This window comes from Amycolatopsis sp. NPDC059021, from assembly GCF_042739895.1.
GTDB lineage: Bacteria > Actinomycetota > Actinomycetes > Mycobacteriales > Pseudonocardiaceae > Amycolatopsis.
In genome coordinates this window covers 1-55973 of sequence record NZ_JBHYIQ010000066.1, presented here as the reverse complement: position 1 = coordinate 55973, position 55973 = coordinate 1, and the positions used below count along the sequence as shown (strand labels likewise).

Here is a 55973-nt window from a genome sequence, read left to right as displayed (position 1 = left end):
ACATGTGTTCGACGATCTTCGCTACCCGGGGTCCCCCGCCCGAGCGAGCAATGGTCAGACGCCGAACGCCGCCGGATACCGGATGACGCCCGAGGGCACCGGGCGTGCCGGGTCGAGGGTCAGCGCCATCATCGCGTTGTCGGGTACCTCGAAGGCGGGCCGGATGCCCCATCTCGAGGCCGGGGCGAAGCCGAACCGCGGGTAGTACTCGGGGTGTCCGAGCACGAGCACGAGGTTCTCGCCCCGGGCCTTCGCGGCTTCGAGCCCGGCGCGGATGGCCGCCGAACCCGCGCCCTGGCGCTGGAACGCGGGCAGTGTCGCGCAGGGCGCGAGGCACAGCGCAGGAGCGTCGTCGACGTGACAGCGGGTGTACAGGGCGTGCGCGGCGAGGGTGCCGTCCGGCGCCTCGGCGACGAAGGACAGGCCGTCGAGCCACGCGCTCGCGTCGGCGCGCAGGGCGTCGACCAGGCCGGCCTCGTCGCGGGTGGGGAAGGCGGCCGCGTTGATCTCGTGGATCGCGGTGATGTCGGCGGCCGTTTCGGGCCGGGTGCGCCAGGTCATGGTGGTCGCGTTCACCGGCCTAGTGTCCACTGTGGACGTCAAGAGCACGGCGCATCGCGACGCGGGGCCAGGCGTCGAGGCCGCGTGCCGCCTCATGCCGCCGGATGGTGCGGAGCCCGTCGCTCAGCTCGGCGTCGGCGACGATCTCGAAGTTCAGCCGTTGGTAGTACGGCGCGTTCCACGGCACGGTGGCGTAGGTCGTGAGCGTGAGCCCGGCGAGGCCCTGCTCGGCGGCCCAGGCGTCCACGACGTCGATCAGCGAACGGCCGAGCCCGCGGTGGGCGTGGCTCGGCCGCACCGACACCTGCTCGATGTGCGCGAACCCGTCGACGACCTCGGCGAGCACGTAGGCGACCGGGCGGTCGTGCTCGTCGGTGCAGACCCAGGCGCGGCCGGCCCGCTGGAACGCGGCCAGCTCCTCGATCGACGGCGGTTCGTCCTCGGCGATCGCGGTCATGCCGAGCTCGCGGAACGGGGCACCCGCGGCGCGCTCGATGTCGCGGAGAACGGGGAGGTCCTCGCGGGAAGCGGAACGGATCACCTCACAGTCCTACCGCGTTCGCCGCCGCCGCGCGAACCCTTTCAGCCATCCGTTGGTGCGGCGGGTCTCAGTGTTCGTGCCGCAGTTCCCGTTCCATCGACTGCCGGACCTCGCCCTCGATCAGGCTCCACACCTGCTCGACGTGCCAGCCGAACTCGGGCGAATGCTTCGTGGCCAGTGTGCGCGGCCGCGGCAGCGCGACGTCGAGGACGGCCTTGACCCGGCCCGGCCGCGCGGTGAGCACCACGATCCGGTCGGACAGGTACACCGCCTCGTCGACCTGATGGGTGACGAACAGCACGGTTTTCGACCGCCGCTGCCAGATCCGCAGCAGTTCGCCCTGCATCAGCTCGCGCGTCTGGCCGTCCAGCGCGGCGAACGGCTCGTCCATCAGCAGGACGTCGGGATCGACGGCGAGCGCGCGGGCGATGTTGACCCGCTGGCGCATCCCGCCGGACAGCTCGTGCGGGTAGGCGCCCGCGAAGCCGGGGAGCCCGACGAGGTCGAGCAGTTCCGCCGCCTTCTCCGCGCACTCCTTTTTGGACAGTCCCTGGAATTCGAGGCCCAGCCCGATGTTCCGCTCGACGGTGCGCCACGGCAGCAGCCTGTCCTGCTGGAAGACGAGCGCGCGGTCCGGCCCCGAACCCGAGACCCGCCTGCCGTGCAGGGTCACCGTGCCGGTGGTGGGCGGGATCAGCCCGTCCACCAGCCGCAGCAGCGTGCTCTTACCGCAGCCCGAGGCGCCGACGACCGAGACGAACTCGCCGACCGGGACCTCGAGGTCGAGGCCGTGCAGCGCCTCGACCTCGGATCCCTTGCGCCGGAACGTCTTGCCCAGATTCTCCAGCCGCAGTTTCGCGGAATTCACTTGCCTCCGCCCGAAGTAGGTTTCCCCGTACTCGTGATGCGTGTCCCCCTGTTCATGCTTCCCCCTATTCCTGTTGTTGGATAACGCGCCACCGCCCCACCCGCCGTTCCACGGCGGCGAGTGCGTAGGTGATCGCGACCCCGACGACGCCGAGCACCACCACACCGGCGAACAGCGCCCGGGTGTCGAAGGTTTCGGCGGAACTCTGGATCAGCAAACCGATTCCGGCCTTCGCGCCGAACAGTTCCGAGACGACCACGCCGACGAGGCCGTGTGCCGCGGCGAGCCGCAGCCCGGCGATCACCATCGGCAGGGCCATCGGCAGCTTGATCTTGACGTAGTTCTGCCAGCGCGTCGCGGCGTAGGCGCGGGCGACCTCGACCAGCTGCGGATCGGTCGTGGAGAAGCCGTAGAAGGTGTTGATCAGGATCGGGAACACCATCACGAGCGCGCAGATCACGACCTTGGAGGCGATCCCGAGTCCCAGCATCAGGATGAACAGCGGGGCCAGCGCGATCACCGGTGTCGCGTTGAGCGCGGACACCCACGGGTCGAGCAGATCGCGGATCAGCGGCGACGCGGCCATCACGACACCGAGAACTACGCCGCCCACGATCGCGAACGCGAGGCCGAGCAAGTATGTCTGCGCCGAGACGCCGAGGTTGCGCGGCAGGCTTCCGTCGGTGACCAGTTCCAGGAACCGGGTCCAGATCGCGCTGGGCGGTGGCAGGAAGAGCGGGTCGAACACGGTGCGGGACAACAGTTCCCATAGCGCGATCCCGCCGAACACCGACACCGCGCCCAGCGTCCGGGTGCGTGCCTTGGTCATCGCGGTGTCCTCCTGGCTTCGGCGGCGTAGGAATCGTCGACGAAGTCCCGGACGTCGACGGGAGTTCCGGGCAGCAGGCCGACCAGGCGCAGTCCTGCGATGACGCCTTCGCCCGCCGGGACGCTGACCCCGATGCGGTCGGCGAAGGCCGGGGTCTTCGAGCGGAACAGCAGTTCGTAGGTCTGTTTCGCCCGCTGTGGCGGGCTTTTCGTTTCCGCGGCGAGGATCCTGGTGGCTTCCTCGGCGTTGGCGGGGTCGTTCAGCCAGCGCAGGGCGTCGTCGCGGGCGGCGAGGTAGCGGACCAGCTGGTCGCGGTGGCCGCGGGCCCATGACGCGCGGACCACGACGCCGGTGAACGAGAACTGGTAGCCGGGGCCGAGCAGTTCCGGCAGGTAGCCGAGCCGTTTCGCGCCCTGCTGCTCGGCGGTGAAGTTGACCGGCGGCAGCAGCAGTGTCGAGGACGTGCCGCCCACGTTCATCGCGGCGAGCCGGTTCCCGGTGCCGCCGGTCGGGATCATCTCGACACTGGCCGGGTCGACGCCAACGCGCTGGAGGAACTGATGGGTGACGACGGTGGCCTGGTCGGTCGCCGACGGGATGCCGAGCGAGGTGCCGGGCAGGTCGGCGAAACCGCCGATTCCTTTGGCGGACATGACGAACGGTGGCCGCACGGTCGTGTCCGCGACGTCGACGAAGTCGAGCGCGCCGTCGGTGCGCAGCCGCGCGAGCACGGTGTTGGCCAGGCCACGGCCGACGTCGACCTCCCCGGTCGCCAGCAACTGCACCGACTGCGTCGCGGTGCCGGTCTGCACGCGCCCGACGGTGATCCCGTGCTTGGCGTAGAAGCCTTTCGCCTTCGCGACGTAGTCGTCGAAGTCGGTCACCGTCGGCGCGGCGACGGTCATGGTGATCAGGTTGTCCGGCCGGGCCGGATGGGCCGTGCCGCAGGCGGTCAGCGAGGCCGCGCAGAGGGCGGCCGCGACCACGGAGGACAGCCACGGTCTCCGCACGAGCACTCCGCGAGGTCGAAAGAACAGCCGTCATTTAGCACAATGTGAGAACTGAATGGTGAAATACCGAATAAATCTAGTGCGCGGACTTTGCGACCGTCAATCGACCGAACAGCGGACAGGTGGATCCGCCGTTCACAGCGAGTAGGAGGAAACAGCTTTCTGGATGCGATTCGCGTACGCCTGCAAGGCGGTGATCGCGACGCGTTTCTGGTCGTCGCCGATCCGCGCGGCCGGGCCTGCCATGCTGAGCACCGTCGGCCGGGCGCCCGCCGTGTGCACCGGCACGGAACAGGCCCACACGCCCTCGTCGATTTCCGCGTGGCTGGTGGAATAGCGGTTGGTCATGGCGCGCCGGAGCTCCTCGCGCACGCCGACGCCGCGGCGCTGGATGATGGCGGGCATGCGGCGTTCACGCTCGCCCTCGGGCAGCAGCGCGAGCAGCATCTTGCCGGACGCGCCGGTGCCCAGCGGCAGCGAATGGCCTGGCTGGAACGTGAAACGCATGGCCTTGTCGCATTCGACGCGGTCCGCGCAGACGGCGACGTCGCCGAACTGCTGGAAGAGCATGACGGTCTCGCCGAGCTCGCGGGCCGCGTCCTCCATCGCGGGCTTGGCGAGCCGGGCGAGATCGTTGGCCAGCTGCGCCGCGCGGGCCAGCGGCATCACCTGGCTGGTCAGGTGGTAGCGCCCCGCTCTGCCCTCCTCGAGCAACTGGAGTTCCTTGAGCAGTGCGACGTAGCGGTACGTGGTGGCGACCGGGGTTCCGATGAGCCCGGCGAGTTCGGCGACGCTGCATTCCCAGCGGCGCTCGGAAAACGCGAGCAGGAGTTGCAGGACCTTTCGTGAACTGCTGGCGCCGGGCGTGCGACGCGGGGGCGCGGCGCTGTCGATCGGGCGTGCGGCAGGCGACATCTTGACCTCTCCGGGCGGCGCGAACTACCTTCGCTATCACATCGAGTGAATAAATTAGCACGATGTGTAAAACACTGACCAGCGTCTAGTGGGGGCAGGCGTGGAGGGAGCGATCGGTGAAGATCGACGCGTTCTGTCACATCCTTCCGGCCCGGTACGCCAAGGAGTTCTTCGAGCTCGATGTCCCCGCGGTGCGGAATCTGCGGAATCGTACCCGGGCGATTCCCGCGCTGACGGATCTCGGCGTGCGTTTCCGGCAGATGGACGAGTTCGGTGACTACCGCCAGATCATCAACGTCGCCGCCCCCGCGCTGGAGGACTTCGGCCCGCCCGCGCGCTGCGCGGAATTCGCCAGGCTCGGCAACGAAGGGCTCGCCGAGCTGGTGGCGGCGCATCCCGGCCGGTTCGCCGGGTTCTGCGCCGCGGTCGCGCTCAACGACGTCGACCGCGCGCTCGAGGAAATCGACTTCAGTTTCACCGAGCTCGGCGCGCTGGGCGTGCAGATCTACTGTCATGTCAACGGGCATCCGCTGGACGAGCCGCGGTTCGACCCGCTGTGGGCGAGGCTCGCCGAGAGCGGGAAACTGGTCCAGGTGCACCCGAACCGGACCGCGGCCTGGCCGGACTACCCCGCGGAAAGCCGGTCCCGGTTCGAGATCTGGTGGGCCTTCGGCTGGGAGTACGACCTTTCCGCGTTCATGGCGCGGATGGTGTTCTCCGGCGTGCTCGCGCGGTGGCCGGGCCTGAAGTTCCTCGTGCACCACGGTGGCGCGATGGTGCCGCATTTCGCGGGCCGGGTCGGGCCGGGCTGGGATCAGCTCGGCACCCGGACGCCCGAGTCCGACAAGGCCGACGTCACCGGGTATCCCCTCGCCGGGCGGCCGATCGACTACTTCCGGAAATTTCACGTCGACACCGCGCTTTTCGGAGCGGAGGACGCTTTGCGCACCGTGATCCGCTTTTACGGGGCGGACAAAGTGCTGTTCGCGTCGGACAGTCCCTACGACCCCGAGCAAGGGCCCGGCTACATCCGGGCCACCATCGGAAATCTGGCGTCCCTCGACCTGACCGACGCGGAGCGGAACGCGATCTACCACGGCAATGTCACCCGGTTGCTCGATCCCGGCGCGTCCACCGCGGCCGGATAAGGGCCCGGCGATGCCCGAGGTGCTGGTGGCCGGCGCCGGGCCGGTCGGGCTGACCCTCGCGATCGCCTTGGCGCGCGGCGGAATCCGTGTCCGCGTCGTGGACAAACGCACCGAGCCCGGCCGGTTGCCGAAAATGGAGCGGTGCAATGCGCGGACCATGGAAAATTTCCGCAGAATCGGTCTCGTCGACGTAATTCGTGCGGCGGGTCTGGGCGGCGATCTGCCGATGGACGTCTTCATCTGCCTGGAAAACCTGACCAGGCCGCCGCTGGTGCACCACGAATACCCGTCGGTGAACCGGCTCAAGGCCGCGTATCGCGCGGTGCGTGACGGGAGTTGCCCGGCCGAGCCGTACCAGCTGATCTCGCAGTACACGCTGGAGCCGTTGCTGCGCGCGGCCGTGGACGCGCTGCCCGGCGCGTGTGTCGATTTCGGGCACGAGCTGACGGCGTTCGACCAGGACGAGCACGGGGTCACCGCGACGATCGAGCGGACGGACGGCGTGGTGGAGTCCGTGCGCGCTGCCTACCTCGTCGGTTGTGACGGCGCGAGCAGCACCGTGCGGCACGCGCTCGGCATCGCGCTGCGCGGCGAGTCGATGCTGGAGATGCGTCAGGCGCTGTTCGTCAGCGACGAGCTGTACGCGCGCATCCCGATCGGGCGTGGCAGGCACTACCACTTCGCCGACGGCCTCTCGTCGTATCTGGTCGTGCAGGACGACACGCGGCGGTTCTCGCTGAACGCCTCGGGGCTCCCCGAAGCGGAGATGCCCGCGTTGTTCGAACGGCTCGTCGGGTTCCCGATCGCGTACCGGACGGAGTACGTCGGGACGTGGCGGCAACGGCTGATGGTCGCGGACCGTTACCGCGACCGGCGGGTGCTGCTCGCCGGGGACGCGGTGCACCTGATGATCCCGGCGGGTGGGCTCGGGATGAACACCGGCCATGCCGACGCCGTCGATCTCGCGTGGAAGCTCATCGGGACGCTGCGTGGCTGGGGCGGCCCCGGTCTGCTGGACGCGTACGAGGCGGAGCGGCGTCCGGTCGGGATCCGCAATGTCGGGGCGTCGCGCAAGGCGACGCTCGGGCGGCTTGCGTGGCGGAGCCTGTGGCGCCCGGAGATCACCGAGCCCGGCGCGGCAGGGGAAGCGGTGCGGCTGGCGCTGGCGGAACGGGCGGACCGGGAGCAGCGGCTGAGCAACGACCTGCTCGGGATCGAGCTGGGATACCGTTATCTGGACTCGCCGATCATCGCCCACGACGACGAGCCCGCGCCCGACCCGGATTGCTTCGCCTACGAGCCGACGACCGCGCCGGGTGCGCGGCTGCCCCACGTCTGGCTGAACGACGGGAGGCCGGTTCAGGATATCTTGGGAGCGGAGTACACGATGCTCCGTGTCGGCGCCGAGGCTGATTTCTCCGCGCTGGCCAAGGCTTTCGCCAGGCTGGGCGTGCCGTTCCGGTGTCGTGACGTGCCCTCGGCCGATGCCGCGGCGGTGTACGGCCACCCGTTCGTGCTGCTGCGGCCCGATCTGCACGTAGCATGGCGTGGCTCGGCCCCGCCGTCCGATATGGACACTGCGGACGGCCTGGCCGGGCTCGTCACCGGCTGGAAGGAAAGTTGATGCGGCTCAGCCGTGAAACCGTGGTCTCCGGCGCGCTCGACCTGCTCGACGAAGCCGGTCTGGACAAGCTGACCATGCGACGGCTCGCGGACGCGCTCGGAGTGCAGAACGGCGCGACATACTGGCATTTCCGCACGAAACGCATGCTGCTGGAGGCGATGGCGGAGTCGCTGCTCGGGGCCGTCGTGCGGGATTTCGACGTCGAAGGGGAGTGGTGCGAGCGGCTCGCGGAGCTGATGCGGCGGCTGCGTGCCGTGCTGCTTTCCCGGCGGGACGGCGCGAGGCTGTTTTCCGGCCTGCTGTTCGCGGCGCCGAACGCGCTGGCGTTCGGGGAGCTGATGGTGACGTTGCTGCGGCGTGGCGGCCTTTCGGCGCGGGACGCGGTGTGGTCCGGTGACACGCTGGTGTACTTCGTCGTCGGGCATACCGTGGAGGAGCAGGCCGCGCGCGAGCTGCCCGCCGACGGCGCGAAAACCCGCGAACTCGAGTCCGCCGTCGATCCCGCTCTCCACCCGAACACCGCCGAAGCGATCGCCGACATCCCCGCCCCCCATCACGACGACCACTTCGAATACGGCCTCGCCGTCATCCTCCGCGGCCTCACCCCATCCTGACCGTGCGCGAGTCCCACACTCGCGACGCCGAGTTCCACCGTCGTGCGCCCGAGTTCCACACTCGCGCCGAGCGCGAACGAGGAACTCAGGCGCCTGAATGTGGGACTCGGGCGCTGGAAAGTGGGACTCGTGTGAGGAACGGGGTGAGGAGGCCGGGGACGGCGGCGTCGGCGAGGGCGAGGGCGTCGGATTCGGCGATGTCGACGACGTGGTAGCCGCCCTTGCCCGCGGCGATCGGGGCCACCAGGGTGACCAGGCCGGCGCGGCGCTGGAAGAACGAGCGGTCGAGCACGATCCCGGTGAGGCCGTCGCAGCGGACCGCGGCGGTGTGCCTGGCCAGTGAGCCCGAGCGGGTCACCAGGTAGCGGCCGGTGAGCCGGTGGCCGAGGGTGCGGTAGCGGTCCCAGCCGACGACGGCGGCGACCGGGACCAGCGCGCAGGCCACGATCCACGGCCAGTCCGGCAGGAAGCCGATCCAGGCCAGCCCGAACAGCGCCGCCGCGAGCAGCAGCGTGCCGAAGACCGCGCGGGTCAGCCGCCGGTGCAGCGCCCGGCGCGGATGCCGGACGAGCCCGGCGCCGAACGGGTCCTCGCCCAAAACGTCCGCGACGACCTCGTGGACGCGGGCGGCGGGGGCGGGTGGCAGCAGCAGCCCGCCCCCGCCGTCCTCACGCTTGCCGTGGTGCAGCCCCGCCGCGATCGCCGTGCAGCGGGCCCCGCCTGCCAGGCGCAGCGGGAGGGGTTCCTTGATCTCGGCGCCGCGCAGCCGGTCCTCCTCGATCGACACCGAGCGCGTCGTGACGAGGCCGCGGCGGATGTGCAGGGTGCCCGCGGGTTCGCGGGTGAGCCGGAAGTTCCAGAACGACAGGACATACCCGCCCGCCGACAGCAGGGAGACGACCACGAGCAGCGCGGCCGCGGCCAGTACGACGATCAGCCACAGCGGTGCGGCGGTGATCCGGTCGGCGAGCGAGCGCAGCGGGCCGAACTCGGCCGGGTCGAGGTGCAGTTCGTGGGCGAAGTGGTAGATCGTGCCGATCATCGCGCCGATGACCGCGAGCCCGGACAGCGTGAACGGCGCGTACCGCAGCCAGCGCTTGTCCACCTCGGCGATGAGGGTTTCCGGTGGAGCGGCTGTGGTCGGTTCCGCCTTGCGGTGCAACAGAAGCGTGCGCAGCCGCTGGGCCTCCTGCCGGGTCACCGCGTCGAAGACGAGCTCGTCCTTGCCGGGCCCCTTGCCGTGGTTGTGCCGTCCGGTGCCGATGCGCACCGCGGCGAGGGAGAAGAGCCGGTGTTTCGGCTCGGACATGACGTCGACGGCCCGGATCCGGTCGCGGGGCACGGCACGGTGCTTGCGCAGCAGCAGTCCGGTGCGCCATTCGACCTGTTCGCCGGTGACGCGGTAACGCGAGGTCAGGACGTGCGAAATGCCGACGCACACGGCGAGGCCGGTCGCCACCAGCCCGATCCACTGCCAGCCGTTGCCGTGCCCGAGGATCAGCGCCCCGAACAGGACCGGGATGGATTTGACGACGTCGAGTACCGGCCGGATGAGCAGCATGCGCCGGTCCAGCCGGTGCCACGGCGCTTCGCCGGTGCCTTCGGCGGGCGGTGTCACAGCTTCGGCCGTGTTCATGTCGCGTCGCCTCGCACGGCCTGGGTGCGTTTGGTCAGCTCGTCGGCGAGGGCGAGCGCCTGCTTGTGGTCGAGCCCGGAGATGCGCAGCGGCCCTGCCGAAGACGCCGTCGTCACGGTGATCTTGGCGAGCCCGAACACCTGCTCCACCGGGTCGCGCTCGATGTCGACGGTCTGGATGCGGGACACCGGCGCGATGCGCCACTGCTGTTTGAGCCAGCCCGCCTGGGTGTACACGGCCTCGCCGGTGACTTCCCAGCGGTGGACCCGGTAGCGCCACTGCGGCATCACGATGAGGTGCAGCGGACCGAGCACGCACGAGACGATGAGCGTCACCGGCAGCCAGGACGGCGGATCGTCGCTGGCCAGGACAATGACGGCCTGCACGGCGATGAGTACGGCCCAGCCGATCCCGGCGGTCGCGGTCCAGTAGCCGATGGCCTTGCGGCTCACCCGGTGCTCCGGCGGGCGCAGGCGCAACGCCATGGTTTCTCCGTTCACGCCCCTCAGCGTGCCTCATCGGCCGGTGGCGCGACCACGACAACTGTCACGACGGCTCATCCGGCCTCGAGTGCGTGGGGTTACCATCACGGTCACCGAGGGGGAATGGACGTGGGGGCGCGCCGCGTTGACCGGGGGACGGCGTAACCGACAGCGAGCGGCAGGAGGATCAGTGGGACTCGATCCCGAGGATCTGTATGAGGTGGACTCGGACGTTCCCGACCTGACCGGGGCGGTGCTGCTGCATTCCTTCGAAGGATTCATGGACGCGGGATCCGCGGGGCGGCTGCTCACCGAACACCTGCTGGACTCCGGCGAGCACCGGGTGGTCGCGCGGTTCGACGTCGACCGGCTGATCGACTACCGGTCGCGGCGTCCGACGATGACCTACGCGGTGGACCACTGGGAGGAGTACGACGCGCCGGAACTGGTCGTCCGCCTGCTGCACGACGCGGACGAAACGCCCTTCCTGCTGTTCACCGGACCGGAGCCGGATCACGACTGGGAGCGGTTCTGCGTCGCGGTGCGGAGCCTGGTCGAGCGCTGGGCGGTGCGGCTGACCGTCGCGTTCCACGGCATCCCGATGGGCGCGCCGCACACCCGGCCGCTGGGACTGACCGCGCACGCGACCCGCAAGGACCTCATCGGGGACCACCAGCCGCTGCCGAACCGGCTGCAGGTGCCGGGCAGTATCGCGGCGCTGCTGGAGTACCGGCTGGGCCAGTGGGGGCACGACGCGATGGGCTTCGCCGCGCACGTGCCGCATTACCTCGCGCAGTCGACGTATCCGGCGTCGTCGGTGAAGCTGCTGGAGGCGCTCACGAAGGCGACCGGGCTCAACCTGCCGGAGGGCGATCTGCGCGAGGCGGCGAGTGTCGCCGACGCCGAGATCGCCCGGCAGGTCGCCGAGTCCGACGAGGTCGCCGACGTCGTGCACGCACTGGAACGGCAGTACGACACGTTCATGGAGGCGTCCGAACGGGACAGCCTGCTCGCCGAGTCGGTCGAGCACATGCCGACCGCGGAGGAGCTGGGCTCCCAGTTCGAACGCTTCCTCGCCGAACAGCAGCGCGGCGACAACCCCGACCGCTGACCCGCTTTTTCGTCGCCCCCTCCCCGTACTGTGTCGGGTAGGGGGCCTCAGGGTGTCCTGAATCTTCCGTTCATTCCTTCCGCGGCTCAGCGCGCCACGGCGAGCAGGACGCGAGAGTGTTTCGGCGTTTCGACCTCGTCCACGAGCGCGACGGCGAGATCGGCGTAGGGGAACAACGCCGCGTCGCCGGGCGCCGGAATCACGACGCCGTCCGCGGTCCGGTAGCGGCCCGTGCGCGGGGCTTCGTCGTCGAGGAACGTCGGCGGCGGCGCGACGACGAGCCAGTCGAGGCCGCACGCGCTCAGGATCTCGAACTCCGCCGCATGACCGAGCGAGAACTCCCGGTGCTCGGCGGGAACGCCGGGCGCGTCGTGCAGGACGACACCGGAGCCGTCCCGCAGCATCGACCCGATCCCGACGACGACGAGCCGGGCGACTCCGGCCCGGCCGAGCCCGGCCACCAAGGCCCGCGCGGCCGCCGGGAAGAACTCGCCCGAAGTCAGCTCGGACGCGTACGCCGCGCTGATCGCCGCGTCGTGCCCCGAAGCGGCCGAGGCGACGCTGTCCGCGTCGGTGACGTCACCCGCCAGGACGGTTACTCCGTCCGGCGCCGCGTAGCGCTCCGGCGAACGCACGACAGCGGTCACCTGATGCCCGCGCGCCACCGCCTCGGCGACCGCGTGCCGCCCGGCTCGTCCGCCTGCCCCGAAAATCACGATCTTCACTCCAAGCTCCTCTCCACGAGGGCGAAGTTAGGCGGCGGACCCTCGGTTACCGCAACGAAAGCGGCTCCGGCCACGAGATCCGTAGAGTGCGTTCATGGCTCTCTACGACGAGATCGGCGTCGGCTACGCCTCGCAACGCCGCACGGACCCCCGTTGGCTCGCCCCGATCCTCGACGCGCTCGACGGCGCCCACACCGTGCTCGACGTCGGTTCCGGCACCGGTTCGTACGCGCCGCCCGGCCGGACGGTGCTCGCGGTCGAACCGTCGGTCGCGATGATCCGCCAGCGCCCGGCAGGCGCGCCGCCCGTGGTCCGCGCCGTGGCGGAAGCGCTGCCGGTGGCGGACAACGCCGTCGACGCGGCACTCGCCGTACTGACCGTGCACCACTGGACGGATTGGCGCCGGGGGCTTTCCGAACTCCGCCGGGTGGCGCCGCTGCGGGTCGTGCTGGCCTACGACACCGCGCGCGTCGGCGACTTCTGGATGGTCCGCGACTACCTGCCGGAAATCCTGCGGCTGGAGCTCTCGCGTCCCTCGGCCGCGGCCATCGCCGACGCGCTGGGTACCGACGTCGTGCTGCCGATGCCGGTGCCGTGGGATTTCACCGACGGTATCTTTCTCGCGAACTGGCGGCGGCCCGAGGCATATCTGGATCCGCGGGTGCGCCGGTCGGCCTCCGCGTTCGCCCAGACCCCGGCCGCGGTGGTCGAGCGGGGAATCGCGCGGCTGCGCGCGGACCTCGGCAGCGGGCGCTGGCACGAGAACAACGCCGCGCTGCTGGACAAGGACGAGTACGACGCCGGGTTCAGGCTCGTCGTCTCGCGGGCCTAGTACTCCCAGCCGGCCAGTTTGCGCAACGCCTCGGCGGTCCGGTCGAAGCCGTCGTCGCCGAGCAAGACGCGCAGCTCGGCGTTGAACTTCTCGATCTCCGGGCTCACCCGGTCGAGCGCTTCGGCACCCGCCGCGGTCAGCTCGAGCACGACCGCGCGGTGCTGGTTCGGGTGCGTGTCCTTGCCGAGGAGCCCGGCCTCGGTGAGCCTGCCGACCATCGCGGTGATCGCCGACTCCCGTTGCCCGAGGATCGCGGCCAGCTCACGCTGGGTGAGCCTCGGCCGCTCGCGCACCGCGAACAACGCGCCGACCTGCGCGCTGGTGACCCCGGCCGCGGCGGTCAGCCGCCGGTCGGCCGAGACGCGCAGCTGATGCGCGGCGCGCTGGAGCAGGAAGTAGAGACGCCGATCGGCGGACTCGGACATATTCACAATCTTGACAGCCCCGGTACGTAGGCGCCATTCTCGCTTCAGTAGTGAAGTGAGATCGCCACTGCCGCTCGGGAGCGCGGTTTCATGAGGCAAACGCTTTCGTGGTCCGAAGTAGCCGGACGTCGTCGCGATCTGTACACAGTGGACGCCGGCGATGAAACGACGTCGTATGTGGGTTGCATACAGCCGTTACATGCCGGTAGCACGGCCGGTTCCTCGGTGAGTCACTCGTGCAGGTACTGTCTCGGAATGGACGGCCTGCACGAAGATCGTTTATCGGCAAGGAAAGTCGGCGCCGCGGTGAAGCGCCGCGTCGGCAGGATCCTGCACCGGGCGGCCACTCGGTTGCACGATCCGTACACCGAACAGCTGGATCGGCTGAGCGCCCAGGTGAACGACCAGATGCGCGAACTGCGCGAGGAGGTCGTCCGTCAGGGTGACCGCCTCCTCGATCGGGTGGTGGAGTTCGAAATCCGCAGCCGCCGCGACATCGTCTACGCGGGGGATCAGGACGCGGCACTGGAGAGCAACCGCTTCGCCCGCGAGAGCCTTGTGGGCGCACGGCATTTCGGCAGTCCGCCCGAGACACTCGACTACGCGCTCTCGATCGCCCCGTCGACCGGCGGGATGGCGCTGGAGTTCGGCGTCGCCACCGGAAACACGCTGCGCACGATCGCGAAGGCCCGTGGGGGCGTCGAGGTCTACGGTTTCGACTCGTTCGAGGGACTTCCCGAGGCCTGGCTCAACGGTATGCCCGCCGGTGCGTTCGCCAGGGACGACCTGCCCGACGTCCCCGGCGCGGAGCTGGTGGTCGGCCTGTTCTCCGACAGCCTGCCCGGTTTCCTGGAAACGCATCCCGGGCACGTCGACTTCCTGCACGTGGACGGCGATCTCTACAGCTCGGCCAAGACCGTGCTCGACCTCGTGGGCCCGCGGCTGCGGCCGGGGAGCATCGTCCACTTCGACGAGTTCTTCAACTTCCCCGGCTGGAAACGGCACGAGTACCGGGCCTGGATGGAATACGTCGAACGCACCGGCGTCGCGTACGAATACGAGGCCTACACCTACAGCGACAACCAGGTGACCGTCCGCATCACCGGTGTGCCCACTGTGGACACCGCGGTCGGCGCCAAGGCGGGCGCCGAACGAGGCTAGCCCGATCGAGGGCTCGTGAGCGCTGCGGTCGCTTCCGACCCGGCCGGAACGCTCACGAGTCCTTACCCGGATCACGCCGCGACCGGGCTCGGATAGTCCTGGCAGCGCACCATGTTCGCGGCCTTCGACGTGAACTTGTCGAAGAGCCCGGCCAGCAGCCGGTTGGTCATCATCTTGTAGATCCGGTTGCGCTGCCGGATCTTCTTCTCGGTCAGCGGGGCGAGGAAGGTCCCGGACCCGCCCCCGTTGCGCTGCCCGAGCTTCGCGGCCGGACGGATCTTCTCCTCGTACCGCGCGAACGCGATCCGGTGATCGCCGCCCGCGGCCGCCAGTTCCCCGGCGAGGATGTGCGCGCCCATCATGCCCAGCCCGGTGCCGTTGCCGCCGGGCCCGGCGCACCACGCGGCGTCGCCGAGGAGCACGACCCGGCCCTTCGACCAGCGGTCGAGGTGGATCTGGCTGATCGAGTCGAAGTACAGGTCCGTCGCGCCCTCGAGCGCGTCGAGCAGCTTCGGCATCTCCCAGCCCATGTCCGCGTATTTCTCGGCGAGGAAGCGCTTCTGCTGTTCGACGCCGCACCGCCCAGGGCCGTCTCCGGCGAAGACGAGACCGACCTGCATCTGCTCCGGGTCCCGCGCGCTGGTCACCCGCACGCCGAGGCCGGGCTCGTTGTAGGTCAGGCCCGCGTGGTCCAGCCCGAGGTGGTTGGGCACGGTGTACCCGGCGATCTGGAAGCCGGAGTCGCGCCGGAAGCCGGCCTCCGGGCCGAACGCGGCGGCCCGCACCCCGGAATGCACGCCGTCGGCACCCACGACCAGGTCGAACATCCGGGTCCGGCCGCTCGCGAAGGTGACGTCGACACCCTCGGCGTGCTCGGCCAGCGACGTCACGCGATCGCCGAAGACGTACTCGGTGTAGTCGCGGGTCCGCTCGTACAGGATGCGGCTGAGGTCGCCGCGCAGGATCTCGACCTCTCCGCTCATGAAGCTCGTCGGGACCTCGATCGCCGGATTGCCTTCGAGGTCGAGGATGGTCTCGGTGTCCATCGCCGTTTCGTGGCGACGGACCTCGTCGAGAATTCCCATGCGGCGCAACAACTCCATCTGCGCGCCGCGGAAGTCGACCGCCTGGCCACCGGGCCGCAGCGCGGGCGCGGTCTCGACGACGGTCACGGTGAAGCCGTGGTGGTGCAGCCAGTAGGCGGCGGCCGGGCCTGCGATGCCTGCGCCGGACACGAGCACGGTGGTGGTCATCTCGGATTCCTCTCGGTTTCGGATGACCGCAAGACTGCGGGCCCGCGCTGACCGTGGGCGCACGGTGCGCTGACCGCCGCTGACGACCGCCGTCAGCGGCGCTGACCAGGTCGGGAAGGTCGTGTGAGGAAGGCGAGGACGGCGGTCGCGAACTCCGGGCTGGTGAACGCGGTGAAGTGGTCGCCGGGGACGTGGTCGAACCGGGCACCGGGCAGGGCAGCGGCGAGCGCGTCCGCATCCGTGTGCCCGCCGTCCTGGTCACCGGCCGTCACGAGGGTGGGCGTCGTGATCCGGGACAGCGCGGCGCGGGACGTCGGGACATCGGCGTCCAGGACCCGCAGGAGCGCGCGCGGGTCGCCGCCGAGCTGGGTGATCCAGTACGCGATCTCCGCTTCGGGGGACCCTGGCTCGAGGGGGACATCATCGACGAGAGCGGTCAGCACGGCGCGATACGGACTGGCGCGTTTGCCCGCGCGGGTGACCGCTCCGAGCCCCTGCCCAGCCACGACCGCGTGGGCAGGGTGTGCGCCGCGAGCCAGCATCCGCAGCACGACCCGGCCGCCCAGCGAGTACCCGCCGAGGGCGTAGTCGCCGAGCCCGAGCCGCTCGACCAGTGCGAGCCCGTCGTCGGCAAGGACATCGGGCGGATAGGCCGCCGGGTCGTGCGGCCGCGCGCTGTCCCCGTGGCCGCGCAGATCCGGGAGGATGACGCGGAAACCGTGTTCGGCGAGCGTGGCGGCGGGCCCCTGGTGCAGCCAGAGCAGTCCGCTGGAAGTGAACCCGTGGAGCAGCACGAGCGGGCGGCCTTCACCGATTTCACGGTAGGCCAGTTCCCAGCCGTCGTCGCCGCGGAATCGGTGCGCGGGCGGATCGATCATCGGGCGGTTCTCCTGTCGGCTATTTCGTGAGCAGGGCGTCCAGCTGCGCGAAAGCCGCGCTCGCCGCGTCCGGTGCCAGCTGGACGCCTTTGACCACCGCGATCACCAGCTCCACCGCGTAGGCCGCGTCCACCCGGCGCGACCACGCGCCCCGCGCGGACAGCAGCGCGTGCAGCGAGCCGCGCCAGTTGGCCTCGTGCCGCGCCAGCACCTCCCGGACCATGGGGTCCCGGCGAGCACGAAGGTCGAGTTCCGCGGTCACGACGAACACCTCCGGCGAATCCGCCAGCAGCTCACGCAGGTGAAGCAGATAGGCCCGCAAGGACTCCGCCGGGCCTGCCCCTTTGGGTACCGGCGCCTCGAACCGGCTGATCGCGTATTCGGCGACCCCGGCGACGATCTCCTTCTTGCCGGGAAAGTGGTGGTGCAGCGTCGAATGGTCGACTCCGACATCGTCGGCGATCTGCCGGAGCCGCAGCCCCTCGAACCCCACCGCGGCCACCTGACGGAACGCGGCCTGGATGATCTCGGCTCGCCGGTCGGGCCGCGTCGCCGTCACGGCTCCCGCTCCGTCCGGCGTGCCCGGTACAGATCGCGCAGCAACGCGATTTCCGCGCCGTGGTGGATGACCTCGCGGTGGATGTGCAGGATCAACGACGCCAGCGGACGGCCGGCGAACGGGCCCTCGGCCGGGCCCGCTGGACGGCGCAACTCCGACGGGCCGAGTGCGCGCATCCCCGCGGACCACGCGGCATACGCCCGGTCGAACTGCTCCAGCGCGGTCGCGGCGTCGCCCGCGTAGGGGAATGTGTCGTACTGGACGGGCGGTCCGCCGAACTGCGTGTCGGCGCGCTTGCCGAGAACGTGGACGGTGAGGTGCGCCAGCCGCCAGGCAATGGTGGTGACCGGCGGGGGCTCGGGGGCGGGCGCGGCGTAGTCGACGGTGAACCGGCCGCCGCCGAGTTCTTCGCCGGTACGACGCGGGCGCACGGTCCAGCAGCCGGAGACCGGCTCCCAGAAGTATTCCGCGTCGGTCAGCCCGGCCAGCCGGGGCCGCAGCCGTTCCCGCCAGTGCCGGTCCAGCTGATCCCCGAGTTCCGCCGCCCAGTCGACGTCCATACCCGCCTCCCCACCAACTGGTTGGTGGAGAATTATGGCGTGCCGCGCGTTCGTCGCGCAAGCCTGCTCCGCTCGGGGTCGAATTGCCTGGTCAGCGGGATTGGCGTCACGGATCGGCGGTGTCGGTCGTTAACCCGACCGTCCTGGAAGCTGGTAGTTTCCGCGCGAGGCAGCGACGCCGACGGGGAGCACACATGGCCGGTCACACGGTGGCGATCCATTTCGTGCGTTCGGCGGTCCGTGCCGTGGAGCGACGGGGAATCGACGTCCGGCCGGCGCTGGCGAAGGCCGGGATCGCGCGTTCGCTGATCGACTACGACCGCGCGCGGATCACCGTCGAGCAGGCCAGCACCATGATCCGCGATCTGTGGCGGCTCACCGGCGACGAGATGTTCGGCATCAGCCCGCGGCCACTGCCGCTGGGCACGTTCCGGATGATGGCGCTCGGCATGATCCACCAGCCGGACCTCGCCGCGGTGCTCGACCGGTGCTGCGAGTTCTCCCAGGTCGTGCCGGGCATGCCGGATCTGCGGACGCGGCTGGGCCCCGGCACTTGCCGTATCGAGGCCGACGTCGAGAAGTTCGGGTGCTGCGAAACGATCATCACCGACACGGTTTTGTTCGTGCTGCACCGGTTCGCGGGCTGGCTGGCCAACAGTCGCGTGCGGTTGCGGCTGGTCGAGCTGCCGCAGCCCGAGCCGCCGTACGTGCAGGACTACGACCTCGTCTACGACGCCCCGGTGCGGTTCGGGGCGGGCTGCGCGGCGATCACGATCGACCGGGACGTCCTGCCCGCGCCGATCGTGCGGGACGAGGACGATCTGCTGCGGTTCCTCGGCGACGCGCCGGCGGATCTGCTGGCCCGCCGCGAGTACGACAGCAGCATCGTCGACCAGGTGCGCCGCATCCTGTCCTTCGGCCTGCGCGGCCACTCGCCGTCCGCGGTGTCTTCGCGGGAGGTCGCGGCACGCCTTTCCCTGAGCCTTCAGCACGTACGCCGATTGCTGCGCGAAGAGGGCACGTCGATCAGCCAGCTCAGGGAGGACGTCCTCCGTGACGCTGCGATCGCGAGCCTCGTCCGTGGTGAGGAGTCGATCGCCGCGTTGTCCGAGCGGCTGGGATTTTCCGAGCCGAGCGCCTTCCGCCGCGCGTTCCGCCGCTGGACCGGCAGCCCGCCCGGCTCGTACCGGCCGGGCGGCACCGAAAGCGCCCTAGCCAGGAAGGCCCAGCAGCGCACCGAGTCCGGTGAGGTCGACACCGACGGCGTCGAGCAGGCCGGGTAGCGGGGCCGGGGTCCCCGGCCGGGCCGCGGTCGGCGCGGGGGCGGCGACCTCTCGGGGTTTCCCGCCGTACGGCGCGTTCTGCGCACCGCGGACACCGGTCGGGCTGCCCGGCGGTTCCGCGCAGTACGCCTGCTGGTTGGGTGGCGCGGGCTGGACGTCCGAGCCCGGACGCGCCTTAGTCGCTTCGTAGCCCTTCGTGCAGGCCATCGGGTTGAAGAAGTTGATCACCAGGCCGAGATGCGCGGTGCCGTCGCCGGGGAACAGCGCCTTGCCGACCACCGGCACGTACGGGTAGAGCACCAGCGCCTGCTCCAGCCCGTCGACCCGGGTCTTGACGACGTCCGCGGTGGTGAGCAGGTTCGCCATCACCACGGACAGGTCGGAGCCGGACTCGCGCAGGATGTCGACCGCCTGCTGCGCGAGCGGCGGCGCGACGTTGATCAGCTTGCGGATGTCCGGATCCGACGTCTTCAGCTGCCGCGCAAGCGTTTGCACATCGGTGCTGAACGAAGTGATCGGCTCGGCGAGGTCGCGCTGGGTGTGCGTGACGGTCTTGCCGTCCGCGAGCAGTGACGTCGTTTGCGGCAGATGTTCGGTCGCGGTCGGCAGGAAGGAGTTCGTCGTGTCGACGAGCTGCTGGATGGCCGGCCCGTTCCCGGCGAACGCCTTGTCCAGCTCGTCGACCACGGTGCGCAGCGCGTCGGTCGGGATGCTGGTGAGCAGCGCGTCGGAGTCGGCGAGGAGCTTCTCCGCGCGCGGCGGCAGCGTCGTGTCCTGTTGCCGGATGCGGGCGCCGTCGGCGAGGAACGGCTCGCCGCCGGTGTCCGGCCGGAGGTCGAGGTACTGCTCGCCGATCGCGGACCGGTTGCTCACCACGGCCTTCGCCGACGCCGGGATCCGCGGCGCGTCGGGACTGATGTCGAGCTTCGCGTCGACGCCCGTCGCGGTCAGTTCCAGCCCGGTGACCCGGCCGACGCCCACGCCCCGATACGTGACGTCGGCGCCGGGGAACAGGCCACCGCCGCGTTCGAGCTGCACGGTGACCAGGTAGCCGCGGTGCCCGAACAACCGGTCCAGCCCGGCGAACCGCCAGCCCGCGTAGCCGATGCCGACGACGGCGATCAGCGCGAACGCGAGGATCTGGATCCTGACCCGGCGCAGCAGCATCTAGCCACCTCCCAGAATCGCGCCGAGCAGCCCACCGAGTCCTTTTTGGACAGGTGGCGCGACGGGCGCGACGTCGCCGGGCAGTGGCAGCGCCGGTGGCGCGGTGTGCCCGGGGAGATCGGGCCCGGCGGTGTTGCCAGGTAAGGGAATGATCGGCTGTGCCGAACGGCCGAAGTTGTTCAGCAGCGAGTCGAGCTTGAAGTCGGCGACGATCTCGGCGTTCGCGTAGTCGCCCTTGATGACGCCGAGACCGGCGTCGGAGAACGGGAACGTGAGCAGCAGTTCCAGCGACTTCGGCAGCGAGTCGCCCGCCGCGGCCAGCTGACGCAGGGTCGGCGCGAGCGCCCGCAGGTCGGCGACCATGTCGTCCTTGCTCCGGTTCACCGTGTCCACCGCGACGCCGGAAAGCTTGTCGACCGCCCGCAGCAGGCCGACGAACTGCTCCCGCTGCTGGTTGAGCACCTGCACGCCCGGCGTCAGCTTCTCCAGCGCGTTCGCCACGTCTCCGCGTTGTTTCGCGATCGTGGCGGACAGCTGGGCGACGCCGTCGATGGCCTTGGTGATCGACTCGCGTTGTTTGTCCAAAGTAGACGCCAGTGTGGTCACGTTCGACAGTAGCGAGCGGATCCGGGTCTCGTTGCCGGACATCGCCTGGTTCAGTTCCCTGGTGATCGTCTGCGCCTGTTCGAGCCCGCCGCCGTTGAGCAGCAGCGAAACCGCGCCGAGCACCTGCTCGACTTCGGCGGTCTTGGTCGTGCGGCTCACCGGGATCGTCGCGCCGTCGGCCAGCTGTCCCTGTGCCGCCTGACCCGCGGGCGGGGACAGGTCGACGTACTTCTCGCCGAGCAGGCTCGACTGCCGCAGCCGCGCGGTCGCGTTACCGGGCAGCACGGCCGAGCGGTTGACCGTCACGCTCACCGTGACCGTGTGGTTGTCCTTGCCCAGCTCGATCGCGGTGACCTTGCCGACGGGCACGTCGTTCACCTTGACCGCGGCCTGCGGCACGAGATCGGCGACGTCGGCGAACTGCACCTGGACCGAGTACGGCCGGTCGCCGAGATCCGCGCCGCCGGGCAGGGACATGTCGTACACGCCGCCGCTGCAGCCGGTCGCGACCAGCAGCACCGACACCCCGGCCAGCGCCAGACCCGTCCGGAGCCGAGGGACCCCGACGCCCCGAAGGGCGCGTTGGGGTCGCAGCGTTCGCAGCGAGGGTAGCTGGGAAGGGTGCCGAAGGACGCCTTCGGTGCGTTGAATGCGACACGGGCTCCCCTCGGTGCGGCCAGCGCACCAAGGGCGTCCCTCGGTGCGGCCCGGGAGTCCCTGGCTCCCTGGGGCACCTGTCGCGAACGCTCCGTTGGGGACGTTCAATGTCCCGAACGCGTCGTTCGGGGCACGGTCGCGGCCGTGCGACCCTTCGCGTGTCATGGCTTGCCTCCCGGGGACATCGCGTCGATCACCGGCAACGGCAGCGGCGGCAGTTTTCCTTGCTGCACCGAGGAAAGCACCTGGGCGACCGAGGGCAGCCCGAGCGTGCCGTCCAGTACCGGGGCGAGCTTCTCGCAGGCGTCCAGCAGGACCTTCGGGATCTGCGGGGGAGCGCCCTGTTTCATCAGGCGGCACACCATCAGGATCGGCGGGCTGGTCAGCTCGTTGAGGTTCGCCCGTGCCTGCAACGTTCCCGATGCCGGGTCATAGGTGTTGAGCGCGTTGCTCGCCAGCAGCGGCACCACGTCCATGACCTCGGCGAGCGCGCCGCGCTGGTCGACCAGCGCCTGGGTGATCCCGGTCAGCGAGGACACATTGGACTGGACGCGGCCGCGGTTGTTCGCGATGAAATCGTGCACCTCGCCCAGCGCGCCGGCGATCGAGCCCAGCGCGGTACCCATGTCCTGCCGCTCGGAAGCGAGGAAAGAAGTGACATCGGCGAGCTGTCCGGAGAGCCCGCGCAGCTGATTGTCGGAATCCGCCAGCGTCTTCGTGAACTTCGCCAGATTGTCCACTGTGGAGAAAAGGTCGCCCTTCGATTTGTCCAGTGTGGACGCGGCATCGCCGAGCTGCTTGAGCGTCGCGCCGATGTTCTCGCCGTTTCCCGCGAGGTTGTTCGCCCCGGCCTTGAGCGCGTCCGACACGGCACCGTTCGCGTTCGCCCCGTTCGGGCCCAACGCGCTGACGAGCTGGTTGAGGCTGCGCGCCATGTCGTCGACCTCGATCGGCGCGGCAGTGCGTTCCCGGGGGATGACCGTGCCGGGAGCCAGTACGGCGCCACCGGTGTAGACCGGGGTGAACTGGACGTAGCGATCCGAAACCAGCGTGGGCGCGACGATCACCGCACTCGCCCCGGCCGGGATCTTCACGCCGTTGCGCACGGACATCTCGATCCGGACGCCCGGCCCGTCCGGCACCACGGCGTCGATGCCGCCGACCTTCAGCCCGAGCACCCGGACGTCGGAACCGGCGTAGACGCCGACGGCGTTGCCGAAGTACGCGGTCACTTTCGTACCGCCGCCGATCCTGCCGAACCACCACAGCGCCCCGGCCAGCACCAGCACCGCGACACAGACGAGAGCACTGATCCGATAGGCGAGCACTGATTTCCGGGTCTTCACTTCCCGTCTCCCTTCGCTGAAGGAGGCAGGCAGCCCTGCGGATTGATCGACAGCGGACCGGCGTTCACGACCGGGGGCAGCAGGCCGCACATGTAGACCTCGAACCAGCGGCCGTTGCCGAGCGCGTTGGTACCGAGCCGCGCGAACGGCGCCAGATTGTGCAGGCCGTTGGCCAGATTGGCCTGATTGCGTTTCAGCAGATCGGTGACCTTGCTCAGTTCGTCGAGCGCGGGCCCGAGCTGGGCCGCGTTGTCCCCGACGACGCCGTGCAGCTGGTTCGCCAGCGACGTCGTCGCGGAGAGCAGGTGATCGAGCGCGCCCTTGCGCTGCTGGATCTCGGTCAGCAACGCCTGTCCGTCGTTGATCAACGTCCGGACCTGGTCGTCGCGTCCCGCCAGCGTTCCGGACAGCTGACTGGCGTTGCGCAGCAACGTCCCGAGCTGCTCGTCGCGCGCGGAGATGGCCGCCGAGAGCCGGGTTACTCCGTCCAAAGTGGATTTGATGCCGGGGCCGGTGTTCGCGAAGGTGTCCGAAATGGTCTGGAAACTCTTCGCCAGCTGGGCCGTGTCGACCTGTTGGACCGTCGTGGTCAGGTCGTTGAGCACCGGGCTGAGGTCGTACGGCACGCGAGTCCGCTCACGGGGAATCGCCTGGTGCGGGTTCTGCGGGCTGTTCCCGGCCGGGCTGAGCGCGAGATACTTCTGGCCCAGCAACGTCTTGATCTCGATCGACGCGGTGCTCCGGTCGCCGACCGGCACGTTCCGCACGGTGAACTCGACGCGGATGTGGTCGCCGTCGAGCGTGACGTCGCGGACCTCGCCCACCTTCACCCCGGTAACCCTGACTTCCGCGGAGTCAGTGATCCCGGCGGCTTCGGCGAAGTCGGCGGCGTAGGTGACGCCTCCGCCGCCGAGGAAGGGCACCTTGTCGGCGTTCATCGCGACGACCACGGCCAGCGCCATCGCGGCGGTCGACACGACGCCGAGCACCGGGAGATTCCGTTCCCTGATCGGCTTCACGGTTTGCACCTCGGCGATGTGCTGGTGGCGGGCAGGGGGAGGATCGGGACGGTCACGTTGAGCGAGCCGAGCCCGACGGTGCCTTCGAGGTTGCACAGGTAGAAGTTCAGCCAGCTGCCGTAGTCGACGAGGCCGGTCATCTTCTCCAGCTTCCCCGGCAGGGTCTGGAGGAACTTCTCGACGATGGGCTGCGAGTCGTCGAGACTCTTGCCGAGCGACTGGAGCCCGGCGATGCTGTCCTTCAGCGGCGCCCTCGCCTTGTCGAGCAGCCCGGCGGTGCTGTCGGCGAGGTCGCCCATCCCGGTGATGGCGTCGCCGATCGGCTTGCGCTGCGCGGCCAGCCCGGAGACCAGCTGCTGAGTCTGGTCGACCAGCGACGTCAACTGTCCACTGTGGGCGTTCACTGTGGACAGCACGGCGTTGAGGTTGTCGATCACCGAGCCGATCACCTTGTCACGGTCGGCCAGTGTGGACGAAAGCGACGCGGTGTGCGAGAGCAGGTTTTCGATCGTGCCGCCTTCCCCTTGCAGCACCTGGATGATCTCGCCGGAGAGCTGGTTGACGTCCTCGGGTTTCAAGGCGCGGAACAGCGGCCGGAACCCGTTGAACAACGCGGTCATGTCGAGCGCGGGCGTGGTGTGCGCGACCGGGATCGTCCCGCCGGGCCGCAGTTCCGCGCCGGGGCCGGGGACGTCGGAGTCGAGCGCGATATAGCGCTGGCCGATGAGATTGCGATACCGCAGCGCGGCTCGCGTCTCCGCCGACAGCGGCCTGCTCTGGTCGACCTTGAACCGCACCTCGGCGTACTTCGGGTCCTTCGGCTCGACCGAGGTCACCGAGCCGACCTTGACCCCGGACATGCGCACGTCGTCGCCGGGGTTGAGCCCCAGTACGTCGCTGAACTGCGCGACATAGCTGTTCTCCGGCGAGAAGCTGGTGTTGGCCAGCGTGACCGCGAGGACACCGGTGCACAGCGCGGTGACCGCGACGAAGATTCCCAGCTTGATGACCGGTCCCGCCAGGCCCCTCATGAAACGGTCACCTCCGCCCCACGGTAGAGCGGCCCGACCAGCAGGCCCGCCCAGCCCGGCACTGCACCAGGCGCGACCGCGAGCCGTGGCGCGAGCAGGCTGCCGAGCAACTCCTTCTCCGCGGCGGAGTTCGCGACCTCGCCGGCGGGAGCGCTCCCCCCACCGGGTTTCAATCCCGGAGGTTTCGAGGAGCCGTCGGCGAACGGACCATCCGCCGGGTACTGCGGCGGGAACTTCCCGGTCTTCGACAGGTCGTAGCAGCGCGGTCCGCGTTTGTCGTCGTAGCGCGGGGTGTCGACACCGGGCAGGTACTGGCCTCGGCTCGCGGTGATCTCCATGGTGAACTTCGCGACGCCCGGATGGTCGGTTCCCTTGCCGTAGAACGCGTCGGCCTTCGGCACGATGTCGGCCAGCTGGCCGAACAGGCACGGGTACTCCGGCGCGTACTTGGCCAGCACCTCGGCGGCGGGACGGCTCGACGCGACGAGATGGATGAGATTGTCCTTGTTGGCGGCCAGGAACTGGTCGACGTCCATCGTCGCCGTCGTGGCCACCGAGAACAGGTTCTGGAGCTTGGCACGCTCCTGCACCAGCGTCCGGCTGGTGGTGGTGAGATCGGTCAGCGCGTCGAGCAGTTTCGGCCCGGCGCGGTTGTAGGTATCGGTGACGGCCGGGGTGTCGGCGATGATCGAGGTCAGGTCCGGGATGCTCGGCAGGATCCGGCGCAGGTAGCTGTCGAGCATCCCGATGGTCTCGCCGATGCTCTTGCCCCGCCCGTCCAGCGCCGCCGACACCGCGTGCAGCGTCGACGACAGTTTTTCCGGCTGCACGGCCTGGAGGACGGGCAGCAGATCGTCGAGCACCTTCTCGGTTTCGATGGCGTCCTGGCTGCGGTCCTGGCCGATCACCGCGCCCCGCGCGAGCGGTTCGGCCGCGGCCCGGCCGGGGACCTCCAGCGAGACGTACCGCTCGCCGAACAGGCTCTTCGGCAGCAGCCGGACCACCACGTTCGCCGGAATGCGCCCGAGCTGATCCGGTTGCAGCGCAAGGGAGATCTCGGCGTACCGGCCGTTGGACCGGACCTCGGAAACGGTGCCGACGACGACGTCGCGCAGTTTGACGTCCGCGCCCACACGCATCTGGTTGCCGATGTGGTCGGTCTGCACGGTCACCGGCACGGTAGTGGTGAAAGCCTTGCGGTAGAAGGCGATCGTGAGCGTGACGAAGCAGGCGAGCGTCAGCAGGAACGCCACCCCGAGCAAGTGATAGCGAAGCTTCCCGAGCGCCCTCATCCGGCGATCCTCACCGTCGTGTCGGCGCCCCAGATCGCCAGACTGAGGAAGAAGTCGAGGATGGTCAGCGAGACGATCGACGTCCGCACGGCCCGCCCGACCGCGACCCCGACGCCCGCCGGGCCGCCGGACGCCTTGTAGCCGTAGTAACAATGGCTGAGGATCACCACGAGGCTGAAGACGATCACCTTCCCGAACGACCACAGCACATCCTGTGGCGGAAGGAAAAGCGTGAAGTAGTGGTCGTAGGTGCCGGCGGACTGGCCGTAGATCCACACCGTGATCTGCCGCGACGCGATGTAGGAGGTGAACAACCCGACGACGTAGAGCGGGATCACCGCGGCCAGCCCGGCGAGCACGCGGGTGGTGACGAGGTAGGGCAGGCTCGGGATCGCCATGACCTCCAGCGCGTCGATTTCCTCGGAGATCCGCATCGCGCCGAGCTGGGCGGTGAAGCCGCAGCCGACCGTGGCCGAAAGCGCGAGGCCCGCGGAGAGCGGCGCGACCTCGCGGGTGTTGAAGTAGGCGGTGAAGAATCCGGTCAGCGCGCTGGTGCCGAGCTGGTTCAGCGCCGAATAGCCCTGGAGGCCGACGATGGTCCCGGTGAACATCGTCATGCCGATCATCACGCCGAGAGTGCCGCCGATGACCGCGAGCGCGCCGCTGCCGAACGACACCTCGGCCAGCAGCCGCAGCGTTTCCCGCAGGTAGCGGCGCAGCGTGCGGGGGATCCAGGCGATCGCCTTGCCGTAGAAGGCGAACTGGCGGCCCATATCGGCCAGGCCGTCCGAGGGCCTGCCCAGCGTCCTGGCGGCGGCCCGCTTCGCGCGGGCGACGACGGGGGGTTCCGGGGAGGTGGTGGTCATCGGCGGCCCCTCAGCTCAGCTTCGGCGGGACCACCTGCAGGTAGATCCCGGTCAGCACGACGTTGATCAGGAACAGCACCAGGAAGGTGATGACGACGGACTGGTTGACCGCGTCGCCGACGCCCTTCGGGCCACCCTTGGGGTGCAGCCCGCGATCGGCGGCGATGACACCGGCGACCAGCCCGTACAGCACGGCTTTGAGCGACGAGATGGCCAGGTCGGGCAGCTGCGCGAGCGCGCTGAAGCTGGCGAGGTAGGCACCCGGCGTCCCGCCCTGCACGAGGACGTTGAAGGCGTACCCGCCGACCATGCCGACCACGCTGACCAGGCCGTTCAGCAGCACCGACACGAGAATCGCGGCCAGCACCCTCGGCACGATGAGCCGCGCGATCGGATCGACGCCGAGGACCTCCATGGCGTCGATCTCTTCGCGGATGGTGCGGGCTCCGATGTCCGCGCACACCGCGCTGCCGCCCGCTCCCGCCACGAGTAATGCCGTGACCAGCGGACTCGCCTGCTGCACGATCGCGAGCCCGCTCGCCGCGCCGGTGAACGACTGCGCGCCGATCTGCTGCGTCAGCGACCCGAGCTGCAGCGCCACGACCGCGCCGAACGGGATCGAGACGAGCGCCGTCGGCAGGATCGTGACGCTCGCGAAGAACCACGACTGGTAGAGGAACTCGCGGAGCTGGAAGGGTCTGCGGAAGACACCGCGCGCGACCGCGAGAAACAGCGCGGTGATGCGGCCGATCTGGCCGAACACCGCCGCGCCGGGGAAGGTGGCGCCAGACGATCTCGTGCTCATATGGCGACGACCTCTCTCGTTGAGGTACCGATCGACGATAGGCCGCGACAAGCTTGCCTTGGATGACCCGATCGCGCACGGTCCGTGACCGGATCGCTCATCGGCGCAGGTCAGTGCCTTGCCCGATCACGGGGCTGGGTTGTCGCGCGCTGTGCCGAGGGACGCCCTTGGTGCGCTGGGTGCGACAAGGGCGTCCCTCGGTGCGTTGAGCGCACCGAAGGCGTCCCTTGGTGCGGCGGCGGGGTGCCCCGGCGTCGGAGCCACGTCCCGAACGACGCGTAACGGACGTTGAACGTCCCCAACGACGCTTTCGGGACATCCTCCGTCGCTCCGCTCTCGCGTCAGGCTTGTCCCGTACGACGCGTTGGGGACGTTGAGCGTCCTGAACGCGTCGTTCAGGACATGACCGGCCACCGCCGCGCATGGTCTCGACCCTCACGTTCACGTTGCGCGCGGGAGGCACCGAGGGACGCCCTTGGTGCGTTGAGTGCACCGAAGGCGTCCCTCGGTGCGGCGGCGGGCTGCCCCGGCCGCCGGAGCCACGTCCCGAACGACGCGTGGCAGGACGTCGGTCATCGTGCTCGTTCGTCCCTTGTGGACTCGCGGCGGACAGCGTGTACCACCAATCCGGAAAGGTGCCGCCGAACCGGACGGCGCCCGGATCGGGTGAGCCAACATAGTCCGGATTCGGGGGCTTCGCACCCCGGCGTTGTACCTCGAAAGTGTTTGTCTGCACCAAGAGTCCGTCGAAGGAGGTCCACGCGCGACACCTTCGAGTGATCAAGCCCGTGTTTCCTTTTCGTGACCCGGTTCTGCGCGGAGACTGCTCGGTAGTCGCAGGTGACCACGAGGGCGGAAGTCCTTGGCCGCCATCGGCTATCCCTGAAGTTGCGTGGAGAGGAAGCGTTCTCGTGAGTATGGTTTCGCTGAAGAGGACCATGATCGCCGGCGTGCTCGTGGGTGGTGCGATGGTGGTCGCGGCAGGCACGGCGTCGGCCTCGCCGGCGACGACGACGGACCACGGCAGGGGTGACCACCGCAACCACGGCGGCATCAGCGTGCTGAACAACGCGTGCGCGCTTCCGTGGCTCTGGAACGGCCCCGGCAACGTGGGCAACATCGGCAGCGGCAACGACTACAGTGCCTGCAACGGCAACGTGTCCGGAGGGCACCACGGCATCGAGGTCGGGAACAACCTCTGTGTCGCTCCGTGGCTGTGGAACGGCCCGCTCAACTGGCTCAACCCGGCGAGCCCCTCCAACTACAAGGCCTGCAACGGCAACAAGTCCTGATCCCGGCCCGATGACATGACGGCGTGGCGCTGTCGGCAACTCCAGCCTGCCGACCGCGCCGCGCCGTTGTCTTGTGTGGACGGTCAGGTTTCCTTGCGGGGCACGAGAACGGTCAGTGCTCCCGGCAGGACACTGACTTCCACCGGCAGCGGGGCGACCGGTTCGCCGTCGGCGTAGGTCGTGATCCCCGGCGATTCCAGCCGTACCGACGCGGTCCGGTAGGTGTCGACCCCGGCGTGCCGCACATGCGTTCCGGCGAACACGGTGGGCAGGAACCGCAGCGCCGTCCGGCGGGGCATGGCGCGCACCACCGTCACGTCGAGCAGGCCGTCGGTGTGGTCGGCGCCGGGGCAGATCCGCATTCCACCGCCGTAGCTCGCGGTGTTGCCGACAGCCGCGAGCAGGACGTCCTGCTCCAGCACGAGCCCGTTGTCCAGGGTCAGCCGGAACGGCAACGGCCGCAGATTCGCGAACTCCGCGAGAATCGCCAGGTTGTACCGCGCCCGCCCGCGCGGCCACCGGAGCCGGTTGGCGCGGTCGTTGACCAGCGAGTCGAACCCCGCCGCCAGCACGGAACCGAAGTAGCGGCGGGTGCCGTCGTCCGCCTCGATCCGGCCGACGTCCACCGTCTCGACGTGGCCGTCGGCGATCACGTCGGCGGCGGCTTCGGGATCGCCGGTCGGCAGGCCGTACGCCCTGGCGTGGTCGTTCCCCGTCCCGGCGGGGACGATGCCGAGCGGGACGTCGCTGCCGGTCAATGCCTGCAACGCCAGGCAGATCATGCCGTCCCCGCCGACCACCACCAGCGCGTCGACCCGCTGCCGGACCGCTTCGGCCGCGAGCCGGAAGGCGTCCTCCGCGTCCCCGCCCGCGACGTCGAGAACGTCGACGCCGCGGTCACGCAGGCGTCGGGTCGCCTGCCGGGCCGCCCGGTCGGCGTGCCCGGCACCGGCGGCCGGATTGGTCAGCACCACCACCGAGCGGATGTCCTTCACGGGATCAGTTTGCCAGGGTTGAGAATCCCGGCCGGGTCGACCGCGTCCTTGACCGCCCGCAGGATCCGGACCCCGAGTTCGCCGACCTCGGCGGTCATCCACGGCCGGTGATCCGCGCCCACGGCGTGGTGATGGGTGATCGTCCCGCCCGCGGCCATGATCGCGTCCCCCGCCGCGCGTTTCGCGTGCGACCACTGGGCGATCGGGTCGCCCTTCTGCGCGGCGACGACGGTGAAGTACAGCGACGCGCCGGTCGGGTACACGTGCGAAATGTGGCACATCACCAGCGACTCCGTGCCGGTTTCCCGCAGGGATTCCTGGAGCGCGGTGGTGACCGCGGCCTTGAGATTGTCCACATTGGACCACTGGGTCGCGGTTTCCAGTGTCTCGCACAACGCGCCGGCGTCCAAAAGGGAATCGCGGAGATAGGGGGCGCCGAACCGGCCGTGTTCCCAAGCCACCGCGGGCTCTTCGCCCAGCGACGTACCACCCGCGGCGAGCAGGACGGCGCGGGTGCGCTCGTGCCGTGCCGCCACCTGCTCGGCGGTCCCCTCGAACACCGTCACCGCCAGGCAGCCGCCGGCGACCTGGGCACCGCCGATCCGGTCGGTCATCGCGAGGTTGATCCCGGTCTCGGCCTCGTCGGACAGGCGGAGCACGGTGGGCCCGGTCTCTTGCTGCTCGACGGCGCGCAGCGCGGCCGCGCCGGTGGCGAAGTCCGGGAAGTTCCACGCCTCGTGGATTTTCGCGGCGGGCAGCGGGTGCACACGCAGCCGGACCGCGGTGATCACGCCGAACACGCCCTCGGAGCCGAGGAACACTTCACGCAGGTCCGGCCCGGCAGCCGAGGCGGGCGCGCGGCCGAGGTCGAGAACGCCGGACGGGGTGACGACCCGCAGGCCGCGGACCATCTCGTCGAATCGGCCGTAGCCCGCGGAATCCTGGCCGGACGAGCGGGTCGCGGCGAACCCGCCGATCGTCGCGAACCGGAAGCTCTGCGGGTAGTGCCCGAGCTCGAATCCTTGCGCGGCAAGCAGTTCTTCGGCCTGCGGGCCGGGGAGCCCCGCGCCGAGCGTCGCCTCGCCGGACACCGGGTCGAGCGTTTCGAGCCGGTCGAAGCGGCGCAGGTCCAGTGTGAGCACCGCGGTGAAATCGCCGCGGATCGGGTCCACGCCACCGACCACGCTCGTCCCGCCGCCGAACGGCACCACCGCGATCCGGCGCCGCACGCAGTGGGCGAGGACGGCGGAGACGTCTTCCTCCGAACCGGGCAGCACGACGGCGTCCGGCGCGTCCTGCGGCTCGCTGCTCCGGCGGCGATAAAGATCCACAGTGGACTTCCCGCCCGCGCGGGGGAGGCGATCGGCGTCGGCGACGCCGACGTACTCGGGTCCGACGATGGCGGCCAGCGCGGCGCGATCCTCTTCCGGCAGGGCCGAGGGGAGCAAGCGGACGTCGTCGGCGGACCGCTCGGCGACGTCGTCGGCCGAGGTGCCCAGCACCTGCTGGAGCAGCTGTTTGATGGTGTCCGACAACGGTTTCGCCAGGGCGGGATCGCCCCAGGCGTCCCATCGCATGGGTGGGCGGGGCAGTGAACGAGGTGCTTGCGTTCCGGCGGCCATGAGCTACAGTGTTACACATAATGTCAAGCCGTAACGATCCTCGACGGGGTGATTCCCGCAGCACCGACGACGTCATCCTCGACGCCGCGGCCGAGCTGATCGTCCATTTCGGAGTGCAGCGCACCCAGCTGGCCGAGATCGCGCGCCGGGCAGGCGTCAGCAGGCCCACGGTGTACCGGCGCTGGCCCGACGTCCGCGCGGTCATCGGCGCGCTGCTGACCCGTGAGGTCCTGCGGACGCGGGAGGCCGTTCCGGACACCGGAGATGACCGTGCCTCGCTGGTGGAGCGGTCGGTCGAGATCGCCATCCGGATCCGGGATCACCCGCTGCTCGGCGCGTTGCTCGTCTCGGAACCACAGCTGCTCACCGAATACGTCGTCGAGCGGCTCGGCACCAGTCAGCGTGGTCTGCTCGCGGCACTGGCCGACGGGATCGAACGGGGCCAGAAGGACGGCTCGATCCGCGCCGGGAACCCGGCGGAGATGGCCGCGATGGTGCTGCTCATCGCCCAGTCGACCGTCCAATCGCACCGCATGGTCGCGGACCTGCTCCCCGACGAGGCGTGGCGGCGCGAACTCGCCAAGGCACTGAACGGATACCTCGCCCCATGACAGTCCTCAATAGACAGACACGTGCTCGCGCGCTCGAAGAACTCGGCGAGGGCGCCGACGTCGACGTACTGGTCATCGGCGGTGGCGTCACCGGCACGGGCGCCGCGCTGGACGCAGCTTCACGAGGACTGCGGACGGTGCTCGTCGAGGCACACGATCTCGCGTTCGGCACCAGCCGCTGGAGCTCGAAGCTGGTGCACGGTGGCCTGCGTTACCTGGCGAGCGGTCAGGTCGGCGTCGCCCACGAAAGCGCCGTCGAGCGCGGGATCCTGATGACCCGCACCGCCCCGCACCTGATCCGCCCGCTGCCCCAGCTCGTCCCGCTGGTGCCCTCGATTCGCCGCGCGCAACGGCTGATCATCCGCACGGGCTTCCTGGCCGGGGACGCCTTGCGCGTCGGTGCCCGGACCTCGGCCTCGCGGCTGCCGCCGGCGCGGCGCATCGGCCCGGCCGAGGCTCTCGCGCTCACCCCGCACGTCCGCCCGGACGGGCTCGACGGAGCGTTCGTCGCCCACGACGGCCAGCTCATCGACGACGCGCGGCTCGTCGTGACGATCGCGCGGACGGCCGCCGAGCACGGCGCGAAGGTGCTCACCCGGGTACGCGCCGACGATGTCACCGGGACGTCCGCGCGGCTGACCGACACGCTCACCGGGGAAACCCTGACGCTGCGCGCCAATGCCGTGATCAACGCGGCCGGGGTCTGGTCGGGCGAGGTGGACGCGTCGATCCGGCTGCGGCCCAGCCGGGGCACGCACCTGGTCTTCGACGCCGCCGCGTTCGGGCACCCGCGTGCCGCGCTGACCGTGCCCATTCCCGGCTCGGCCAGCAGGTTCGTGTTCGCGCTGCCGCAGCAGCTCGGCCGGGTCGTGGTCGGCCTCACCGACGTCGACGCGCCCGGCCCGATCCCCGACGTGCCGGTGGCGGACGAGGACGAGGTTACCTTCCTGCTCGACACGGTCAACGCCTACCTGCGGACGCCGGTGACCCGCGACGACGTGCGCGGGAGCTACTCGGGCTTGCGGCCGCTCATCGACTCCGGCGGTGGCAGCACCGCCGATCTGTCGCGCCGGCACGCCGTCCGCGAGTCGCCGTCCGGGGTCGTCACGGTCGTCGGCGGGAAGCTGACCACCTATCGCAGGATGGCGCAGGACGCCGTCGACACCGCCGTCCGGCTGCGCGGGCTGAGTGCGCTGCCGTGCCGCACCACGACGTTGCCGCTGGTCGGCGCGCCGGGGCATGCGGACAGCCTGCCGCCGGGAGGACTCCCGGCGTCGCTGGTCGCGCGGTACGGCGGTGCCGCCCGTGCCGTCGTCGACACCGCGACGGTGCCGCGTCCGCTGGACCCGGTCGCCGACGGGATCGACGTCACGCGTGCCGAGGTCGAGTTCGCCGTGTCCCACGAGGGCGCGCTCGACACCGTCGACATCCTCGAGCGGCGTACCCGGCTCGGGCTCGTGCCCGCCGACGCCGAGCGTGCTGCGGCCGCCGTGACCGAAATCGTTGCCGCGCATCATCTCTGAGCCACAACTGAGCACGTTGAGGAGAAGACCACGACCCGTCTGCCGCGGGACACTCGGGACTCAGGGAAGGGCCCGTTGCCGCCAAGGAGGACTGTCGTGACCGACCTGCGTACCGTGATCGCGGCTCTGACGGCCGAGGCCGCCGAGGTCGACAGCATCGTCGCGGATCTCAGCACGGAGCAGTGGCGGCTCGACACGCCCGCGCCCGGCTGGAAGATCACCCACCAGATCGGCCACCTCGCGTTCATCTTCCGCATCGCCGGGATGGCGGCCGCGGATCCGGCCGGCTTCGGCGAGCTGACCTCGGGCGTGAAGGACGGCAAGGCCTTCGACGCCGCGGTCAACGGCGCGCTCGCCGAGTTCGTCAACGACCCGCCGGAGGCGCTGCTTTCCCGCTGGCGCGCGGAACGGGACGCCGGCATCAAGGCGCTCGCCGCGGTCCCGGCCGACGCGCTCGTGCCGTGGCTGGTCAATCCGCTGCCGCCGTTCGTGCTGGCCTGCGCCGGGATGATGGAGCTGTTCGCGCACGGCCAGGACATCGCGGACGCGCTCGACCTCCAGCCGGTGCGCACCGACCGGATCGTCTTCCTCGCCGGGTTCATCGCGCGGACCTGGAACTTCGGCTACCAGGCGCGGAACCTGCCGACCCCGGACGTCGAGTTCCGGTTCGAGCTGACCACGCCGTCGGGCCAGCCGTGGGCCACCGGGCCCGAAGACGCCACGCAGCGGATCACCGGCCCGGTGCTCGACCTCTGCCTGCTCGCCACGCGCCGTCGTCACCGGGACGACCTCGCGCTCACCGCGACCGGTGACGTCGCCGAGCAGTGGCTCGACATCGCGCAGGCCTACCGCGGCCCGGCCGGTCCGGGCCGCCGCCCCGGCCAGTTCCGCCGCTGACCTCGGCGAGTCCCACACTCACGCCCGCGAGTCCCACATTCGCGTGGGTGAGTTCCGCATCCGTGGTTCCCAGTGCACGGGGCGAATGTGGAACTCAGGCTCCTGAACGTGGGACTCGGGGTCCTGGACGTGGGACTCGGGGCAGTGTCAGCGTGGGGCGCGGCGTCGTGCGGGCGGGCGTGTCCGCGGGCGGGCGCGGGCCTGCGGCACGTACGGCTGGGGCGCGGGCAGCCGCAGCAGGGTGCCGAACTTGCCCGGCCCGTGGTTGCGCAGGGCCGCGACGGCCTGCGGTTCGTTGCGCGCGCAGTTGGCGAGGATGCCGAAGACGAGCATCGTGACCAGCAGCGACGATCCGCCGTAGGACACCAGCGGGAGCGTGACGCCGGTGACGGGCAGCAGGTTGACGACGTAGCCGATGTTGATCGCGGCCTGCGACACGACGAACAGCGTGAGCGTGCCGGCGACGATGCGGATCCACGGGTCGATGTTGCGGGTCGCGATCCGGATCCCGACGATCGTGATGCCGACGTACAGGCTGATCACGACCGCGCAGCCGAGGAAGCCGAGTTCCTCGCCGACGAGCGCGAAGATGAAGTCGTTCTGCACGCCCGGCAGGTATCCCCAGTTGGACATGCCCTGGCCGAGGCCCTTGCCGAAGAAACCGCCGTCGGCCAGCGCGTACAACGCCTGCTGCGCCTGGTAGCCCTCGTCGCTCGTGTCGGGGCTGGAGGAGAGGAAGGACAGCACCCGCGCCAGGCGGTACTTCGCGACGACGGCGAGGATGCCCGCCCCGGCGGCCGCGCCGAGCAGCAGCATCGCGAACAGCCGCTTGGGCATCCCGGCGAACCACAGCAGCCCGAGCAGGACGACACCGAGCGTGATCGTGCCGCTCAGGTTCGGTTGCGCCATCACGAGCGCGAACATCAGCAGCGCCGCCGGGACGACCGGGACCATGAGGTGCCGCCACTGGTGCAGCAGGTTGTACTTCGCGACGAGGACGTGGGCGCCCCACAGCGCCAGCGCGAGCTTCGCCACCTCCACCGGCTGGAACGACTGGCCGGCGATGACGAACCACCGCTGCGCCCCGCCGCCGCTGGACCCGAGCGGCGTCAGCACCAGCAACAGCGCCCCGATCGAGACGATCATCGACGCGGGTGCGAGCTTCCGGATCTTCGCCAGCGGTGTGCGCAGCCCGAGCCAGAACACGAGGCTGCCGATGCCGAGGTAGACCAGGTGTTTCTGGAACTGCGCGTACTGGCCGGTGCCGGTCGCCGGGTCGTACGACGACACCGAGGACGCGCTGAGCACCATCACCACGCCGATCACCGCGAGAATCCCGCACAGCGCGAGCACCAGGTGGAACGACGCGAGCGGGCGCGACAACCAGCCGGTCAGGGCGTCGCGTACCGCGATCACGCCCGTTTTGCCGCGTTTCCGTGCGCCCGCCTGGCCGGTCGTCATGCTCTGGCGCCCCGGCGGCGGTGCGGGTCGGCGGTGGGCATGGGTCCTCCTCGGCTCATTGCTTCAATACTTGCACAACTATTTGACCATGTGGCCGGGACACGCTTCGCCCTCCTGCCAGGGGAACATGCCGGACCCGTGCCCGTCCGGAGGACACGCGTGACCAGACGCAGATCACGCGTGATCAGACGGAGATCTCGCGTGATCAGACGGCGAGGCGGGCGGTGAGGCCGCCGTCGACGAGCAGGGTCGTCCCGGTGATCGCGCTCGCGTCGGCGGAGGCGAGGAACGCGATCGCGGCGGCGACCTCGCGGGGTTCGATCACCCGCCCGATGACGTGCTGTTTTCCCCATTCCGCGAACGCCTTCTCGGTGTCCCCGCCCGCGAACTGGCGTGCGCTGTCCTCCAGCATCGCCGTCCGGACCGAACCGGGGGCGACGCAGTTGACCCGGATGTGGTCCGGACCGTGGTCGATCGCGAGGGTTTTGGTCAGTGCGACCAGCGCCGCCTTGCTCGCGGTGTAGCTCGCGACCAGCGGCTGGCTCGCGAAGGCCTGCGCCGAGGACACCGAAACGATGGCCCCGCCGCCGCGCTCCCGCAGCACCGGCACGCAGTGTTTCGCCAGCAGGTAAAGGCCTTTCACATTGGTCTCGAGCACCGCGTCCCAGTCGGCCTCCGGCGTGTCGACGACCGTGCCGTACTTGACGATTCCGGCACATTGGGCCAGCACGTCGATACCACCCAGAACGTCCGAAATGGACTCGACGGCTGTCGCGACCGAGGCCCCGTCGCGAATGTCACACGACGTCGAGACCGCCTTTCCGCCCGCGGCGGTGATCTCGGCGGCCACCGCACTCGCGGCGACGGCATCGATGTCCGCGACCCCTACCGCGGTACCCCGCTCGGCCAGCAGGCGCGCGGTCGCCGCGCCGATCCCGCTGCCACCGCCGGAGACCAGCGCGACCTTGCCGTCGAATCCCATCGGACCTCCTCGAACGTGCTCAGCGACCATGGAACACCGCCGCGCGTTTCTCCAGGAACGCGGCGATCCCCTCCCGCGCGTCGTCCGTTGTGGACAGCCAGGACAACACCTGCTGCTCGCGGGTGAGCGCGACGGCGAGCCCGGTCTCGACGCCGTCGTCGACCAGCCGTTTGCCTTCCTGGACCGCGAGTGGTGCCTGTGCGGCGATGGTCGCGGCCAGCTCGCCCGCGCGGGCCAGGAGATCATCCGGCTCGGTCAGCGCGGTGAGCAGCCCGAGCCGGTGCGCCTCGTCGGGCTTGAGCCGCCGCCCGGTCAGCACCAGCTCCTTCGTGAGCCGGACGCCGACCTGCCGCGCCAGCCGCACGGTACCGCCCCCGCCGGGGAGCAGGCCGAGCGAGATCTCCGGCAGCCCGAATCGCGCGGCCGTGGAGGCGACGAGGAAATCGCAGCACAGCGCGATTTCGAAGCCGCCGCCCAGCGCGTACCCGTTGACCGCCGCGATCGTCGGCTGCGGCAGCTGGGCCAGCTGGTCGAACACGCCACGCGAAAGCTTCTGGTAGTCGTCGAACGCGGTCCGGGTGACCCCGGAGTACTCGTTGATGTCCGCCCCCGCGATGAACCCGCGTCCGGTGCCGGTCAGTACCAGCACCCGAACGTCCTCATCGGACCGCAGCGCGGTCAGATACCCGCCCAGTGCCTCGACCATCGGCCGGGACAGGGCTCCCAGCGCGCTTTCCCGGTCGATCCGCAACGTCGCGACGGCGCCGGTCCTGGTCTCCACGAGGTGCTCGTGCACCCGCCGTTCGCTGCTCACGCGATGACCCCGTCCGCCCGCAGCCGCGCGAGATCGTCCGCGGAGAGCACTTCGCCGAGAACGTCGTCGGTGTGCTCACCGACCGCGGGCGGCGCGTACCGCAATTCCCACGGTGTTTCGGACAGCCGGATCGGGCAGCCGATCAGCTCGACCTCGCGGCCGGAGGCGAGCCGGGTGCGGACGAGGAGATCCGAGCCGTCGGCGCGCAGCTCGTCCACGGCCTCCTTGGTACCGCGCACCCTGGCACACCACACACCCGCGGGGAGCAACGTGTCCAGCCAGTCCTGTGTGGACTTTCGCGCGGTGCGTTCCTCGATGCGGTGTTTCACCTCGTCGCGGTTCTTCCACGCGTCCAGGCCGGCGATTTTCGGGACGTCGAACAGCGGGCCGACGACGTCCAGCGGGGCCATGGCGACCGCGAGCCAGCCGTCGGCGGTGCGATAGATCCCGAACGGGGCCTCCAGCCACGCCTGCCCGACACCCGCGACCGAGCGGCTGAACTCGGTGTCCTGATTGACCAGTGACGAGATCTCCTGACACTGCAACGAAATCGCAGTGGAGTAGAGGTCGACCTCGACGCGCTGGCCCACTCCATGGCGCATCCGAGCGACCAATGCCGCGAGGATCCCGTTCGCCAGCGTCAGCGCGGTCGCGGCGTCCACGATCGCGGTCCCCGCCGGGGTCGGCGGGTCACCCGCCCGGCCGCCGTTGGCCGCCAGGCCGGACATCGACTGGATCAGCAGATCCTGGCCGGGCCGGTTCTCCTTGGCGTAGCGGGTGTCCTGACCCCAGCCGGACCCCGAGCAGTAGATGATGTCCGGTTTGACGCGCCGGAAGTCCTCGTAGCCGAGACCGCGCTTGGCGAGCACGCCGGGCCGGAAGTTCTCCACCACGACGTCGCAGGTGGCGCCGATCTCCAGCAGCGCGTCCCGCACCTCGGCGGACCGCAGATCGGCCGCGACCGAGCGTTTGTTGCGGTTCATCGCGAGGAACGCGGCCGAGTCGCCGTCGACGAGGTCGCCCTGCATCCGTAGCCCGCGTTCCCATTCGCCGTCGATCCGTTCGACCTTGATCACGTCTGCGCCGAGGTCGGCCAGGACCTGCGTCCCGTACGGGCCGAGCATCATCTGCGTGAAATCGAGGACGCGAACGCCGTCCAACGCCTGTGGCACGGAACTTCCTCCTTCTGCTAGAACCAGGATCGCAGCACCTGCTTGGCTACCTTGCCGGTGCTGTTCACGGGCAACCGGTCGGCGAACACGATCCGCCGGGGCTTCTTGTACCCGGCCAGCCGATCCGCGCAGGCTCGTCGAATATCCACTTCGGACAGGTCGTGCCCGTCCTCGGCGACGACCACCGCGGCGACGGTTTCGCCCCATTGGTTGTCCGGAACCCCGAGCACGGCTACCTCGGCGACACCGTCGAGCGCCGCGATCGCGTTCTCCACTTCGGCGGGGTAGACGTTGAAGCCGCCGGTGACGATCAGTTCGCTGCGGCGCCCGGTCAGGTGCAGGTAGCCGTCCTCGTCGACGAAGCCGAGATCGCCGGTGGCGAACCAGCCGCCCGCCGGGATTTCCGCGCCGTTCCAGTACCCCGGCATGATCTGCGGCCCGCGAACCCGGATCTCGCCGTTCGGGACGCGTTTGCCCTGATCGTCCACAACGGACAATTCGACCGACGACACCGGACGCCCCACCGAGGCGAGCCGATGTGAATCAGGATCGGCATGGTCCACTGCGGACAGTACGGTGAGCGGCGCGAGCGCTTCGCTGAGCCCGTAGAACTGGTACAGCACATCGCCGAACACCGCGCGGGCCCGGATCTGTGCGGGAACGTGGATCGGCGCGCCGCCGTAGATCACCGCTTTCACCGGCAACGGGTCCCGCTCCGCGACGGCGACCAGCCGGTCCAGCATGGTCGGCACGAGCGGTATCGCGGTCACGCCGTGTCGCCGGGCCGTCGCCAGCGCGGATTCCGCGTCGAAACGCGGCAACGGCAGGGCCGCCGCGCCCGCCAGGGTGTACGCACTTCCCACCGAGCCGCCGAAATGGCTCATCGGCGCCACATGCAGCACGACGTCGCCGGGGCCGATCGGGGGCAGCGCGGACCACATCGCCTCCAGCATCGCGACCCACGCCGCGCTCGTCACCCGGGCGCCCTTCGGCTTGCCCGTACTCCCGGACGTGTACATCAGCGCGACGAGGTCGCCGGGCGCATGCGGTGGTTCGGGCCCGGCGCCGCCACGGAGAAGTTGTTCCGGTGTGCACACGGAAAGCTCGTCCAGCCGCGCGGCGAGATCGGCCGCGCAGACGACGACGGCGGCCGCGCAGTCCGCGGCGATCCCGGCGATCTCCTCGGGATGCAGCCGGGTGCTGACCGCGACCCGCACGCACCCGCCGAGCCACACTCCGTGTTCGACCGCGAGGACCTCCGGCCGGTTGTCCAGTGCGATCACGACCCGATCGCCCGGCCGCAGTCCGAGTTCGGCCAGGGTGTACGCGACGGAACGCGCCTGCGCGCCGAGCTCGGCGAAAGTGATCGCGCCGTGCTCGACCAGTACGGCGGGCTGCTCGGCGAAGCGCCGGTGCGCGGCGGAAACCAGTTCGGGCAACGTCGTCATAGGCCCGCGCTCGCGTAGGTCATCAGGCAGACGTCGTTGAACCGGCGGACGATCTCGACGGCACTGGCGCCTTGCCGTGCCAGCCGGTGGATCTCCAGCCCGGCCCGATGGTGCACCGACGGATAGGCCGGATCGCGCGGCCGGACGAACGCATGGTCCAAGGTGGACAGTGTACGGGAGAAGAAGTTTCCGCAGTGCGCGTCGATCGCGGGGTTCGTCCACGCCGCGCGATGGCCGGGCTGGCCGCCGGAGCGTACGTATTCTCCGGTCTGGCACTCCGGGCTGACGACGTATTCGAGGAAGCGTGCCGCCGCTTCGGGTTCGGCACATCGCGACGAGATGGTCAACCCGACCCCGCCGAGCAACGAACCCGCCGGGGCGCCGTCGAGGGAGGGAATGTCGGCGTAGCGCACGGAATTCCCGGCACTGTCCACTCGGGAATAGTTCACGTAGCCGAAGATCATCGGCGAGTAGGCGACGGTGTCGCCACTACGCATCGCCTCCAGCGTTTGGATGGGATCGCTGGTCCACGACACCGCGTCGGCCAGGCCCAGCAGGCGCTGCAACCGGATGGTCGCGGGCACGGCGACGTCCGGGCGCAGACCGTAGCGGCCGGTCCAGCCCTCGTGCGTGCCCGCTTGCTGCGCGCAGAGGGTGAGGAGGCTGCCGAGCAGGTGCGTCGGATTCGCCGGGATGACGGCTTTCCGGTGGCGGGGAAGGGATTTGAGCAATTCGAATACGCCGTCCCAGGTACGCGGCGGCGTGTTCCAGCCGAGCTGGCCGAGCACGTCCGGCCGGTACGCCGTCGTCTGCGCCGCCGCGTCCATCGCCACCGCCCATTGGCTGCCGGCCCAGGTGTAGCTAGCGTAGCTCGGCCCGGCGCTCCCCGCCCGCTGTGCGGCCAGCGACCCCGCGGACATGACCTTTTCGAGGGGGAGCAGCGCCTCCGTCGTCTGTGCCTGGCCGACGTACGGGTGATCCATCGCGATCAGGTCGTACCGGTCCGCCAGCTCGGTGATCGGCATGTCCTCGAAGTCCTGGAGCGAGCGGGAATCCCAGACGACCGACACCTCCGGGTTCGCTTCCGTGTACACAGTGGACACCGCACGCAAGCAGCCGATTCCGCGCTGATGGCCCCACGCCATCCCCCGCAGCACGATCACGACGCCACCGCCGGTGCGCCGCCGGAGATGTCCTCGAGCGAACGCCGCTTCGTCTCCGGCACCAGCCGCACGCAGAACAGCGCCGCCGCCGCGCAGGCGACCGCGAAGATCCAGAACGTCGCGGTGGCGCCCGCGGCGGCGATCAGCAGCGGGAAGGTCAGCGCCACCACGAAGTTCGCGAGCCAGTGCGCCATCGTGGCCAGGCCGACCGCGGCACCGCGGACCTTCGGCGGGTAGATCTCGGAAATCAGCACCCACAGGATGGTGCCGACGCCGAAGGCGAAGAATCCGATGTAGACGGCCATGCAGGCCAGCGCGAACCACGCCACGGCACCGCCCTGCGCCGGCAGCAGGTACACCAGGCCGAGCAGCAGCATGCCCGCGCCCATCCCGGTGAACGCGGTGATCACCATGGGCCGCCTGCCCACCCGGTCGATGAGCACCATCGCGAGGACGGTCATCAGCACGTTGATCACCCCGACGCCGACCTGCGCGAGAATCGAGCCCGACGCGCCGAATCCGGAACCGGCCAGCACGGACGGCGCGAAGTAGATGATCGTGTTGACCCCGGCGATCTGCGAGAACACCGCCAGCCCCATGCCGACGACGAGCATCGGCCGCACGGAGCGGTCCCGCAGTACGCCGCGGGCCGCGACCGACGTCCGGTCCCGCTCGTCCGCGGCGCGGATCTCGGCCAGCTCGGATTCGACGTCTTCCTTGCCGTAGATGGAGCGCAGCACCGTCCTGGCCTGGCCGGGCAGCTGCCGCCGGACCAGGTTGCGGGGCGTTTCCGGCAGGAACACCATGCCGGCGCCGAGCAGTGCGGCGGGGACGACCGCCAGGCCGAGCATCCAGCGCCAGCCCTCGATCGGCGCGAACGCGAACCCGACGGCGTAGGACACGACGATGCCGATGGTGATCATCAGCTGGTTGCAGTTGACCAGCGCGCCGCGCTGGGCGGCGGGCACCATCTCGGCGATGTAGAGCGGGACGACCGCCGAGGCGGGGCCGATCGCCAGGCCGAGGACGAACCGGCCGAGCACCAGCAGGGTCTCGTCCGGGGCGAGTCCCGCCAGCAGCGCGCCCGCCGCGAACACGACCGCGGTGCCGAGCAGCACCGCGCGCCTGCCGTACCGGTCGGCCAGCCTGCCCGACACGAGCGAGCCGATCGTGGCGCCGACGAGCAGCGAGCTGACGACCACACCCTCCATGAGCGCGGAGAGGCGGAACTCCGTCCGGATGAACAGCAGGCCACCGGAGATGATCCCGGTGTCGTAGCCGAAAAGCAGCCCGCCCAGCGCCGCGACGACCGCGACCGAGCGGACGAAGCGTGTGTTCGCGCTGGGCGAGGGCGCCGCGGACTCCATCGTCCGATCTCCTCACTGTGGGGGGACCCGAGGGTAAGTAAATCGATTTACCGCGAGGTAAGCTTGCGTCCGTGCCCGAGAACTGTCAACCGTCGAGCTCGTCACGGCCGCATAACGGCCGTGCCAAGATGAGCGACGTCGCGCGTGCTGCCGGGGTCAGCCCGGCCGTGGTGTCCCGGCTCCTGCGCGGCGACGAGACGCTGCGGATCCGGGAGGACACCCGGCAGCGGGTGCTCGCGGTCGCCGAGGACCTGAACTACACGCCCAACGAGGTCGCGCGGGCGTTGCGGAAGGCCGAGGTCGGCATCATCGGGATGGCGGTGCACGACACCAGCAACCCGGTGTACAGCGAAATCCTCGACGGCGCGCAGGCCGAGGCGAGCGCGAACGGCTTCGCACTGTTGCTCGCCGACGCGGACGAACTCGCGCGGGGCGACAAGGCCTTCGAACGGATCGTGCGGGGCAACCGGATCGACGGCCTGCTGCTGCAACGCGGCAGCACCACCGCCGACGACACGGTCGCCAACATCGCTTCGGCGCGGCTGCCGTTGGTGCTGGTCAACGACCGCACGCGCGACGACGTGGGCAGCGTCGCGCTCGACGACGAAGCGGCCGCGCACGTCGCCACCCGGCATCTGCTCGACCTGGGGCACACCGCGATCGGGCATCTCAAGCTGGGCGCGCCCAAGGCCCGTTCCGAGGCGCGGGTCCGCGGCTGGCGGAACGCGCTGCGTGCGGCGGGTGTCCAAGATGGACCGTCGCTCGCCGGTGGCCACACGACCGACGCGGGCGGGGTGGCGCTGGCGAAACTCCTCGCCGCGAGCCCGGACGTCACGGCGATCGTGGTCAGCAACGTCCTTTCGGCGGTCGGCGCGATGACGGCCGCGCGCGTGGCGGGTCTCGACGTCCCTCGCGATCTGTCGATCGTCGCGCTGCACGACGTCTTCTTCGCCGAACACCTCTCGCCGCCGCTGACCGTGGTCCGGCTTCCGTTGCGGGAACTGGGACGACGCTCGGTCGCGGCGATCCTGCGTCAGCTCGACGGCGCCCCGCCGCGGCACGAGGTCATCCGCGAACCCGCCCCGGAACTGGTCATCCGAGGCTCCACCGCCCCGCCCCGCTGAGCCGTTCCGGCGCACTCGCGTGTTTGAGGCGCGATCTCGCGTGATTGAACGGAGATCTCACGTGATGGGGGGCGTCACTCGCTCGGGCGGAGGGTTTGGACGATGGGGGTGAGGTAGAGGTCGGCCAGGCGGCGGCGTCCGGCCGGGGAATCGAGGGGCAGCACGGTGTCCGGGGTGATGACCAGGGAGATGACCGTGCGCGCGATGAGTTCGGCGGCGCATTCGATGTCCTCGTCCGGCAGCGCGAGCCGGCCGGCGCCGACCTCGTCGCGGATGTGCCCGGCGATCCAGGCCCGCGCGGCGGCGATCAGGGTGCCCGCCTGCGTGGTCAGGTGCGGCAGGATCAGCTCGGGTTCGGTGCGCAGCAGCCGGGTGAGCAGCCGGTGTCCGCGCAGGAAGTCCAGGCAGAAGATCAGGCCCTCGATGAGCTTGTCCTCCGGCGTCGGCTCGGCGGCGATGACCGCGTCGACCTTGGTGAGGAAGCGCCGCAACTCGCGCATGAGCAGCGCGTTGAGCAGCTGGTCCTTCTTGGGGAAGTACCGGTAGATCGTCACGCGGGAGACCCGCACCCGCCGCGCGACGTCGTCGATCGTGAAGCGGCGCAGCCCGAAGTCTTCGGCCTGCTGCAGGGCCGCGCCCATGATGCGCTCGGTCGTCTCGTCGTCCGGCAGCTCGCTGTCGAGCGCCCGCTTCAGCAGGTTGTCGTCGTCGAGAGTGTCACCGCGCATGACAAAACCTTATCCTGCCGACCTGACGGGCTTTACAACTTGACTTTCATTGTTACATGCGTTCTGATGCTAAGCCATAAGGCCCGGCTCCGCCGTCACGATCGGGAGGCCTGATGGATGCGACGAAGCAGCCAAGCGAGCGGGAAGTCACAGCACGACGTTTGCTGCTCGGCTCGGTCAAACGCTCGTACGACCCCGATGTCGACATCGACTGGGACGCACCGCTGGTCGAGGGCAAGTTCTTCACGCCGCCGAGCATGGTGACCCTGTACGGGACGCGGCTGTGGGACGAGCTGAGCGACGAGCAGCGGATCGAGATCTCGCGCCAGGAGATGATCAACACCGTCAGCGTGGGGATCTGGTTCGAGAACATCCTCAACCAGATGCTGCTGCGGATGACCTACGAGCAGAACCCGACCCGCTCCCACGTGCACTACGCGTGGACGGAGCTGGGCGACGAATGCCGGCACATGACGATGTTCGGCAGGCTCATCGAGAAGGCGGGCGGCCACCCGTACCGGCAGGGGTTCGTACTGCACAACCTCGGCCGCGTGCTGCCGTTCATCCTCACCGGGCCGTCCGTGTGGGTGGCGGCGCTGGTGGGTGAGGAGATCTTCGACGCGCTGCAGCGGATCACCATGAACGACGACGATCTGCAGCCGCTCGTGCGTCAGGTCATGCGCATCCACGTCACCGAGGAATCGCGCCACATCCGCTTCGCCCGCGAGGATCTGACCCGCCGGTTGGCCCGGTCGCGCTGGCCGGAGCGGGCGCTCGCGCGGCTCGTCGCGGGGATCGGCACCCTGCTGCTCAAGACGGTGCTCACCCGGCCGGAGGTGTTCCGCCGCGCCGGTCTCGACGCGGCGACGGCCCGCCGGGCACGGCGTGAGGCCAGGAAGAATCCGCATCGGGCGCGGATCTACGCGACCGGATTCGAGAAGCTGCGGGCGTTCCTGCACGAACAGGACATCATCGCCGGGCCGAGCAGGCTGCTGTGGCGGATGTCGGGCCTGCACCCGGACGGCAAGGCGGCGTGATGACGGCACCGGACCACGAGGTCGTCATCGTCGGCGCGGGCTTCGTCGGCCTGTGTGCCGCGATCCGCCTCAAGGACGCGGGGATCACCGACTTCGTCATCCTCGAACGCGCCGACGACATCGGCGGCACCTGGCGGGACAATTCCTACCCCGGTGTCGCCGTCGACATTCCCTCGGTGACGTACCAGTTCTCCTTCGCCCAGACCGGGAACTGGAAGCGTGTCTTCGCGCGGGGCGCCGAGGTGAAGTCCTATGTGGACCACATCGCGGACTCCCGTGGTCTGCGTTCCCATGTGCGGCTGGGCAAGGACGTCGTCGACGCCGAGTTCGACGGGAAGAACCACCACTGGGTCGTGACCACTTCGGACGGTGCGGTGCTGACCGCGCGGTTCCTGATCTCGGCGCACGGGGTGTTCGGCAAGGCGCAGATCCCGGACATCGAGGGCATCGATTCCTTCGCGGGCAAGACCATTCACACCCTGCACTGGGACCACGATCACGACCTCGCCGGGGAACGTGTCGCGGTCATCGGCACCGGCGCGTCCTCGGTACAACTGGTGCCCGCCATCGCCGATCGGGTCGCCCGGCTCGACGTCTACCAGCGCACGCCGATCTGGGTGGCACCCAAACCGGAGTTCCGGCTGTCGCCGCGGGCCCGGTGGGTGCTGGAACACGTGCCGCCGGTCCGCTGGGCGGCTCGGGCGGCCGTCAGCAGCGGGATCGAGCTGGCGATGCTGTTCGGCGTCACCAACCACGCCCGGCTGCCGTTCCTGGTGAAGCTCATCCGCAAGCAGTCCGAACAGCATCTGCGGCGCCAGGTCAAGGACCCGGAAACCCGGGCGAAACTGTTGCCGGGCTACGAATTCGGCTGCAAGCGCCCGGCGATCTCCAACGACTACTGGCGTACCTTCAACCGCGACGACGTCGAGCTGGTCACCACGCCCATCCGGCGCGTCCTGCCCGACGGCATCGAGACCGAGGACGGCCGCGTCCGTCCTATCGACACACTCGTGCTGGCCACCGGGTTCAAGTTCTTCGAGTACGACAGCGTTCCCGGCTACGCGCTGCGCGGCGAGAGCGGGACGGATCTGCGCGACTGGTGGCTCGAGAACCGGTTCCAGGCCTATGAAGGCATCACGGTGCCCGGTTTCCCGAACCTGTTCCTGATCCCCGGCCCGCATTTCGCGACGAGCTGGTCGTGGCTCGTGATGGCCGAGACGCAGACCCGGCACGCCGAGCGCGTCATCAGTCACGCTCGCGGCCAGGGTGCCACCTACGCGACCGTGCGGCAGGACGCGCACGACCGGTTCCTCGCCGAGGTTCGGCGTCAGCATCGGAAAGGGCTGTTCCTCGACCCGTCCTGCGCGGGTTCGAACAGTTACTACCTCGATCGCAACGGGGAACCGTCGATCGTCCGTCCACAATCGAGTCTCACCGCGCGCTGGCGCGCCCATCACTTCCCGCTGTCGCACTACGAACTCCGCACGGCTCCCGGACCCCGCGCGGTTCCGGACGCCGCCCCGCGCGTCCGGTCCGCGAGCTGAGCGGAGTCACTTGGATTCGATACGGCCCCAGGGATTTTCGTTCTCCCGCAAGGCCTCCCAGCCGGCATCCTCGATGCCGAGCGCGTGGCGGAGATACGCCAACGTGGCACGCTGGATCAGGGCGACCCGGCCGGGGTGCTCGTCCGTCGTTTCCTTGGCCTCGTAGCCGGGGATGCCGCCCAGCGAGTGTTCGGCCCCGAACACGGTGAGCAGGCTTTTGGGGCCGGGACTGAGGAAGTAGGGGTCGGTCATCCAGTCCGGCCCGCGCGTGGTCAGCGGGGAGTCGTCCCGATCGCCCGCGACCACGAGGGCGGGCGTGGTCATGTCCGCGAAACTCGGGTTCATGAACGGGAAATGCTCTGCCGCGAACGGTGACAGGTCGGCCCCGCCGGTACCGGCCGTGGCCAGCAGCACACCCGCCTTGATCCGTGGGTCGGACAGATCCTCTCCCTCCCCGGTCTCCGGATCGAGGACGCGCAAGCCGAGCAGATTGCCTGTCGTCTGCCCGCCGAAGGAGTGTCCGGCCGCGGCGATGCGGCTTCGATCGAGGCGGCCGCCGAGGCCGGGAACGGAAGCCTCCAGGAGATCCAGCCGGTCGAGAACGCGCTTGACGTCCTCGACCCGGAATCGCCAGATCCGTGGCGTGCGGGGATCTTCGGGTGCAAGGTTCAGTGTTCTCGAGTCGAGATGGGTGGGTTGGATCACCACGAAACCGTGCGCGGCCCAGAAGTCGGCCAAGGGGCCGTAGCCGTCCAGCGACGAGCCGAAACCGTGCGAGAAGACGACGATCGGCAAGGCGTGGCCGGTCGCGGGCGCGGACACGCGTACTCGCAGGTCTTCGCCGCGGCCCGGGGCAGGGAGCACCACCGGCTTCACCGAGACGACGGGAGCGGAGACGCCGAGCCCGGCGTCCGTGATCACCGTGTCGGAAGCGGTCATGAAGCGAACTTCCTTCCAGGAGAGTCCCTGATCTGCCATGATGGGCAAGCGGGACACTGTCCCGTTTGACGATACGGGACACTGTCCCGGTTAGCAACGTCGAGAGCGGAGGCAAGGTGTGGTGAACGAGGGCGACGGCGGGGGCGAACGTGCGGCCCGGCCCAAGCGGGCCGACGCGCGGCGCAACGAGAAAACCCTGCTCGACGCGGCCGCCGCGGTCTTCGTCGCGTCAGGCGTGGAGGCGCCGATACGCGACATCGCGGCCAAGGCGGGTGTCGGGACGGCGACGATCTACCGCCACTTCCCGACGCGAGCGGATCTGATCGTCGCCGTCTACCGGCATCAGGTCGAGTCCCTCGCCGAGGCGGGCCCCGCGCTGCTGGAAACCAGCGCGACCCCGTACGCCGCGCTGGCGAGCTGGATCGACCTCTTCGTCGATTTCGTGGTCACCAAACAAGGACTCGCGTCCGTGCTGCAGTCCGACGACCCCTGCTTCGACCCGTTGCACTCCTACTTCCTCGATCGTCTCGTCCCCGTGTGCACCCGGTTGCTCGACGCCGCGGCGGCCGCGGGCGAGATCCGCTCCGGTCAGGACGCGTACGAGCTCATGCGCGGCGTCGGGGGCCTTTGCGCGGGTGCCGGGAACAATCATCGCTATGACGCTCGGCGGCTGGTCGCGCTCCTCGTCGCGGGACTACGCCGAGTCGACGAAGGGGGCCGAAAGTGAATCTGATCGAACAGCGGCTGGCGTGGATCGAAACGGGCGCGGAGCGCGTACTGTCGCATGTGGACGGACTGCCGGACGCGGAGTTCGCCGCCGCGAGTACCTTGCCCGGCTGGACGGTGGCCCACCTTGTCGCCCACATCGGGTACAACGCCAAGGCACTGTCGCGGCTGCTGCGCTGGGCAAGGACCGGTGTGGTGACACCGATGTACGCCGACGGCGGGATCCGCAACGCCGAGATCGGCCATGGCGCGGCCCTGCCTCCGGCGGAACTGCGGGAACTGGTGCGTGGCTTCGACACCCGCCTGCGCGCCGAGCTGGCCGAATTCCCAGGCGATGGCTGGGAAACGTTCGTGGTCACCGCGCAGGGGCAGGCCGTGCCGGTGGCGGAGGTGCCGTGGCTGCGGACGCGGGAGCTGTGGATCCACGGCGCCGACCTCGGCATCGGCGCGGGGTTCGACGACTTCCCGCCGGAACTGCTCGACGCGCTGCTGACCGATCTCACGGCCGCCCGGCGGGGCAAGGCGCCCGGCCTGCTGCTGTGCCCGGTGGACAGGACCAGGACCTGGCAGGTTCCCGGCGTGCGACCGGCCACTGTGGACGGTTCGGCGGCCGATCTCTGCCGCTGGCTGACCGGCCGGGGCGCGGGCGCGTTGACCGATCCGCCCGACCTGGGGAAGTGGCTGTAATGAGCGTCGCGTGTCCACAGAGGACATTTCAGCGGCCGAGCACCAGGAAGACCAGATCGTCGACGAACTCGCACACGGCGGCCTCTGCCTCGGCGCTCGAATGCCGGGGCAGGGCCATCTGCGCGGCGCTCGGCGCTCCGACGGCGAGCAGCACGGCGGCGCGCGTGACCGGCAGGCGCACGGGCAATCCCGCGTCCACGCACGACCGCAGCAATACGGTGATGCGTTCGAGGGTGGGGTTGTTCTCGCGCGGCACCTTGTCCGTCGTGCGTTGTGCCTGCAGCAGTACCCGGTGCGCGCCGGGATTGCGGAGCAGGAACATCGCCAGCGCGTGCACCGACGCCCGCAGCCGCTCCCGGGGATGGGCACCCGCGGATTCGGCCGCGGCGTCCATATGGTCCCCGATGCGCCCGCGCTCGTAGCCGACCAGCGCGTCGATCAGCTCCGCCTTGCCGCTGAAATGCGCGTACGCGCTGGGCGCGGCGATGCCGAGGCGCTTGGCCACGGCGCGCAGGGAAAGCCCGTCCGCCGCGCCGAGTTCGTTCAGCAGCACACTCGCCGTTTCGAGGATCTCGATGCGCAGCCGTTCGCCATGGCCCCGTTGATTGCGTTCCCGTTTGACGCGTTCACCCTCCATCTCGGGGTTCATTCTAGAAAACTAACACGCGCTATCCGACAAAGGCAGGCGAGTGAATCCGGCCGGGCAGGGTAATCGCGAGAAGGTCCGCCGCGGCCCTACAGGCGCGGGTCGACGGGCTCGGATTCCAGCGCCAGCACGCCGAACACCGCCTCGTGCACGCGCCACAGGGGTTCTCCGTCGGCGACCCTGGCCAGCGCCTCCAGTCCGAGGCTGTATTCCCGGAGCGCGAGGGATCGCTTGCGGTCGAGTTTGCGTTCCCGCAGCCGCGCGAGGTTCCCGGGTTCGGTGTAGTCGGGCCCGTAGATGATCCGCAGGTAGTCGCGGCCGCGGCATTTGATGCCCGGTTGCGCGAGCCCGCGTTTGCCGCGCACGAGCCCGGCGAGTGGCTTGACGACCATGCCCTCGCCGCCCGCGTCTTCCGAGGTCAGCTCCGTCCACCACTTCGTGCCCGCCGCCACCGACGCCGGATCGTCGACGTCGACGACCAGGCGCCGGGTGGTGCGCAGCAGGCCGGGATCGGCCGCCACCAACCGATCGATCCGCTCGAAGTGCCAGGCGCGGTCGAGTCCGGCGTAGGACGCGCCTTCCCCGGCCAGGATCGTGAACGGCGCGAGCGCGAGATCGGACAGTTCGCGGACCGGCCAGCAATAACGGCCGTAGGCCCTGGTGAACGCCTCGGCGTTGGTGAGCCGTGCGCGCTGGCGCTCCAGCAGCTCGTCGACGTCCTGGCCGCGGGACGCGGTGCGCTCCAGCAAGGAGATCGCGGTGGGCAGCACGGTCCTGGCGGCGGTGCCGACCGGGGCGTACTGCCGTCGCAGGAGGTCGCCCGCCTTGGCCGACCACGGCAGCAGTTCGGCGTCCAGCAGCAACCAGTCGGTGTCCAGTTCGTCCCACAAACCCGCCGCGCCGGCGGCGTCGCGGAGCCGGTCGAGCAGGTGGACACCGAGCTCCTGATCGTCACTCGCGAAGAACGGACGGCCGGTGCGCGTGTGGATCACGCCCGCGGCGCCGTCGGTGGCGCCGAACCGTCGCCTGCCGGCTTCGGCGTCGCGGCACACCAGGACGACCGCGCGGGAGCCCATGTGCTTCTCCTCGCACATCACCTCGCGGACCTCGCCGCGGTAGGCGTCGAAGGCCTGCGCGGGGTGTTCGAGCAGATCGTCCACCGGGGACGTCGGGCACGGCGCCATGGTCGGCGGCAGATACAGCAGCCAATGCGGGTCGACGGCGAACCGGCTCATCACCTCGAGCGCGCCCGCGGCGTTCTCCTCCCGGATCTTGACGCGGCCGAGGTACCGGGTCTCGACGACCCGCGTGCCGAGGACGTCGTCGATGCACAGCAGATCGGGCTGCCGCTCGGGTTCCGGCGCGCGCAGCGGCCGCACGGGTTCGTAGTGGACCGCTTCTGCGGGAACGGCCACGATTTCCCGTTCCGGCCAGCGCAACGCCGTCAGCGCGCCGCCGAACACACAGCCGGTGTCGAGGCAGAGGGTGTTGTTGTGCCACAACGCTTCGGCTACCGGTGTATGTCCATAAACGACAGACGCGGCGCCGCGGTACTCGTTTGCCCACGGGTGACGTACCGGCAGGCCGTACTCGTCGGTCTCCCCGGTCGTTTCGCCGTAGAGGCAGAACGCACGCACCCGGCCGGAGGCCCGGCCGTGATATTCCTCCTTCAGGCCCGCGTGTGCGACGACCAGCGCTCCGCCGTCGAGCCGGTAGTGGCTGACGAGCCCGTACATGAACTCTCGCGCCGCCGTGCGGAACTCCGCCGATTCGGCGGCGAGCTGGGCGAGTGACTCGGAAAGCCCGTGGGAGACAGTCATCTTCCGGCCGTCGAGGGCGCGGACCAGCTTGTGCTCGTGATTTCCCGTGACGCACAGCGCGGTGCCCGCCGCGACCATGCCCATGACCAGCCGCAGCACGCCCGGTGTGTCGGGGCCCCGGTCGACCAGATCGCCCACGAACACGGCGGTCCGGCCTTCCGGATGCCGGGCGCCGGTGGGGCGTCCGGCATCGTCACGGGCGATGACGTAGCCGAGCCGGGGCAGAAGCGTTTCGAGCTCCGACCGGCAGCCGTGGACGTCGCCGATGACGTCGAAGGGCCCGGTCAGCTCGCGTTTGTCGTTGTAGGCCTTCTCGTACTCGATTTCGGCGGCGGCTACTTCCTCCACAGTGGACAGAACGTGGACCTTGCGGAAGCCCTCCTTGGCCAGGTGCCGCACCGAGCGGCGCAGTGCCTCCTGCTGCCGCCGGAGTACGTGGCCGGGCAGGTCGCGGTGCTCGGCGTTCCGCCGCCGCGCCACCGATTCCGGCAGGTCGAACACGATCGCGACCGGCAGCACGTCCTGCGCGCGGGCCGCCGCGACGAGCTTCGCCCTGTCCTCGCGGTGCAGATGTGTGGCGTCGACGACGGTGAGCCGCCCGGCGCGCAGTCGTTTGCCCGCAACGTAGTAGAGCGCGTCGAAGGCGTCGGGTGTCGCGGACTGGTCGTTCTCGTCGTCGGCGACCAGGCCGCGGAACAGGTCGGAGGAAAGGACCTGGGTCGGCGCGAAATGGGTACGGGCGAAGGTGGACTTGCCCGATCCCGAGACGCCGACGAGCGCTACCAGGCTCAGTTCGGGGATGGCGAGCTTCGTCATGACCTTCCTTTGTTCTTCGTGAACACGGCGAGCTGGGTCGGCGCACCCCGTTCGGGGTCTTCCTGGCCGACCGGCAGCAGCCGGTTCTCGTAGCCGTACGTGGCGCTCACGTCGTCCGCCCAAGCGGCGAACTCGGCGCGAGTCCATTCGAACCGGTGATCCGGGTGTCGTTTCGTCCCGGCAGGCAGGGACTCCCAGCGCGTGTTGTACTCGGCGTTCGGCGTCGTCATGACCACAGTGGACGGACGGGCGACGCCGAACACGGCCGCGGCGAGCGCGGGCAGGCGAGGCGGGTCGAGGTGTTCGACCACTTCGGACAGTACGATCGCGTCGTAGCCGATGAGCCGATGAGCCGGTCGTCGGCGTAGGTGACCGATCCCTGGAACAGCTTGATCCGCGCTCGCTGGCGTTCCGGCAGGCTTTCCAGCCGGAGCCGGGCTTCGGCGGTATTCAGCGCTCCCGCCGCGACGTCGACCCCGACGATCTCGGTGAACTCCCGTTCGGACAGTAGCGCGCGCAGGAGATTTCCCTCGCCGCAGCCGAGATCGACGACACGAGTCGCCCGTGCGGTGCGAAGCTCGGCGAGGACCGCGGTGCGTCGCTGTTCGGCGAGGGAGGGTAGCCGTTCGTCCGCCGTGTCGTGAGTACTCGACACCCGAGGCGGCTCGTCCGCTTCGGCCGGTCGATCGTCCAATTCGGACAGACGGGCGAGCGCGTCGGAGGTGAACCGCCGCTTATGGGCGAGATAGCGCGCGGTGATCAGCTCCCGTTCCGGGTGCGCGGCCAGCCATTCGCCTCCGGTGCGGATCAGCTTGTCCACCTCGTCGGCCGCGACCCAGTAGTGCTTGGCGTCGTCCAGCACCGGCAACAGCACGTACAGCTGGGTCAGCGCGTCGGCCAGCCGGAGCGTGCCGGTCAAGCGCAGATCCACATACCGGCTTTCGCCCCATTCGGGGAATGCCGGATCGAGGGCGATCGGTGTCGCGGACACCGTCCAGCCGAGCGGGCCGAAGAGCCGTCCGGCGAACTCCGGACCGCCGCGGCACGGCAGCACGGGAACGTGGAGTTCCAGCGGGATCGCCGTTTCCGCGAGTTCCGGCCGAGCCGTGCAGCGGCCCTTCATCGCCGAGCCGAACACCTTGCCCAGCGCGACCGCCAGCAACGACGAAGCGGCGTACGGCCGGTCGTTGACGTACTGGCCCAGCGAGAATCCTTCGCCCGATGAGCTGCGCGCCGAACGGACCAGTTCCACCGGGTCGACCTCGAGCACCAGCGCCGCGGTGCAGCGCTCGTCCGAGACCTCCGGGTACACGACGTGGGCCACTCCGGCGGCGAGCTCGAATCGCTGCGTGCGCCCGGGATGCTTGTGCAGCAGGTGGCCCAGGTCGCTCGCCGGGTGGTGGGTGGTCGTGATGGTCAGCAGCACGCCGGTCAGTATTCCCGACAGGCGGCAGTGGTCTCGAACGGTTATCGCGGCAGGGTGTCCGGGCAGCCGAACCGGCCGGTGAGGCCGGGATCGCCGAAAACCGTGATGCGGGCGAGGCCGGTCGTGCTGGTGGTGAGCACGGCCACGCCGTACACGTGGTGCACCCCGTCTTCGCCGAGCAGGTAGGCGACCGCGGCGGGCTGGCCGTTGGCGGTTATCGGGAGCATCCGCCAGTCGCCGGGCTCGCCGAGGGCGTAGCGGGTGAGGTAGGGCAGGCAGGTGGCGCGTCCGGAGAACCACGTGCGCGACGGGGTCACCTCGAGAACGGCGTCCTCGCGCAGGATTCGCTCCAGCGCGGTGGGATCGGCGTTCTCGAAGGCGGAGATGTACTGCTCCAGCAGTGCGCGGCTCTGCGGCTCGGTGGGTTCGGTGACCTGGTCGGCGGCAGGCGCGACCTCGTCCATCCGGGCGCGGGCGCGCTGGAGCGAACTCTTGACCGCCGCCGTGCTGGTGCCGAGCAACTCGGCGACGTCGGCGGCGGGCCAGGCGAGGACGTCACGCAGGATCAGCACCACCCGCTGGCGGGCGGGCAGATGCTGCAGGCTGGCGATGAGCGCGAGCCGCAGGGTGTCGCGCTCCGCGACGACGGTGGCGGGGTCGGCCGGGATCGGCTGCAGCCAGACGACGTCGGGAGCGAGCTCGGGCTCCGTGTCGGGGTCGGCCGCGGGTGCGCCGAGGCCGGACGGGAGGGGACGGCGGCCGCGGTTCTCCAGCGCGGTCAGGCAGGCGTTGGTCGCGATGCGGTACAGCCAGGTGCGGATCGACGAGCGGCCTTCGAAGCGGTCGTAGGCACGCCAGGCACGGAGGTAGGTTTCCTGGACGAGGTCCTCGGCCTCGTCCAGCGTGCCGAGGACGCGGTAGCAGTGCGCCAGCAGCTCGCGCCGGAACGGCTCGGTGTGCCGGGCGAAATCCTCGTGGTCCGGCGCGGTCTCGACGCGCTGTGCCATCGCGACTCCCTGGTTCGGTGTGCCTGCTTCCGTCTGTATAGACCGGTGGGCGGCGCGAAGGAATCGCTTTGTCCGGGAAATGGGCGCCGACCTGGGGTTTTCGCAGCTATCCACAGGGGTTGTGGCGGTGTGGACAACTGCGGACGTTTTCGGTCGTGGACGCGGTTCTGTCGTGCCTCGGCGGTAGGATGGTTGCGGGGTCGTCCCCCAGGGAGGGTGGGGGATACCCAGATGATGGCCGGGGAGGTCGCCGCTCCCGTGGGCCCGATGCCGTGCGTGGTCCGTGGGGGCCTCCTTGAGGGACCCAGAGTCTCTCAAGGAG

Annotated in this window: 51 protein-coding genes and 2 pseudogenes; 16 read left to right on the top strand and 37 right to left on the bottom strand. The window is 69.9% G+C overall.

The genetic code is table 11. The annotated features are described in order from the left end of the window. Positions 1-54: 54 nt before the first annotated feature. From ACFWX1_RS31865 to ACFWX1_RS31840, 6 genes are all read right to left on the bottom strand, one after another. A complete protein-coding gene (locus ACFWX1_RS31865; protein ID WP_378393459.1) occupies positions 55-576 on the bottom strand; it encodes a GNAT family N-acetyltransferase in 522 nt (173 codons plus the stop codon). A 4-nt stretch (positions 577-580) separates the two neighbouring features. Continuing rightward, positions 581-1102, bottom strand: a complete 522-nt coding sequence (locus ACFWX1_RS31860) for a GNAT family N-acetyltransferase (protein WP_378393458.1) — start codon at positions 1100-1102, stop codon at positions 581-583. A gap of 67 nt (positions 1103-1169) precedes the next feature. Further along, positions 1170-1970 (bottom strand): ABC transporter ATP-binding protein, encoded by an 801-nt coding sequence (locus tag ACFWX1_RS31855; RefSeq protein WP_378393457.1) that lies wholly within the window; start codon positions 1968-1970, stop codon positions 1170-1172. A 64-nt stretch (positions 1971-2034) separates the two neighbouring features. After that, positions 2035-2799, bottom strand: coding sequence for an ABC transporter permease (locus tag ACFWX1_RS31850; protein WP_378393456.1), 765 nt, complete (start codon positions 2797-2799; stop codon positions 2035-2037). After that, entirely contained in the window at positions 2796-3809 is a 1014-nt protein-coding gene (locus ACFWX1_RS31845) for an ABC transporter substrate-binding protein (RefSeq protein WP_378393455.1), read from the bottom strand. Before ACFWX1_RS31845 ends, ACFWX1_RS31850 begins: the two co-directional genes overlap by 4 nt. 135 nt (positions 3810-3944) lie before the next feature. Then, complete coding sequence (locus tag ACFWX1_RS31840) at positions 3945-4724, bottom strand: IclR family transcriptional regulator (RefSeq protein WP_378393454.1); 780 nt, start codon at positions 4722-4724, stop codon at positions 3945-3947. Between the two features lie 116 nt (positions 4725-4840). On the opposite strand from ACFWX1_RS31840, the gene ACFWX1_RS31835 reads away from it, so the two are divergent. The 3 genes from ACFWX1_RS31835 to ACFWX1_RS31825 are packed head-to-tail and all read left to right on the top strand — an operon-like array spanning position 4841 to position 8110. Further along, a complete protein-coding gene (locus ACFWX1_RS31835) occupies positions 4841-5872 on the top strand; it encodes an amidohydrolase family protein (RefSeq protein WP_378393453.1) in 1032 nt (343 codons plus the stop codon). Positions 5873-5882: 10 nt separating this feature from the next. Continuing rightward, the gene (locus tag ACFWX1_RS31830; RefSeq protein ID WP_378393452.1) at positions 5883-7496 is read left to right on the top strand and encodes an FAD-dependent monooxygenase; all 1614 of its coding nucleotides are present in this window, start codon (positions 5883-5885) and stop codon (positions 7494-7496) included. Beyond that, positions 7496-8110 (top strand): TetR/AcrR family transcriptional regulator C-terminal domain-containing protein, encoded by a 615-nt coding sequence (locus ACFWX1_RS31825; RefSeq protein WP_378393451.1) that lies wholly within the window; start codon positions 7496-7498, stop codon positions 8108-8110. Before ACFWX1_RS31830 ends, ACFWX1_RS31825 begins: the two co-directional genes overlap by 1 nt. An 85-nt stretch (positions 8111-8195) precedes the next feature. Here the strand turns inward: ACFWX1_RS31825 and ACFWX1_RS31820 are convergent, their stop codons facing one another. Both ACFWX1_RS31820 and ACFWX1_RS31815 read right to left on the bottom strand, forming a co-directional pair. Further along, the gene (locus ACFWX1_RS31820; protein WP_378393450.1) at positions 8196-9746 is read right to left on the bottom strand and encodes a PH domain-containing protein; all 1551 of its coding nucleotides are present in this window, start codon (positions 9744-9746) and stop codon (positions 8196-8198) included. Further along, positions 9743-10231 (bottom strand): PH domain-containing protein, encoded by a 489-nt coding sequence (locus tag ACFWX1_RS31815; protein ID WP_378393462.1) that lies wholly within the window; start codon positions 10229-10231, stop codon positions 9743-9745. Before ACFWX1_RS31815 ends, ACFWX1_RS31820 begins: the two co-directional genes overlap by 4 nt. Before the next feature lie 187 nt (positions 10232-10418). Here ACFWX1_RS31815 and ACFWX1_RS31810 point away from each other — a divergent pair, with 187 nt between their 5' ends. Further along, positions 10419-11339 (top strand): proteasome assembly chaperone family protein, encoded by a 921-nt coding sequence (locus tag ACFWX1_RS31810; protein ID WP_378393449.1) that lies wholly within the window; start codon positions 10419-10421, stop codon positions 11337-11339. Between the two features lie 86 nt (positions 11340-11425). Here ACFWX1_RS31810 and ACFWX1_RS31805 read toward each other — a convergent pair whose 3' ends face one another. Beyond that, the gene (locus tag ACFWX1_RS31805; protein ID WP_378393448.1) at positions 11426-12064 is read right to left on the bottom strand and encodes an NAD(P)-dependent oxidoreductase; all 639 of its coding nucleotides are present in this window, start codon (positions 12062-12064) and stop codon (positions 11426-11428) included. Between the two features lie 94 nt (positions 12065-12158). On the opposite strand from ACFWX1_RS31805, the gene ACFWX1_RS31800 reads away from it, so the two are divergent. After that, entirely contained in the window at positions 12159-12896 is a 738-nt protein-coding gene (locus tag ACFWX1_RS31800; protein WP_378393447.1) for a class I SAM-dependent methyltransferase, read from the top strand. Here the strand turns inward: ACFWX1_RS31800 and ACFWX1_RS31795 are convergent. Then, positions 12893-13321, bottom strand: a complete 429-nt coding sequence (locus ACFWX1_RS31795; RefSeq protein ID WP_378393446.1) for a MarR family winged helix-turn-helix transcriptional regulator — start codon at positions 13319-13321, stop codon at positions 12893-12895. The two genes, ACFWX1_RS31800 and ACFWX1_RS31795, sit on opposite strands and share 4 nt — an antisense overlap. Positions 13322-13576: 255 nt before the next feature. Here ACFWX1_RS31795 and ACFWX1_RS31790 point away from each other — a divergent pair, with 255 nt between their 5' ends. Then, the gene (locus tag ACFWX1_RS31790) at positions 13577-14482 is read left to right on the top strand and encodes a class I SAM-dependent methyltransferase (RefSeq protein ID WP_378393445.1); all 906 of its coding nucleotides are present in this window, start codon (positions 13577-13579) and stop codon (positions 14480-14482) included. A 71-nt stretch (positions 14483-14553) separates the two neighbouring features. On the opposite strand, the gene ACFWX1_RS31785 is transcribed toward ACFWX1_RS31790, so the two are convergent. From ACFWX1_RS31785 to ACFWX1_RS31770, 4 genes are all read right to left on the bottom strand, one after another. Continuing rightward, entirely contained in the window at positions 14554-15735 is a 1182-nt protein-coding gene (locus tag ACFWX1_RS31785; RefSeq protein ID WP_378393444.1) for an FAD-dependent monooxygenase, read from the bottom strand. Positions 15736-15827: 92 nt separating this feature from the next. Next, positions 15828-16613, bottom strand: a complete 786-nt coding sequence (locus tag ACFWX1_RS31780; protein ID WP_378393443.1) for an alpha/beta fold hydrolase — start codon at positions 16611-16613, stop codon at positions 15828-15830. A 19-nt stretch (positions 16614-16632) separates the two neighbouring features. Then, a complete protein-coding gene (locus ACFWX1_RS31775; RefSeq protein WP_378393442.1) occupies positions 16633-17172 on the bottom strand; it encodes a TetR/AcrR family transcriptional regulator in 540 nt (179 codons plus the stop codon). After that, on the bottom strand, positions 17169-17732 hold the full coding sequence (locus tag ACFWX1_RS31770) for a DinB family protein (protein ID WP_378393441.1): 564 nt from the start codon (positions 17730-17732) through the stop codon (positions 17169-17171). Before ACFWX1_RS31770 ends, ACFWX1_RS31775 begins: the two co-directional genes overlap by 4 nt. A 194-nt stretch (positions 17733-17926) precedes the next feature. On the opposite strand from ACFWX1_RS31770, the gene ACFWX1_RS31765 reads away from it, so the two are divergent. After that, a complete protein-coding gene (locus ACFWX1_RS31765; protein ID WP_378393440.1) occupies positions 17927-19015 on the top strand; it encodes an AraC family transcriptional regulator in 1089 nt (362 codons plus the stop codon). Here ACFWX1_RS31765 and ACFWX1_RS31760 read toward each other — a convergent pair. The 8 genes from ACFWX1_RS31760 to ACFWX1_RS31725 all read right to left on the bottom strand — a co-directional run bounded on the left by ACFWX1_RS31760 (position 18944) and on the right by ACFWX1_RS31725 (position 27804). Next, positions 18944-20182, bottom strand: a complete 1239-nt coding sequence (locus ACFWX1_RS31760) for an MCE family protein (protein WP_378393439.1) — start codon at positions 20180-20182, stop codon at positions 18944-18946. The genes ACFWX1_RS31765 and ACFWX1_RS31760 overlap by 72 nt on opposite strands. Next, on the bottom strand, positions 20183-21313 hold the full coding sequence (locus ACFWX1_RS31755; protein ID WP_378393438.1) for an MCE family protein: 1131 nt from the start codon (positions 21311-21313) through the stop codon (positions 20183-20185). A gap of 293 nt (positions 21314-21606) precedes the next feature. Further along, positions 21607-22791: an MCE family protein gene (locus ACFWX1_RS31750; RefSeq protein WP_378393437.1), complete on the bottom strand. Its 1185-nt coding sequence runs from the start codon at positions 22789-22791 to the stop codon at positions 21607-21609. After that, positions 22788-23810, bottom strand: coding sequence for an MCE family protein (locus ACFWX1_RS31745; RefSeq protein WP_378393436.1), 1023 nt, complete (start codon positions 23808-23810; stop codon positions 22788-22790). Before ACFWX1_RS31745 ends, ACFWX1_RS31750 begins: the two co-directional genes overlap by 4 nt. Continuing rightward, positions 23807-24841, bottom strand: coding sequence for an MCE family protein (locus ACFWX1_RS31740; RefSeq protein WP_378393435.1), 1035 nt, complete (start codon positions 24839-24841; stop codon positions 23807-23809). The genes ACFWX1_RS31745 and ACFWX1_RS31740 overlap by 4 nt, the downstream gene beginning before the upstream one ends. Beyond that, positions 24838-26133, bottom strand: a complete 1296-nt coding sequence (locus ACFWX1_RS31735) for an MCE family protein (protein WP_378393434.1) — start codon at positions 26131-26133, stop codon at positions 24838-24840. Before ACFWX1_RS31735 ends, ACFWX1_RS31740 begins: the two co-directional genes overlap by 4 nt. After that, complete coding sequence (locus ACFWX1_RS31730; protein WP_378393433.1) at positions 26130-26999, bottom strand: MlaE family ABC transporter permease; 870 nt, start codon at positions 26997-26999, stop codon at positions 26130-26132. The genes ACFWX1_RS31735 and ACFWX1_RS31730 overlap by 4 nt, the downstream gene beginning before the upstream one ends. 10 nt (positions 27000-27009) lie before the next feature. After that, complete coding sequence (locus tag ACFWX1_RS31725; protein WP_378393432.1) at positions 27010-27804, bottom strand: MlaE family ABC transporter permease; 795 nt, start codon at positions 27802-27804, stop codon at positions 27010-27012. A 911-nt stretch (positions 27805-28715) separates the two neighbouring features. Here ACFWX1_RS31725 and ACFWX1_RS31720 point away from each other — a divergent pair. Then, the gene (locus ACFWX1_RS31720) at positions 28716-29096 is read left to right on the top strand and encodes a hypothetical protein (RefSeq protein ID WP_378393431.1); all 381 of its coding nucleotides are present in this window, start codon (positions 28716-28718) and stop codon (positions 29094-29096) included. Positions 29097-29179: 83 nt separating this feature from the next. On the opposite strand, the gene ACFWX1_RS31715 is transcribed toward ACFWX1_RS31720, so the two are convergent. After that, entirely contained in the window at positions 29180-30091 is a 912-nt protein-coding gene (locus ACFWX1_RS31715; RefSeq protein WP_378393430.1) for a diacylglycerol kinase, read from the bottom strand. After that, the gene (locus tag ACFWX1_RS31710) at positions 30088-31668 is read right to left on the bottom strand and encodes an FAD-binding oxidoreductase (RefSeq protein WP_378393429.1); all 1581 of its coding nucleotides are present in this window, start codon (positions 31666-31668) and stop codon (positions 30088-30090) included. The genes ACFWX1_RS31715 and ACFWX1_RS31710 overlap by 4 nt, the downstream gene beginning before the upstream one ends. A gap of 65 nt (positions 31669-31733) precedes the next feature. On the opposite strand from ACFWX1_RS31710, the gene ACFWX1_RS31705 reads away from it, so the two are divergent. From ACFWX1_RS31705 to ACFWX1_RS31695, 3 genes are all read left to right on the top strand, one after another. Then, a complete protein-coding gene (locus tag ACFWX1_RS31705) occupies positions 31734-32324 on the top strand; it encodes a TetR/AcrR family transcriptional regulator (RefSeq protein WP_378393428.1) in 591 nt (196 codons plus the stop codon). Further along, a complete protein-coding gene (locus ACFWX1_RS31700) occupies positions 32321-33847 on the top strand; it encodes a glycerol-3-phosphate dehydrogenase/oxidase (RefSeq protein ID WP_378393427.1) in 1527 nt (508 codons plus the stop codon). Before ACFWX1_RS31705 ends, ACFWX1_RS31700 begins: the two co-directional genes overlap by 4 nt. A 96-nt stretch (positions 33848-33943) precedes the next feature. After that, the gene (locus ACFWX1_RS31695; protein WP_378393426.1) at positions 33944-34744 is read left to right on the top strand and encodes a TIGR03084 family metal-binding protein; all 801 of its coding nucleotides are present in this window, start codon (positions 33944-33946) and stop codon (positions 34742-34744) included. On the opposite strand, the pseudogene ftsW reads toward ACFWX1_RS31695, so the two are convergent. The 7 genes and pseudogenes from ftsW to ACFWX1_RS31660 all read right to left on the bottom strand — a co-directional run bounded on the left by ftsW (position 34693) and on the right by ACFWX1_RS31660 (position 43151). After that, positions 34693-36205, bottom strand: a pseudogene (gene ftsW / locus ACFWX1_RS31690) (putative lipid II flippase FtsW). The gene ACFWX1_RS31695 and the pseudogene ftsW overlap by 52 nt on opposite strands. 205 nt (positions 36206-36410) lie before the next feature. Then, positions 36411-37187, bottom strand: coding sequence for an SDR family NAD(P)-dependent oxidoreductase (locus ACFWX1_RS31685; RefSeq protein WP_378393425.1), 777 nt, complete (start codon positions 37185-37187; stop codon positions 36411-36413). Between the two features lie 19 nt (positions 37188-37206). Beyond that, positions 37207-38001: an enoyl-CoA hydratase/isomerase family protein gene (locus ACFWX1_RS31680; RefSeq protein WP_378393424.1), complete on the bottom strand. Its 795-nt coding sequence runs from the start codon at positions 37999-38001 to the stop codon at positions 37207-37209. Further along, a complete protein-coding gene (locus ACFWX1_RS31675; RefSeq protein ID WP_378393423.1) occupies positions 37998-39173 on the bottom strand; it encodes a CaiB/BaiF CoA transferase family protein in 1176 nt (391 codons plus the stop codon). The genes ACFWX1_RS31680 and ACFWX1_RS31675 overlap by 4 nt, the downstream gene beginning before the upstream one ends. A 17-nt stretch (positions 39174-39190) precedes the next feature. Then, positions 39191-40621, bottom strand: coding sequence for a class I adenylate-forming enzyme family protein (locus tag ACFWX1_RS31670; RefSeq protein ID WP_378393422.1), 1431 nt, complete (start codon positions 40619-40621; stop codon positions 39191-39193). After that, entirely contained in the window at positions 40618-41784 is a 1167-nt protein-coding gene (locus ACFWX1_RS31665) for an ABC transporter substrate-binding protein (protein WP_378393421.1), read from the bottom strand. The genes ACFWX1_RS31670 and ACFWX1_RS31665 overlap by 4 nt, the downstream gene beginning before the upstream one ends. Beyond that, complete coding sequence (locus ACFWX1_RS31660) at positions 41781-43151, bottom strand: sugar porter family MFS transporter (RefSeq protein WP_378393420.1); 1371 nt, start codon at positions 43149-43151, stop codon at positions 41781-41783. Before ACFWX1_RS31660 ends, ACFWX1_RS31665 begins: the two co-directional genes overlap by 4 nt. A 128-nt stretch (positions 43152-43279) precedes the next feature. Here ACFWX1_RS31660 and ACFWX1_RS31655 point away from each other — a divergent pair, with 128 nt between their 5' ends. Continuing rightward, positions 43280-44275 carry a LacI family DNA-binding transcriptional regulator gene (locus ACFWX1_RS31655; protein ID WP_378393419.1) on the top strand — a complete coding sequence of 332 codons (996 nt, stop codon included), beginning with the start codon at positions 43280-43282 and terminating at the stop codon, positions 44273-44275. A gap of 74 nt (positions 44276-44349) precedes the next feature. Here the strand turns inward: ACFWX1_RS31655 and ACFWX1_RS31650 are convergent, their stop codons facing one another. Then, complete coding sequence (locus tag ACFWX1_RS31650) at positions 44350-45003, bottom strand: TetR/AcrR family transcriptional regulator (RefSeq protein WP_378393418.1); 654 nt, start codon at positions 45001-45003, stop codon at positions 44350-44352. A 113-nt stretch (positions 45004-45116) separates the two neighbouring features. Between ACFWX1_RS31650 and ACFWX1_RS31645 the strand changes: the two genes are divergently transcribed. Next, positions 45117-46040, top strand: coding sequence for a diiron oxygenase (locus ACFWX1_RS31645; RefSeq protein ID WP_378393417.1), 924 nt, complete (start codon positions 45117-45119; stop codon positions 46038-46040). After that, positions 46040-47584, top strand: coding sequence for a flavin-containing monooxygenase (locus ACFWX1_RS31640; RefSeq protein ID WP_378393416.1), 1545 nt, complete (start codon positions 46040-46042; stop codon positions 47582-47584). The genes ACFWX1_RS31645 and ACFWX1_RS31640 overlap by 1 nt, the downstream gene beginning before the upstream one ends. 6 nt (positions 47585-47590) lie before the next feature. Here the strand turns inward: ACFWX1_RS31640 and ACFWX1_RS31635 are convergent, their stop codons facing one another. After that, positions 47591-48523: an alpha/beta hydrolase family protein gene (locus tag ACFWX1_RS31635; protein ID WP_378393415.1), complete on the bottom strand. Its 933-nt coding sequence runs from the start codon at positions 48521-48523 to the stop codon at positions 47591-47593. A gap of 118 nt (positions 48524-48641) precedes the next feature. On the opposite strand from ACFWX1_RS31635, the gene ACFWX1_RS31630 reads away from it, so the two are divergent. Next, positions 48642-49250, top strand: coding sequence for a TetR/AcrR family transcriptional regulator (locus ACFWX1_RS31630; RefSeq protein ID WP_378393414.1), 609 nt, complete (start codon positions 48642-48644; stop codon positions 49248-49250). Then, entirely contained in the window at positions 49247-49936 is a 690-nt protein-coding gene (locus tag ACFWX1_RS31625; RefSeq protein ID WP_378393413.1) for a maleylpyruvate isomerase family mycothiol-dependent enzyme, read from the top strand. The genes ACFWX1_RS31630 and ACFWX1_RS31625 overlap by 4 nt, the downstream gene beginning before the upstream one ends. Before the next feature lie 28 nt (positions 49937-49964). On the opposite strand, the gene ACFWX1_RS31620 is transcribed toward ACFWX1_RS31625, so the two are convergent. The 4 genes and pseudogenes from ACFWX1_RS31620 to ACFWX1_RS31605 all read right to left on the bottom strand — a co-directional run bounded on the left by ACFWX1_RS31620 (position 49965) and on the right by ACFWX1_RS31605 (position 55651). Further along, positions 49965-50585, bottom strand: coding sequence for a TetR/AcrR family transcriptional regulator (locus tag ACFWX1_RS31620; protein ID WP_378393412.1), 621 nt, complete (start codon positions 50583-50585; stop codon positions 49965-49967). An 86-nt stretch (positions 50586-50671) separates the two neighbouring features. Beyond that, entirely contained in the window at positions 50672-53218 is a 2547-nt protein-coding gene (locus tag ACFWX1_RS31615; RefSeq protein ID WP_378393411.1) for a polynucleotide kinase-phosphatase, read from the bottom strand. Beyond that, positions 53215-54644: pseudogene (locus tag ACFWX1_RS31610) on the bottom strand (3' terminal RNA ribose 2'-O-methyltransferase Hen1). The gene ACFWX1_RS31615 and the pseudogene ACFWX1_RS31610 overlap by 4 nt, the downstream one beginning before the upstream one ends. 41 nt (positions 54645-54685) lie before the next feature. After that, positions 54686-55651 carry a sigma-70 family RNA polymerase sigma factor gene (locus ACFWX1_RS31605; RefSeq protein WP_378393410.1) on the bottom strand — a complete coding sequence of 322 codons (966 nt, stop codon included), beginning with the start codon at positions 55649-55651 and terminating at the stop codon, positions 54686-54688. Positions 55652-55973: the final 322 nt, after the last annotated feature.

Coding starts and splice junctions, on each gene's coding strand:
- ACFWX1_RS31635 (WP_378393415.1), bottom strand. CDS start 48,523: ATGACCGCTTCCGACACGGTGATCACGGACGCCGGGCTCGGCGTCTCC.
- ACFWX1_RS31705 (WP_378393428.1), top strand. CDS start 31,734: ATGTCAAGCCGTAACGATCCTCGACGGGGTGATTCCCGCAGCACCGAC.
- ACFWX1_RS31615 (WP_378393411.1), bottom strand. CDS start 53,218: ATGACGAAGCTCGCCATCCCCGAACTGAGCCTGGTAGCGCTCGTCGGC.
- ACFWX1_RS31790 (WP_378393445.1), top strand. CDS start 13,577: ATGGACGGCCTGCACGAAGATCGTTTATCGGCAAGGAAAGTCGGCGCC.
- ACFWX1_RS31770 (WP_378393441.1), bottom strand. CDS start 17,732: ATGGACGTCGACTGGGCGGCGGAACTCGGGGATCAGCTGGACCGGCAC.
- ACFWX1_RS31640 (WP_378393416.1), top strand. CDS start 46,040: ATGACGGCACCGGACCACGAGGTCGTCATCGTCGGCGCGGGCTTCGTC.
- ACFWX1_RS31795 (WP_378393446.1), bottom strand. CDS start 13,321: ATGTCCGAGTCCGCCGATCGGCGTCTCTACTTCCTGCTCCAGCGCGCC.
- ACFWX1_RS31850 (WP_378393456.1), bottom strand. CDS start 2,799: ATGACCAAGGCACGCACCCGGACGCTGGGCGCGGTGTCGGTGTTCGGC.
- ACFWX1_RS31605 (WP_378393410.1), bottom strand. CDS start 55,651: ATGGCACAGCGCGTCGAGACCGCGCCGGACCACGAGGATTTCGCCCGG.
- ACFWX1_RS31730 (WP_378393433.1), bottom strand. CDS start 26,999: ATGACCACCACCTCCCCGGAACCCCCCGTCGTCGCCCGCGCGAAGCGG.
- ACFWX1_RS31685 (WP_378393425.1), bottom strand. CDS start 37,187: ATGGGATTCGACGGCAAGGTCGCGCTGGTCTCCGGCGGTGGCAGCGGG.
- ACFWX1_RS31825 (WP_378393451.1), top strand. CDS start 7,496: ATGCGGCTCAGCCGTGAAACCGTGGTCTCCGGCGCGCTCGACCTGCTC.
- ACFWX1_RS31645 (WP_378393417.1), top strand. CDS start 45,117: ATGGATGCGACGAAGCAGCCAAGCGAGCGGGAAGTCACAGCACGACGT.
- ACFWX1_RS31740 (WP_378393435.1), bottom strand. CDS start 24,841: ATGAGGGGCCTGGCGGGACCGGTCATCAAGCTGGGAATCTTCGTCGCG.
- ACFWX1_RS31765 (WP_378393440.1), top strand. CDS start 17,927: ATGGCCGGTCACACGGTGGCGATCCATTTCGTGCGTTCGGCGGTCCGT.
- ACFWX1_RS31830 (WP_378393452.1), top strand. CDS start 5,883: ATGCCCGAGGTGCTGGTGGCCGGCGCCGGGCCGGTCGGGCTGACCCTC.
- ACFWX1_RS31620 (WP_378393412.1), bottom strand. CDS start 50,585: ATGAACCCCGAGATGGAGGGTGAACGCGTCAAACGGGAACGCAATCAA.
- ACFWX1_RS31650 (WP_378393418.1), bottom strand. CDS start 45,003: ATGCGCGGTGACACTCTCGACGACGACAACCTGCTGAAGCGGGCGCTC.
- ACFWX1_RS31725 (WP_378393432.1), bottom strand. CDS start 27,804: ATGAGCACGAGATCGTCTGGCGCCACCTTCCCCGGCGCGGCGGTGTTC.
- ACFWX1_RS31700 (WP_378393427.1), top strand. CDS start 32,321: ATGACAGTCCTCAATAGACAGACACGTGCTCGCGCGCTCGAAGAACTC.
- ACFWX1_RS31710 (WP_378393429.1), bottom strand. CDS start 31,668: ATGCGATGGGACGCCTGGGGCGATCCCGCCCTGGCGAAACCGTTGTCG.
- ACFWX1_RS31815 (WP_378393462.1), bottom strand. CDS start 10,231: ATGGCGTTGCGCCTGCGCCCGCCGGAGCACCGGGTGAGCCGCAAGGCC.
- ACFWX1_RS31780 (WP_378393443.1), bottom strand. CDS start 16,613: ATGATCGATCCGCCCGCGCACCGATTCCGCGGCGACGACGGCTGGGAA.
- ACFWX1_RS31670 (WP_378393422.1), bottom strand. CDS start 40,621: ATGACGACGTTGCCCGAACTGGTTTCCGCCGCGCACCGGCGCTTCGCC.
- ACFWX1_RS31760 (WP_378393439.1), bottom strand. CDS start 20,182: ATGCTGCTGCGCCGGGTCAGGATCCAGATCCTCGCGTTCGCGCTGATC.
- ACFWX1_RS31785 (WP_378393444.1), bottom strand. CDS start 15,735: ATGACCACCACCGTGCTCGTGTCCGGCGCAGGCATCGCAGGCCCGGCC.
- ACFWX1_RS31840 (WP_378393454.1), bottom strand. CDS start 4,724: ATGTCGCCTGCCGCACGCCCGATCGACAGCGCCGCGCCCCCGCGTCGC.
- ACFWX1_RS31655 (WP_378393419.1), top strand. CDS start 43,280: ATGAGCGACGTCGCGCGTGCTGCCGGGGTCAGCCCGGCCGTGGTGTCC.
- ACFWX1_RS31800 (WP_378393447.1), top strand. CDS start 12,159: ATGGCTCTCTACGACGAGATCGGCGTCGGCTACGCCTCGCAACGCCGC.
- ACFWX1_RS31660 (WP_378393420.1), bottom strand. CDS start 43,151: ATGGAGTCCGCGGCGCCCTCGCCCAGCGCGAACACACGCTTCGTCCGC.
- ACFWX1_RS31820 (WP_378393450.1), bottom strand. CDS start 9,746: ATGAACACGGCCGAAGCTGTGACACCGCCCGCCGAAGGCACCGGCGAA.
- ACFWX1_RS31735 (WP_378393434.1), bottom strand. CDS start 26,133: ATGAGGGCGCTCGGGAAGCTTCGCTATCACTTGCTCGGGGTGGCGTTC.